This is a genomic window from Microbacterium sp. LMI1x-1-1.1, from assembly GCF_040676205.1.
Taxonomy (GTDB): Bacteria; Actinomycetota; Actinomycetes; order Actinomycetales; family Microbacteriaceae; genus Microbacterium; species Microbacterium aquilitoris.
Genome location: NZ_JBEGHM010000001.1, coordinates 886,032 through 942,122, shown reverse-complemented (window position 1 = coordinate 942,122; position 56,091 = coordinate 886,032). Strand labels below are relative to the sequence as shown.

At 70.9% G+C, this 56,091-nt stretch carries 49 protein-coding genes (2 of these 49 running past the window's edge); 15 read left to right on the top strand and 34 right to left on the bottom strand.

What is annotated here, in order from left to right; genetic code table 11:
- The 4 genes from glgX to MRBLMI1x_RS04560 all read right to left on the bottom strand — a co-directional run.
- Window positions 1–1,353 carry the 5' portion of a glycogen debranching protein GlgX gene (glgX, locus tag MRBLMI1x_RS04575; protein ID WP_018185638.1) on the bottom strand. Its footprint begins 858 nt before the window's first position, so 1,353 of the gene's 2,211 nt are visible here — the first part of the coding sequence; it begins with the start codon at window positions 1,351–1,353; its stop codon lies beyond the left edge, outside the window.
- A 69-nt stretch (window positions 1,354–1,422) separates the two neighbouring features.
- Window positions 1,423–1,896: a glutaminase gene (locus tag MRBLMI1x_RS04570; RefSeq protein WP_336125834.1), complete on the bottom strand. Its 474-nt coding sequence runs from the start codon at window positions 1,894–1,896 to the stop codon at window positions 1,423–1,425.
- A 2-nt stretch (window positions 1,897–1,898) separates the two neighbouring features.
- A complete protein-coding gene (locus MRBLMI1x_RS04565; RefSeq protein ID WP_363456565.1) occupies window positions 1,899–2,582 on the bottom strand; it encodes a GTP pyrophosphokinase in 684 nt (227 codons plus the stop codon).
- Between the two features lie 47 nt (window positions 2,583–2,629).
- A complete protein-coding gene (locus MRBLMI1x_RS04560) occupies window positions 2,630–3,634 on the bottom strand; it encodes a LacI family DNA-binding transcriptional regulator (RefSeq protein WP_363456562.1) in 1,005 nt (334 codons plus the stop codon).
- 173 nt (window positions 3,635–3,807) lie between these two features.
- Here MRBLMI1x_RS04560 and MRBLMI1x_RS04555 point away from each other — a divergent pair, with 173 nt between their 5' ends.
- Genes MRBLMI1x_RS04555 through MRBLMI1x_RS04540 form a run of 4 tightly spaced genes read left to right on the top strand, consistent with a single transcriptional unit; the run spans window position 3,808 to window position 9,284 of the window.
- Window positions 3,808–5,079: an ABC transporter substrate-binding protein gene (locus MRBLMI1x_RS04555; RefSeq protein WP_414685564.1), complete on the top strand. Its 1,272-nt coding sequence runs from the start codon at window positions 3,808–3,810 to the stop codon at window positions 5,077–5,079.
- A 2-nt stretch (window positions 5,080–5,081) separates the two neighbouring features.
- Window positions 5,082–6,095: a carbohydrate ABC transporter permease gene (locus MRBLMI1x_RS04550; protein ID WP_020097873.1), complete on the top strand. Its 1,014-nt coding sequence runs from the start codon at window positions 5,082–5,084 to the stop codon at window positions 6,093–6,095.
- A gap of 8 nt (window positions 6,096–6,103) precedes the next feature.
- The gene (locus MRBLMI1x_RS04545; RefSeq protein ID WP_020097872.1) at window positions 6,104–6,979 is read left to right on the top strand and encodes a carbohydrate ABC transporter permease; all 876 of its coding nucleotides are present in this window, start codon (window positions 6,104–6,106) and stop codon (window positions 6,977–6,979) included.
- 1 nt (window position 6,980) lies between these two features.
- Entirely contained in the window at window positions 6,981–9,284 is a 2,304-nt protein-coding gene (locus tag MRBLMI1x_RS04540) for a glycoside hydrolase family 3 N-terminal domain-containing protein (protein WP_363456555.1), read from the top strand.
- Here MRBLMI1x_RS04540 and MRBLMI1x_RS04535 read toward each other — a convergent pair.
- From MRBLMI1x_RS04535 to MRBLMI1x_RS04525, 3 genes are read right to left on the bottom strand one after another with little or no spacing between them, the layout of a single operon-like run.
- Complete coding sequence (locus tag MRBLMI1x_RS04535; RefSeq protein WP_363456552.1) at window positions 9,268–11,721, bottom strand: glycoside hydrolase family 3 C-terminal domain-containing protein; 2,454 nt, start codon at window positions 11,719–11,721, stop codon at window positions 9,268–9,270. The genes MRBLMI1x_RS04540 and MRBLMI1x_RS04535 overlap by 17 nt on opposite strands.
- Window positions 11,718–14,006 (bottom strand): alpha-xylosidase, encoded by a 2,289-nt coding sequence (gene yicI, locus MRBLMI1x_RS04530; RefSeq protein WP_363456549.1) that lies wholly within the window; start codon window positions 14,004–14,006, stop codon window positions 11,718–11,720. The genes MRBLMI1x_RS04535 and yicI overlap by 4 nt, the downstream gene beginning before the upstream one ends.
- Complete coding sequence (locus MRBLMI1x_RS04525; RefSeq protein ID WP_363456546.1) at window positions 14,003–16,012, bottom strand: beta-galactosidase; 2,010 nt, start codon at window positions 16,010–16,012, stop codon at window positions 14,003–14,005. Before MRBLMI1x_RS04525 ends, yicI begins: the two co-directional genes overlap by 4 nt.
- A gap of 181 nt (window positions 16,013–16,193) precedes the next feature.
- Here MRBLMI1x_RS04525 and MRBLMI1x_RS04520 point away from each other — a divergent pair, with 181 nt between their 5' ends.
- Together MRBLMI1x_RS04520 and MRBLMI1x_RS04515 are read left to right on the top strand one after the other, a co-directional pair.
- Window positions 16,194–17,186 carry a LacI family DNA-binding transcriptional regulator gene (locus MRBLMI1x_RS04520; RefSeq protein WP_018185649.1) on the top strand — a complete coding sequence of 331 codons (993 nt, stop codon included), beginning with the start codon at window positions 16,194–16,196 and terminating at the stop codon, window positions 17,184–17,186.
- 2 nt (window positions 17,187–17,188) lie between these two features.
- On the top strand, window positions 17,189–17,803 hold the full coding sequence (locus tag MRBLMI1x_RS04515; RefSeq protein WP_363456542.1) for a YesL family protein: 615 nt from the start codon (window positions 17,189–17,191) through the stop codon (window positions 17,801–17,803).
- Between the two features lie 58 nt (window positions 17,804–17,861).
- Here the strand turns inward: MRBLMI1x_RS04515 and MRBLMI1x_RS04510 are convergent, their stop codons facing one another.
- The 7 genes from MRBLMI1x_RS04510 to xylA form a co-directional block, all read right to left on the bottom strand.
- Window positions 17,862–19,613 (bottom strand): ABC transporter substrate-binding protein, encoded by a 1,752-nt coding sequence (locus tag MRBLMI1x_RS04510; RefSeq protein WP_363456539.1) that lies wholly within the window; start codon window positions 19,611–19,613, stop codon window positions 17,862–17,864.
- 37 nt (window positions 19,614–19,650) lie between these two features.
- The gene (locus tag MRBLMI1x_RS04505; protein WP_020097866.1) at window positions 19,651–20,586 is read right to left on the bottom strand and encodes a carbohydrate ABC transporter permease; all 936 of its coding nucleotides are present in this window, start codon (window positions 20,584–20,586) and stop codon (window positions 19,651–19,653) included.
- Between the two features lie 17 nt (window positions 20,587–20,603).
- Window positions 20,604–21,587: an ABC transporter permease gene (locus tag MRBLMI1x_RS04500; RefSeq protein ID WP_020097865.1), complete on the bottom strand. Its 984-nt coding sequence runs from the start codon at window positions 21,585–21,587 to the stop codon at window positions 20,604–20,606.
- 203 nt (window positions 21,588–21,790) lie between these two features.
- On the bottom strand, window positions 21,791–22,894 hold the full coding sequence (locus MRBLMI1x_RS04495) for a Gfo/Idh/MocA family protein (RefSeq protein ID WP_363456535.1): 1,104 nt from the start codon (window positions 22,892–22,894) through the stop codon (window positions 21,791–21,793).
- Window positions 22,873–23,571: a ThuA domain-containing protein gene (locus MRBLMI1x_RS04490; protein WP_363456532.1), complete on the bottom strand. Its 699-nt coding sequence runs from the start codon at window positions 23,569–23,571 to the stop codon at window positions 22,873–22,875. Before MRBLMI1x_RS04490 ends, MRBLMI1x_RS04495 begins: the two co-directional genes overlap by 22 nt.
- Window positions 23,568–24,968, bottom strand: a complete 1,401-nt coding sequence (locus MRBLMI1x_RS04485; protein ID WP_363456529.1) for an FGGY family carbohydrate kinase — start codon at window positions 24,966–24,968, stop codon at window positions 23,568–23,570. The genes MRBLMI1x_RS04490 and MRBLMI1x_RS04485 overlap by 4 nt, the downstream gene beginning before the upstream one ends.
- Window position 24,969: 1 nt before the next feature.
- Entirely contained in the window at window positions 24,970–26,157 is a 1,188-nt protein-coding gene (gene xylA, locus MRBLMI1x_RS04480) for a xylose isomerase (RefSeq protein ID WP_363456526.1), read from the bottom strand.
- A gap of 87 nt (window positions 26,158–26,244) precedes the next feature.
- Here xylA and MRBLMI1x_RS04475 point away from each other — a divergent pair, with 87 nt between their 5' ends.
- Window positions 26,245–27,423, top strand: a complete 1,179-nt coding sequence (locus MRBLMI1x_RS04475) for an ROK family transcriptional regulator (RefSeq protein WP_363456523.1) — start codon at window positions 26,245–26,247, stop codon at window positions 27,421–27,423.
- 119 nt (window positions 27,424–27,542) lie between these two features.
- Here MRBLMI1x_RS04475 and MRBLMI1x_RS04470 read toward each other — a convergent pair whose 3' ends face one another.
- The 8 genes from MRBLMI1x_RS04470 to MRBLMI1x_RS04435 form a co-directional block, all read right to left on the bottom strand.
- Complete coding sequence (locus MRBLMI1x_RS04470; protein WP_363456520.1) at window positions 27,543–27,989, bottom strand: GNAT family N-acetyltransferase; 447 nt, start codon at window positions 27,987–27,989, stop codon at window positions 27,543–27,545.
- Window positions 27,990–27,991: 2 nt separating this feature from the next.
- Window positions 27,992–28,687, bottom strand: a complete 696-nt coding sequence (locus MRBLMI1x_RS04465; RefSeq protein ID WP_363456517.1) for an SDR family oxidoreductase — start codon at window positions 28,685–28,687, stop codon at window positions 27,992–27,994.
- Between the two features lie 27 nt (window positions 28,688–28,714).
- Window positions 28,715–29,290 carry a TetR/AcrR family transcriptional regulator gene (locus tag MRBLMI1x_RS04460; protein ID WP_363456514.1) on the bottom strand — a complete coding sequence of 192 codons (576 nt, stop codon included), beginning with the start codon at window positions 29,288–29,290 and terminating at the stop codon, window positions 28,715–28,717.
- Window positions 29,287–30,078, bottom strand: a complete 792-nt coding sequence (locus tag MRBLMI1x_RS04455; RefSeq protein ID WP_363456511.1) for an HpcH/HpaI aldolase/citrate lyase family protein — start codon at window positions 30,076–30,078, stop codon at window positions 29,287–29,289. Before MRBLMI1x_RS04455 ends, MRBLMI1x_RS04460 begins: the two co-directional genes overlap by 4 nt.
- On the bottom strand, window positions 30,075–30,566 hold the full coding sequence (locus MRBLMI1x_RS04450; protein WP_363456508.1) for a MaoC family dehydratase: 492 nt from the start codon (window positions 30,564–30,566) through the stop codon (window positions 30,075–30,077). The genes MRBLMI1x_RS04455 and MRBLMI1x_RS04450 overlap by 4 nt, the downstream gene beginning before the upstream one ends.
- The gene (locus MRBLMI1x_RS04445; protein WP_363456505.1) at window positions 30,563–32,527 is read right to left on the bottom strand and encodes an acetyl/propionyl/methylcrotonyl-CoA carboxylase subunit alpha; all 1,965 of its coding nucleotides are present in this window, start codon (window positions 32,525–32,527) and stop codon (window positions 30,563–30,565) included. The genes MRBLMI1x_RS04450 and MRBLMI1x_RS04445 overlap by 4 nt, the downstream gene beginning before the upstream one ends.
- The gene (locus MRBLMI1x_RS04440) at window positions 32,527–34,089 is read right to left on the bottom strand and encodes a carboxyl transferase domain-containing protein (RefSeq protein WP_363456502.1); all 1,563 of its coding nucleotides are present in this window, start codon (window positions 34,087–34,089) and stop codon (window positions 32,527–32,529) included. Before MRBLMI1x_RS04440 ends, MRBLMI1x_RS04445 begins: the two co-directional genes overlap by 1 nt.
- A gap of 90 nt (window positions 34,090–34,179) precedes the next feature.
- A complete protein-coding gene (locus MRBLMI1x_RS04435) occupies window positions 34,180–34,575 on the bottom strand; it encodes an SRPBCC family protein (protein WP_363456499.1) in 396 nt (131 codons plus the stop codon).
- 58 nt (window positions 34,576–34,633) lie between these two features.
- Between MRBLMI1x_RS04435 and MRBLMI1x_RS04430 the strand changes: the two genes are divergently transcribed.
- Complete coding sequence (locus MRBLMI1x_RS04430; protein ID WP_020097852.1) at window positions 34,634–35,224, top strand: nitroreductase family protein; 591 nt, start codon at window positions 34,634–34,636, stop codon at window positions 35,222–35,224.
- Between the two features lie 3 nt (window positions 35,225–35,227).
- On the opposite strand, the gene MRBLMI1x_RS04425 is transcribed toward MRBLMI1x_RS04430, so the two are convergent.
- The 4 genes from MRBLMI1x_RS04425 to MRBLMI1x_RS04410 all read right to left on the bottom strand — a co-directional run bounded on the left by MRBLMI1x_RS04425 (window position 35,228) and on the right by MRBLMI1x_RS04410 (window position 38,558).
- Window positions 35,228–36,430, bottom strand: coding sequence for a fatty acid desaturase family protein (locus MRBLMI1x_RS04425; protein WP_336125798.1), 1,203 nt, complete (start codon window positions 36,428–36,430; stop codon window positions 35,228–35,230).
- A 61-nt stretch (window positions 36,431–36,491) separates the two neighbouring features.
- Entirely contained in the window at window positions 36,492–37,472 is a 981-nt protein-coding gene (locus MRBLMI1x_RS04420) for a cation diffusion facilitator family transporter (RefSeq protein ID WP_018185669.1), read from the bottom strand.
- Entirely contained in the window at window positions 37,469–37,945 is a 477-nt protein-coding gene (locus tag MRBLMI1x_RS04415) for a transporter substrate-binding domain-containing protein (RefSeq protein ID WP_018185670.1), read from the bottom strand. Before MRBLMI1x_RS04415 ends, MRBLMI1x_RS04420 begins: the two co-directional genes overlap by 4 nt.
- Window positions 37,946–38,018: 73 nt before the next feature.
- Window positions 38,019–38,558 (bottom strand): YaeQ family protein, encoded by a 540-nt coding sequence (locus tag MRBLMI1x_RS04410; RefSeq protein ID WP_363456494.1) that lies wholly within the window; start codon window positions 38,556–38,558, stop codon window positions 38,019–38,021.
- Between the two features lie 86 nt (window positions 38,559–38,644).
- Between MRBLMI1x_RS04410 and MRBLMI1x_RS04405 the strand changes: the two genes are divergently transcribed.
- Together MRBLMI1x_RS04405 and MRBLMI1x_RS04400 are read left to right on the top strand one after the other, a co-directional pair.
- The gene (locus tag MRBLMI1x_RS04405) at window positions 38,645–39,016 is read left to right on the top strand and encodes a hypothetical protein (RefSeq protein ID WP_363456491.1); all 372 of its coding nucleotides are present in this window, start codon (window positions 38,645–38,647) and stop codon (window positions 39,014–39,016) included.
- On the top strand, window positions 39,016–39,834 hold the full coding sequence (locus tag MRBLMI1x_RS04400) for a hypothetical protein (protein WP_363456488.1): 819 nt from the start codon (window positions 39,016–39,018) through the stop codon (window positions 39,832–39,834). Before MRBLMI1x_RS04405 ends, MRBLMI1x_RS04400 begins: the two co-directional genes overlap by 1 nt.
- Here MRBLMI1x_RS04400 and MRBLMI1x_RS04395 read toward each other — a convergent pair.
- Both MRBLMI1x_RS04395 and MRBLMI1x_RS04390 read right to left on the bottom strand, forming a co-directional pair.
- Window positions 39,795–40,616, bottom strand: a complete 822-nt coding sequence (locus MRBLMI1x_RS04395) for a methyltransferase family protein (protein ID WP_363456485.1) — start codon at window positions 40,614–40,616, stop codon at window positions 39,795–39,797. The two genes, MRBLMI1x_RS04400 and MRBLMI1x_RS04395, sit on opposite strands and share 40 nt — an antisense overlap.
- Window positions 40,617–40,738: 122 nt before the next feature.
- Complete coding sequence (locus MRBLMI1x_RS04390) at window positions 40,739–41,041, bottom strand: DUF1540 domain-containing protein (protein WP_018185675.1); 303 nt, start codon at window positions 41,039–41,041, stop codon at window positions 40,739–40,741.
- 350 nt (window positions 41,042–41,391) lie between these two features.
- Here MRBLMI1x_RS04390 and MRBLMI1x_RS04385 point away from each other — a divergent pair, with 350 nt between their 5' ends.
- Entirely contained in the window at window positions 41,392–43,854 is a 2,463-nt protein-coding gene (locus MRBLMI1x_RS04385; RefSeq protein WP_363456480.1) for a helix-turn-helix transcriptional regulator, read from the top strand.
- 230 nt (window positions 43,855–44,084) lie between these two features.
- On the opposite strand, the gene MRBLMI1x_RS04380 is transcribed toward MRBLMI1x_RS04385, so the two are convergent.
- Together MRBLMI1x_RS04380 and MRBLMI1x_RS04375 are read right to left on the bottom strand one after the other, a co-directional pair.
- Window positions 44,085–45,833 (bottom strand): DUF4012 domain-containing protein, encoded by a 1,749-nt coding sequence (locus MRBLMI1x_RS04380; protein WP_363456477.1) that lies wholly within the window; start codon window positions 45,831–45,833, stop codon window positions 44,085–44,087.
- The gene (locus MRBLMI1x_RS04375; protein ID WP_018185678.1) at window positions 45,830–46,564 is read right to left on the bottom strand and encodes an LPXTG cell wall anchor domain-containing protein; all 735 of its coding nucleotides are present in this window, start codon (window positions 46,562–46,564) and stop codon (window positions 45,830–45,832) included. Before MRBLMI1x_RS04375 ends, MRBLMI1x_RS04380 begins: the two co-directional genes overlap by 4 nt.
- A gap of 660 nt (window positions 46,565–47,224) precedes the next feature.
- On the opposite strand from MRBLMI1x_RS04375, the gene MRBLMI1x_RS04370 reads away from it, so the two are divergent.
- The gene (locus tag MRBLMI1x_RS04370; protein WP_363456474.1) at window positions 47,225–48,058 is read left to right on the top strand and encodes a WecB/TagA/CpsF family glycosyltransferase; all 834 of its coding nucleotides are present in this window, start codon (window positions 47,225–47,227) and stop codon (window positions 48,056–48,058) included.
- Between the two features lie 156 nt (window positions 48,059–48,214).
- Here MRBLMI1x_RS04370 and MRBLMI1x_RS04365 read toward each other — a convergent pair whose 3' ends face one another.
- The 4 genes from MRBLMI1x_RS04365 to MRBLMI1x_RS04350 all read right to left on the bottom strand — a co-directional run bounded on the left by MRBLMI1x_RS04365 (window position 48,215) and on the right by MRBLMI1x_RS04350 (window position 53,336).
- On the bottom strand, window positions 48,215–49,393 hold the full coding sequence (locus MRBLMI1x_RS04365) for a DegT/DnrJ/EryC1/StrS family aminotransferase (protein ID WP_363456471.1): 1,179 nt from the start codon (window positions 49,391–49,393) through the stop codon (window positions 48,215–48,217).
- A 63-nt stretch (window positions 49,394–49,456) separates the two neighbouring features.
- Window positions 49,457–50,521, bottom strand: coding sequence for a Gfo/Idh/MocA family protein (locus tag MRBLMI1x_RS04360; protein ID WP_020097840.1), 1,065 nt, complete (start codon window positions 50,519–50,521; stop codon window positions 49,457–49,459).
- 524 nt (window positions 50,522–51,045) lie between these two features.
- Window positions 51,046–52,314 carry a glycosyltransferase family 2 protein gene (locus MRBLMI1x_RS04355; RefSeq protein ID WP_363456467.1) on the bottom strand — a complete coding sequence of 423 codons (1,269 nt, stop codon included), beginning with the start codon at window positions 52,312–52,314 and terminating at the stop codon, window positions 51,046–51,048.
- On the bottom strand, window positions 52,299–53,336 hold the full coding sequence (locus MRBLMI1x_RS04350; RefSeq protein ID WP_363456464.1) for a hypothetical protein: 1,038 nt from the start codon (window positions 53,334–53,336) through the stop codon (window positions 52,299–52,301). Before MRBLMI1x_RS04350 ends, MRBLMI1x_RS04355 begins: the two co-directional genes overlap by 16 nt.
- A 127-nt stretch (window positions 53,337–53,463) precedes the next feature.
- Between MRBLMI1x_RS04350 and MRBLMI1x_RS04345 the strand changes: the two genes are divergently transcribed.
- The 3 genes in view from MRBLMI1x_RS04345 to MRBLMI1x_RS04335 are tightly spaced (each overlapping or abutting the next) and all read left to right on the top strand, a layout consistent with a single transcriptional unit that may run on beyond the window.
- Window positions 53,464–54,603: a hypothetical protein gene (locus MRBLMI1x_RS04345; RefSeq protein WP_363456461.1), complete on the top strand. Its 1,140-nt coding sequence runs from the start codon at window positions 53,464–53,466 to the stop codon at window positions 54,601–54,603.
- Complete coding sequence (locus MRBLMI1x_RS04340; protein WP_363456458.1) at window positions 54,600–55,706, top strand: glycosyltransferase; 1,107 nt, start codon at window positions 54,600–54,602, stop codon at window positions 55,704–55,706. The genes MRBLMI1x_RS04345 and MRBLMI1x_RS04340 overlap by 4 nt, the downstream gene beginning before the upstream one ends.
- Window positions 55,703–56,091, top strand: the 5' end (the start) of a protein-coding gene (locus tag MRBLMI1x_RS04335; RefSeq protein ID WP_363456455.1) for a glycosyltransferase. 601 nt of this gene lie beyond the right edge of the window; the window shows 389 of its 990 coding nt (coding positions 1–389); its start codon is at window positions 55,703–55,705; the stop codon falls past the right edge of the window. Before MRBLMI1x_RS04340 ends, MRBLMI1x_RS04335 begins: the two co-directional genes overlap by 4 nt.

Here is a 56,091-nt window from a genome sequence, read left to right as displayed (position 1 = left end):
GTCGTGCGCGGTGACGAAGTTGATGGATGCCACCGGCCACCGCCCGTCCTGCTCGTACAGGTCGGCCGAGCCCGTGAGGCGCAGCGCGAACTCGCCGAGCGTCGACGGCTCGCCGCGCCAGAAGTCGCGGACGGTGTCACGGTACTTGCCGTTCCACTCGGTCCACTGGGGCGGGAAGTTGCCGACCTGGTACCCGCCGGGGCCGATATCCCACGGCTCGGCGATCAGCTTCACCTGGCTGACGATCGGGTCCTGCTGCACGAGCTCGAAGAAGGCCGACAGGCGGTCGACGTCGTAGAACTCGCGGGCGAGGGTCGAAGCGAGGTCGAAGCGGAAGCCGTCGACGTGCATCTCGAGCACCCAGTAGCGCAGCGAGTCCATGATGAGCTGCAGCGTGTGCGGGTTGCCGACGTTGAGGCTGTTGCCCGTGCCGGTGTAGTCCGTGTAGTACCGCTTGTCGTCGTCCTCGAGCCGGTAGTAGGCGAGGTTGTCGATGCCGCGCATCGAGAGCGTCGGGCCCATGTGGTTGCCCTCGGCGGTGTGGTTGTAGACGACGTCGAGGATGACCTCGATGCCCGCGGCGTGGAGCGCGCGCACCATCGCCTTGAACTCCTGCACCTGCTGGCCGACGCCACCGGCCGCGGAGTACGTGTTCTGCGGCGCGAAGAAGGCGATCGTGTTGTAGCCCCAGTAGTTGGAGAGTTCCTTCTCCTGGAGGGTCGAGTCGTTCACGAACTGGTGCACCGGCATGAGCTCGAGCGCCGTGACGCCGATCTTCTTGAGGTGTTCGATGACCACCGGGTGCGCGATCGCGCTGTAGGTTCCGCGGATGTCCTCGGGGATGTCGGGGTGCGTCATCGTGAGGCCCTTCACGTGGGCTTCGTAGATGACGCTCTCGGCGTACGGCGTCTTCGGCTGGCGGTCGCCCTGCCAGTCGAAGTAGGGGTTCACGACGACGCCCTTCATCATGGCGCCGGCCGAATCGTCGTCGTTCGTCGAATCGGGGTCGCCGAAGGTGTAGCTGAAGACGGACTGGTCCCACTCGATCTGGCCGTCGACGGCCTTCGCGTAGGGGTCGAGGAGCAGCTTGTTCGGGTTGAAGCGCTGCCCGTTCTCGGGGTCGTACGGGCCGTGCACGCGGTAGCCGTAGCGCTGACCGGGCTGCACCGACGGCAGGTAGGCGTGCCAGACGAATGCGTCGACGTCGATGAGTTCGACGCGCGTCTCCTCGCCGCTCTCGTCGAACAGGCAGAGCTCGACCTTCTCGGCGCACTCGCTGAACAGGGCGAAGTTCGTCCCATTACCGTCGAAGGTCGCTCCCAGAGGGTAAGCGGAACCGGGCCAAACCTGCATGCGGACTCCTGTGATAGGTGGAATGCCACAGTACCCAGGCAGTATTTCCGACCCCGGGCCCTTGACAGGTCAGCGCAGGGACAGCATGTCGTCGAGATAGTCCGCGAGGGGTCTCGGCGGACCCGTGTGGCTCCACGCGATGTGCGGCACGCCGCCCTGCAGCGACAGGATGCCGGAGCCCTCGCCGCGGTCGACGGCGGCGGCATCCATCTCGGTCCACCCCAGGTGGAGCACCTCGCCCTCGGCGAACCCGCCCCGGAACGCGGCCGCGGCCCGCTCCGACCGCGCGCGCTGCGCCTCGGCGGTGTACCCGCGGATCGCGTCGTGCCGCGCGCGCAGCACCTCGCCCGTCGCGAAGACGCGGTCCTCGCCGATCAGGAGCGCCCCGATGTGCCAGGCATCCGTCACCGGGACGATCCGCGGGGCCCGTCCGATGCCCAGGATGCGGCGGTTCGTCGTCCACTCCCCCAGCCGCTCCCGCGGCGACCCGGCGAGGCGCTCGCGCGCCGCCTGCAGCAGACCGCCGGTCGTGTGCGCCGCCACCGTCAGACGAGGTGCGCCGGCGCGGAGGATCCGGCGCCGCGGATCTGCTGGTGGAGGCGCGTCATCCGGGCGTCCAGCTCGGCGGCGGCGTCCGCGGCATCCTTCAACTGCCCCAGCAGGTGATCGGGCACCTGGCGTTCGTACTTGTAGTAGATCTTGTGCTCGAGGCTCGCCCAGAAGTCCATGGCGATCGTCCGGAACTGCACCTCGACGGGCACGTCGACGCGTCCCGTCGAGAGGTAGACCGGCACCTCGAGGATCGCGTGCAGGCTCTTGTAGCCGTTCCCCTTCGGGGTCGCGATGTAGTCCTCGACCTCGCGGACGGTGATGTCGTCCTGCGCGGTCAGCAGGTCGAACAGGCGATACACGTCGTTCACGAAACTGCAGGTGATGCGGATGCCAGCCACGTCGGTGATGTGTGCGCGCACGGACTCGAAATCAGGGTCGATGCTGCGGCGCTGGATCTTCTCGACGATGCTGTCGGGCGACTTCACGCGGCTCGAGACGTGCTCGATCGGGTTGTAGTCGTGCATCTCGTGGAACTCCTCGCGGAGGATCGAGATCTTCGTCTCGATCTCCTGCAGGCCGAACCGGTACTCCATGAGGAAGCGCTGGAACTCATCGCGCATGCTCCGAAGAGAGGAGGCGGACACCGTGATCTGCTGCTCATCGAGCGGAGTGGACATGAGGCGACGCTATCGGGAACCACTCCGAGCGCGCTGGGAAGGATGCCTCAGTCCGCTCGGGGCGGCGCCGTGGTCGCCCGGGGGACGAGCGCCGTCGGCAGGCGCAGGTGCGTCGCTGCGGGGATGCCGCCGCCCATGAACTCCAGCAGCATCGTCACGGCCTCGGCGCCGAGGCGCTGCATCGGCTGGCGGACGGTCGACAGCGCGGGCACCGACTGCGAGGCATCCGGAACGTCGTCGAACCCGATCACCGAGAGGTCGTCGGGCACCGACAGGCCGTGCTCGTGCGCGACGCGGATGACGGTCAGCGCCGAGATGTCGTTGGCGGCGAACACCGCCGTGGGACGGTCGGCCCGGCGCAGCAGCCGGGTGGCCGCTTCGCGCGCGATGTCCTCCACGTAGCGCCCGACACCGACGAGGTCAGGGTCGAACGGGATGCGGGCGTCTTCGAGCGCCCGCCGGTAGCCGCCCTCGCGCAGCATCGAGGACCGGAGGTCGGGGCGACCCGCGACGAAGCCGATGCGGCGGTGTCCGAGCGAGACGAGGTAGGCGACGGCGTGACGGGCGCCGGCGAAGCTGTCGGACTCGACGGTGGGGAGGTCGGCCGGCCCCGTGTGCGGGTCGATCGCGACGACGGGAACCTCCGCCGCGACGTTCACGACCGTGGGGGTGACCATGATCACCCCGTCGACGAGCGTGCCGCTCAACCGGCTCAGCGAGCGGCGCTCCCATCCTTCGCTCGACACGGCCCGCGATCCGCTGTAGGCGAGGAGATCCAGTCGCGAGTCGCGCAGAGCCGCGCCGACTCCTTTGAGCACTTCAGCCGAGAACGGCTCGAAGTCCGCGACGAGGACGCCGACGACACCGGTCTGGCGTGCGCGCATACTGCTCGCGACGAGGCTCGATTCGTAGCCGAGCTGCTCGACGGCGGTGAGCACGCGCTGCACGGTCGCGGGGGCGACGCCGTACCGTCCGTTCACCGCCTTGGAGACCGTCGCGACCGAGACGCCGGCCGCGGCGGCCACGTCGTGGATCGTGGCGCGGCTTCGCATGCCTCGAACTGTAGCCCCATGGAAAACATTTTCGAAAACGTTTGACGTGGGCGACAACAATTCCGACACTGGTGACCGAACCCCCGGCACGCACCGCCGGGACCACCCGCACCTCGATGACCGAGCGTGCACTCAATGAGGAGATTGGTGATCACATGAGGACCAGAAGGATCATGGCGGGGCTCGCGGCGGTGGCCGCGGCGACCCTCGCTCTCAGCGCCTGCTCGGGCGACAACGGCGGCGGCAGCGGCGACGGCACCGTCGAGATGACGCTGTGGCAGAACTCGACCACCGGCCCCGGTCAGCAGTTCTGGAAGGACGCGATCGCGGCCTTCGAAAAGGAGAACACCGGCGTCACGATCAAGATGCAGTCCGTCCAGAACGAGGACATGGACGGCAAGCTCCAGACCGCTCTCAATGCGGGCGACCCGCCCGACATCTTCCTCCAGCGCGGCGGCGGCAAGATGACCGCGATGGTGAACGCCGGCCAGCTGATGGACCTGACCGACCGCATCTCGGACGACATCCGCGGCGAGATCTCCGAGGGCTCGTTCGCGGCCGAGACCTACCAGGACAAGGTCTGGGCGATGCCGCTCTCGGTGCTCCCGGGCGGCTTCTTCTACAGCCAGGACGCCTTCGACAAGGCGGGCATCTCCGACACCCCCACGACGATCGACGACCTCAAGAGCGACGTCGAGTCGCTGAAGGGCACCGGCATCGCACCCATCGCCCTCGGCGCGAAGGACGCGTGGCCCGCTGCGCACTGGTACTACTTCTTCGCCATCCGCGAGTGCAGCCCGAAGGTGATCGAGGCGACGGGCGACTCGAAGGACTTCAGCGACGACTGCTGGACCCGCGCCGCCGAGGACCTCACCGACTTCGCCGCGATCAAGCCGTTCAACGAGGGGTTCCTCACCACCGCCGCCCAGCAGGGCGCCGGCAGCTCGGCCGGCCTCGTCGCGAACCGCAAGGCCGCGATGGAGCTCATGGGCGCATGGGACCCGGGTGTGATCGCCTCGCTGACGCCGGACGAGAAGCCCCTCCCCGACCTGGCCTGGTTCCCCTTCCCCGAGATCTCGGGCGGCGACGGTGAGCCCGGATCGATGATGGGTGGCGTCGACGGTTACTCGTGCTCCGCACAGGCCCCGAAGGAGTGCGCCGACTTCCTCAACTTCATCGCCGGCTCGGAGCAGCAGACGAAGTACTACGAGGCGTTCCAGTCGCCGCCGGTCAACTCGGTCGCGCAGAAGTCGGTGACCGAGCCCTACCTGCAGCAGATCCTCGAGGCGTACAACAGCGCCCCGTTCGTCTCGCAGTGGCTCGACACCGTCCTCGGCCAGAACGTCGGCAACGCGCTGAACGTCGCCGTCGTCGACATGCTCGCCGGTGGCAGCGACCCGCAGAAGTTCATCGCAGCCGTCAACGCCGCAGGCGCGCAGGGCTGACCATGACCGTTCGCGAGATGTCCGTCTCGGACGCCACCGGTCTCGCGGCGCACGCCGGGGGTGGCGACACGCCGCCCCCGGCTCGGCCGCGGTCCCGCCGCCGGCGGGGCCTCGGCTGGTCGGGGCGACTGGAGGTCCTCCTCCTCGCCGGACCCGCCGTGATCTTCTTCGTCGGGTTCGTCATCCTGCCGGTCCTGATGGCCGCCTATTACGGCTTCTTCCGCTGGTCGGGCTTCGGGCCCGCCACCGACTTCGTCGGGCTGAAGAACTACATCACGATCTTCAGCGACCCCAACTTCCAGAGCGCACTGCTGCACAACGCCTTCATCGTCGTCATGTCGCTGGTGCTGCAGGGACCCATCGCGATCCTCTTGGCGCTCCTGCTCAACCGCAAGATGCGGGGGCAGTCCGTCATCCGCATCCTCATCTTCGTGCCGTACGTCATCGCCGAGGTCGTCGTCGGCACCGGGTTCAGCCTGCTGCTGTCGACCAACGGCGCCGCCAACGGAATGCTGGACAAGCTCGGCCTGGGCGGCCTGACCCAGGACTGGCTCGCCGACCCGTCGATCGCGATCTGGACGCTCATGGCGATCCTCACGTGGAAGTACGTCGGCTTCGCCGTCATCCTCTTCCTCGCGGGACTCCAGGGCATCCCCGAAGAGCTGTACGAGGCCGCCGCCATCGACGGCGCGTCCTACTGGCAGATCCAGCGGCAGATCGCTCTGCCGCTGCTCGCACCGACCCTGCGCATCTGGGCGTTCCTGTCGATCATCGGCGCCCTGCAGCTGTTCGACCTCGTCTACATCATCTGGGGCCAGTACGTCTCGTCGGTCGCCGGCACCAACACGATGGCGATCTACATGGTCGTCACCGGCCGCAACGCCGGGAACTTCGGCTACGGCAACGCGGTCGCCGTCGTCATCTTCGTCATCTCGCTCATCGTCGCGCTGTTCTACCAGCGCTTCGTGCTCCGCCGTGACACGGCGGGCGCCATCACAGAGAGGGGCGTGCAGTGAGCGCCACCATGACCCTCGTCACGGCACCGCCGGCCGAGCCGCGCCTGCGCCGCGCGCCCAAGCCGAAGCTGCCGTGGGGTTCGCCCGTCGTCTACTTCGTCGCCCTCGCGGTCATCGCGCTCATGCTCGGCCCGGTGATCTACATCATCATCGGCGGGTTCCGCTCGAACTCCGCGATCACGGTCGACCCGGCCGGGTTCCCCGACCCGTGGAACATCGACAACTACGTCGGCGTCATCACGAGCGGCCAGTTCTGGGGCCAGGTCGGCAACTCGACCTTCGTGGCCCTCGCCACCACGATCGGCGCGGTCGCCCTCGGCATCGCCGCCAGCTACGTGATCGCCCGGTACAGCTTCAAGGGACGCGGGTTCCTCTACGCCCTGTTCGCCTCGGGCCTCATGTTCCCCATCACCGTCGCGATCACGCCGCTGTACATCGTGATCCGCTCGCTCGGGCTCATGAACACCCTGCCGGGCATCATCCTCCCGCAGATCGCGTTCGCCCTGCCGACGACGATCATCATCCTCGTCCCGTTCCTGCGGGCGATCCCCGACGAGATCCAGGAGGCCGCGTCGATCGACGGCTGCAGCCGCCTCGGGTTCTTCTGGCGCATGGTGCTGCCGCTCGCCGTGCCGGGTGTGATCACCGTCGGCATCCTCGCCTTCATCGGCAGCTGGAACGCGTACCTCCTGCCCCTGTTCATCCTCAACAACGAGTCGCAGTTCACCCTCCCGCTGGGCGTGCAGGCGTTCTCGTCGCAGTACTCCGTCGACACGGCGCGCGTGCTCGCGTTCACCTCGCTGTCGATGCTCCCCGCACTGCTGTTCTTCAGCCTGTTCGAGCGGCGCATCGTCGGCGGTCTCACCGGAGCCGTGAAGGGCTGACATGACCGTTCCCCACCCGCAGGCCTCGGCCCGCGTGCACGATCTGCTCGCGCAGATGACCCTCGAAGAGAAGGCCGCGCAGCTCGTCGGCTACTGGGTCGACCAGGGCGGCGAGGTCGTCGCTCCCCTGGCCGACGAGATGGTGACGACGACGAAGTACGCGGATGCCACGGCTCACGGCCTCGGCCATCTCACCCGTGTCTACGGCACGCGTCCCGTCGACCCGGTCGAGCGGGCGGCCTGGCTCTGGGAGGAGCAGCGGCGTCTGCGCGCCGACACCCGGCTCGGGATCCCCGCGATCGTCCACGAGGAGTGCCTGACCGGACTCGCCGCGTGGAAGGCGGCGACGTATCCGACGCCGCTCGCGTGGGGCGCGTCGTTCGATCCGGAACTGGTCGCCGAGATGGGCGCCGCGATCGGCGACTCGATGCGCGAACTCGGCATCCACCAGGGTCTCGCCCCCGTGCTCGACGTCATCCGCGACCCCCGCTGGGGACGCGTCGACGAGTGCATCGGCGAAGACCCCTACCTCGTCGGCACGGTGGGGACGGCGTACGTGCGAGGGGTCCAGTCGGCGGGTGTCGACGCGACGCTGAAGCACTTCGTCGGGTACTCCGGCTCGCAGGCGGCGCGCAACCACGCCCCCGTGCACGCCGGTCCCCGCGAGGTCGCCGACGTGCTGCTGCCGCCGTTCGAGATGGCGATCCGCGACGGCGGCGCGGCATCCGTCATGAACTCGTACGCCGAAATCGACGGCGAACCCGTCGGCGCCAGCTCGCACTACCTCGACGAGGTGCTGCGCGGCCGGCTCGGTTTCACCGGCCCGGTCGTCTCGGACTACTTCTCGGTCGCGTTCCTGCAGACCACCCACGGCGTCGCCGGCGACCTCGGCGAAGCGGCGGAGCTGGCGCTCCGTGCCGGCATCGACGTGGAACTCCCGACGGGCGACGCGTTCGCCGCTCCCCTGCTCGAACGCATCCGCTCCGGGGTGATGGATGCCTCGCTGCTCGACGTGGCCGTCCTCCGCGTCCTCGCGCAGAAGGAGCGCCTCGGCCTGCTCGACGAGACGTTCGAGACTCCCCCGACCGACGTCGACCTCGACGGACCACGACACCGCGACCTCGCCCGTCGCCTCGCGGCCGAGTCGGTCGTGCTGCTGACCAACGACGGGACGCTGCCGGCGGCATCCGCTCGTCGCATCGCCCTCATCGGGCCGAACGCCGACTCGGCGGAGGCGCTCATGGGCTGCTACTCGTTCGTCAACCACGTGCTCGCGCACCACCCGGGGACGCCGCACGGGATCGACCTGCAGACCGTCCGCGACGCCTTCGTCGCCGAGTACCCGGACGCCGAGATCGCCTACGCCCACGGTTGCGGTGTGGAGGACGACGACGGCTCGGCTATCGGCGATGCCGTGGACGCGGCGGCGGCGGCCGAGCTCGCCGTCGTGGTCGTCGGCGACCGCGCCGGCCTCTTCGGACGCGGCACCGTCGGCGAGGGCAACGACGTCGACGATCTCGAACTGCCCGGCCTGCAGCGGCAGCTCGTCGAACGCGTCGTCGCGACGGGCACTCCCGTCGTCCTCGTGATCCTCTCGGGCCGTCCGTACGCGATCGGGTGGGCGCTCGACGGTGAACGCCGCGTCGCCGCCGCTTTGCAGTCGTTCTTCCCCGGCGAAGAGGGCGCGGACCCGATCGCCGGCATCGTCTCGGGACGACTCTCGCCCTCGGGCAGGCTCCCCGTGACCCTGCCGCGGTCGGCCGGCGCGCAGCCCTACAGCTACCTGCACCCGCGGCTCGGCGGACCGATCGACGTGACGAGCGCCGACCCGACCCCGGTGCGCCCGTTCGGGCACGGGCTGACCTACACGACGTTCGCCCACGAGCACCTGCAGGCGTCCGCGTCGGTCGCGGCGGGCGACACCCTCGAGGTCTCGGTCGTCGTCCGCAACACCGGCGAGCGCGCCGGTGCCGATGTCGTCCAGCTCTACGCGCACGACCCGGTCGCGAGCCTCACGCGCCCCGTCGCACAGCTGATGGCCTACCACCGGGTCGACCTCGGCCCGGGTGAGAGCGCGCGCGTCGTGTTCTCGCTGCCGACGGCGCGCTTCGCGTTCACGGGGCGCGACGGCCGCCGTGTCGTCGAGCCGGGACGGATCGACCTCTGGGTCGGCTCGTCGTGCGAGGACCGTGAGAGCGTCACCGCCATCGAGGTGACCGGCGAGCACGTCGTCACGCCCGACGACGCCCGGATCGTCCCGGTGCGCGTCGTGGCGGACGCCGAGCTCGTCAGTCCCGGACGGTGAGGGTCGTGCTCACGTCGAGGGCGTCGGCCGACGGTCCCGCCGCGAGGCGGTAGTCCCCCGATTGCACCCGCAGCGCCTCGCCGTCCCAGACGGCGAGGCGCTCGACCGTGAAGCGCACCTTTGCCGTCCGCGCCTCGCCCGGCTCGATGCGCACGCGGGCGTACCCGAGCAGCAGCCGCCGCGGTGCCGCGATCGGCAGCTCAGGGGCGACGGCGTAGAGCTGCACGAGCTCCTCCACCGCGCGCTCCGACCGGTTCGCGACCCGGACAGTCGCGGTGACGACCTGCTCGTCGTCCCGAGGATCGAGGGCGGGATGCCGCAGGGTGGGCGCGGGCGCCGTCACCGTTCCGGCATCCACCTCGACGGCCTCGTAGGCGACGTCGCCATAGCCGAGCCCGTGTCCGAACGCGAAGGCGTACGGGTCGGGCTGGTGCCGGTAGGTCGCCTGCTGGCGTCGGGTGTCGTAGTCGAAGAGGTCGCCCGCCTGGTCCGGGTGTGCCGGCCACGACTGCGCGAGGCGCCCGGCGGGCTCGCGGTCGCCGCTCAGGACGTCGAGCAGACCGTGGCCGAGCTCCTGCCCCGCGTGACTCGACCAGACGACGGTCGCCGCGTCGGCGGCATCCGCGAGGACGTACGGGAAGCTCGAGACGATCGTCAGCACAGAGCGCGGGTTGGCGGAGCGCGCGGCCCGCCAGAGGTCCGTCGCCGCGGTCGGCAGCAGCAGGTGGAGACGGTCGGCGGTCTCGCGACCCGACAGGTGGGGGTCGTTGCCGACGGCGACGAGGACGACGTCGGCCGCCGCGGCCGCGCGCGCCACCTCGTCCAGACCGCGCGTCACCGTCTCGACCTCGAAGCGCGTGGCGTCGTCGAGGGTGACGCCCTCGGCCACGAGCAGACCCAGGTCGCGGACGACGCGCACCCACCGGCCCGAGCCGAGGTGCAGCAGCGACCACGAGCCGTCCTCGTGCACGTGCCGGCGGAAGCTTTCCTGCACGACCCAGCCGCCGACGCGCTCGGCATCGGCCCGCATCGGCCAGACGCCGCCCGTCAGCAGGCGCCCGCTCGCGTGGGAACGGAGGGTCAGGATGCCGTCGCCCCAGTCCGTGACGTCGAACAGGCTCGCGTCGGTCCGAGCGTCGAGGATCGCGTCGACGGTACCGTCCGCCGCTGCGGCGACGTAGCCGGACGGAGCACGGAGGACGACGGTGTCGGCGCCGGTCACGACCTCGACCGCGGCCGTCGGGTAGCGGTCGCGCACGCCCTGCGCGATGCCGACCGTGTAGGGCGGCGTACCGGAGTACCAGTCGGTGAGGACGACATCCGCCATCGGCCCGACGACGGAGACCGACGCGGGCTCGCCGAATGGCAGCACCCCGTCGTCGTTGCGCAGCAGGACGACCTGACGGGCGACCGCCTCGCGGGCGAGCTCGCGGGCGGCGGCGGTGCCGATCTCGTCCGCGCCGATCGCGGCGTACGGGTCGTCGTCGCCGTCGAACTCGCCGGTGCGGAGGCGCATCTCGAGGAGTCGGAGGACAGCGGCATCCACGTCCTCGTCCGTCAGCAGACCCTGCGCCAGGGCGCCGCGGACGGCCTCGAGGCTCGGCGTCGGGTCGGGGCCGTCGTCGGTGAACGAGTCCATGCCGCTGCGCACGAGAGCGGCGGCGGCGTTCACTTTGTCGGGCTGTGCGCGCTGGATCGAGACGAGGAAGCTCGGCGCCCCGGCATCCGACACGACCGCGATGGACTCGTCGCTCCAGCTGCGGGCCTCGGCCACCAATTCGGGCTGCGTGTGCGCGGGGACGCCGTTCACCCGGTTGTAGGCGAGCATCATGCTGCCGGCGACCTTCTGCTCGATCGCCGGACGGAACGCCGGCAGCTCCTCTTCGTGGAGTGTGCGCGGCGACATCTCGGACGACGTCGCGGACCGGTCGGTCTCGTTGCTGTAGGCGAGGAAGTGCTTGAGCGAGGGCACCGTCTTCCAGACCCGCGGGTGGTCGCCGCGGAGCCCGCGGCTGTAGGCCGCACCGAGCTGGCCCGTGTAGTGCGGGTCCTCGGAGTACCCCTCCTCGTTGCGCCCCCATGCCGGATGCCGGAGGGTGTTGACGACCGGCGCCCACACGTTGAGGTCGACGTCCGCCCCCGACGCGCGCTTGGCTCGGACCTCGGTCGCGACGAGGTCGCCCACGCGCCTCACCAGCTCGGGATCCCACGTCGCCGCGAGGCCGACGGGCTGCGGGAAGACCGTGGCCACACCCACCCACGCGAGCCCGTGAAGGGCCTCGCATCCGGTGTGGAACGGGCGGATGCCGAGGCGCTCCACCGCCGGCATGGCCTGGTGGAGCATCGCGACGCGCTCCTCCGGGGTCAGCCGCTCGAGCAGGTCGCGGGAGCGCTCGGCCAGCGGCACATCGATCCGACGGAAGGCGTCGACCGTCATCCGGCGACCTCCACCTCGGCCTCGAGCGAGACCGCCCCGACACCGACGACCGACGCCGTCCGGTCGCCGACCTGCAGGCTCCACGGCGCACGCGCGTCCGACGACTCGGCGGTGATCCGCCCGCCCTCGCGACGCACCCGGAACACCGTCGCGGCAGCCCCGTCGTGCCCCGGGACGACCGTCTCGCCGTCGTACCCGTCGGGCAGCTCGAAGCAGCGCAGCGTCACGCCGTCGGCCCAGTCGTAGTCCGGCCGGTCCTCGCGCGCTCCCCACGGCAGCACCGTGCCCGGTCGCACCCGCAGCGGGACGGACTCGTAGCCGTGACGCTCGGTCTGCCACGTGCGGCCGTCCACCGCGTCACCGGTCAGGAGCGAGGTCCACCGTCCCTCGGGCAGGTAGTACTCGACGCTCCCGTCCTCGGTGAAGACGGGGGCGACCATGAGGGAGTCGCCCAGCATGTACTGGACGTCGGCGTCGTGCGTCGACCGGTCGCCCGGGAACTCGAGCACGAGCGGGCGCATCATCGGGATGCCGGCGGTGTGCGCCTCCTCCGCGATCCGGGCGAGGTACGGCATGAGGCGCAGCTTCAGCGTCGTGAACCGGCGCGTCACCTCGACCGCCTCGTCGTCGAACGCCCACGGCACCCGCACCGAGCCCGAACCGTGCAGGCGGGAGTGCGAGGAGAGCAGTCCGAACGCGAGCCAGCGCTTGAAGACACCGGCATCCGGTGTTCCCTCGAAGCCGCCGATGTCGTGACTCCAGTATCCGAACCCGCTCATCGCGAGCGACAGGCCGCCGCGCAGGGTCTCGGCCATCGACAGGAGCGTCGAGTCGTTGTCGCCGCCCCAGTGCACGGGGAACTGCTGGCCGCCCGCCGTCGCCGAGCGGGCGTAGAGGACCGCCTCGCCGACGCCGCGCTCCTCCTCGAGCACCCGGAAGACGATCTCGTTGTAGAGCTGCGGGTAGTAGTTGTGCATCCGCTGCGGGTCGGACCCGTCGTGCCAGACGACGCCGTCGACCGGGATCCGCTCGCCGAAGTCGGTCTTGAAGCTGTCGGCGCCCTGCCGCACGAGACGGCGCAGGTGCTCGGCGTACCACTCGGCCGCCTCGGGGTTGGTGAAGTCCACGATCGCCATCCCGGCCTGCCACATGTCCCACTGCCAGACGTCGCCCTCCGTCGTCTTCAGCAGGAACCCGCGCTCCGCGGCCTCGGCGAAGATGGCGGAACGCTGCGCGATGTAGGGATTGATCCACAGCGAGACCCTGAGGCCGCGCTCGCGCAGCCTCGCGAGCTGGCCGTCGGGGTCGGGGAACATGCGCGGATCCCACGTGAAGTCGGTCCACTGGAACTCCCGCATCCAGAAGCAGTCGAAGTGGAACACCGACAGCGGCAGGTCGCGCGCGGCCATCCCGTCGACGAACTCGGTCACACTGGCCTCGTCGTACGCGGCGGTGAAGGACGTCGTCAGCCACAGCCCGAACGACCACGCCGGCACGCGGGCAGGACGCCCCGTGAGCGCCGTGTAGCGCCGCAGCACGTCCTTGGGCTCGGGCCCGGCGATCACGTAGTAGTCGAGCGTCTCGCCCGGCACCGAGAACTGCACGCGCGAATTGATCTCGGACCCGACCTCGAACGACACCGCGTCGGGGCTGTCGACGAAGACGCCGTACCCGCGACTCGTCAGGTAGAACGGCACCGACTTGTACGCCTGCTCGCTCGACGTGCCGCCGTCCGCATTCCACGTGTCGATCGACTGGCCGTTCTTCGTGAAGGCGCCGAAGCGTTCGCCGAACCCGTAGACGCGCTCGCCCGGCTCGATCGAGAGCTGCTGGTGCACCCACGTGCCATCCGGGCCCGTCATGTGGCCGATCGAGCGCGGCAGCGAGGTCGTCAGCACGCGGTCGCCCTGCTCGAACGCGACGCGCCACGCCCCGTCGCGCGACACACGGACGCGGAGGTCACCGGCATCCAGCACGCCCTCGGCGTCGTCGACCGTCACGGTCGGCGTGTAGCCCTCCTCCCCCGTCACGGCGAAGTCGGGACCGCGGTGACGCCCGCCGGCGTGCCGCTGCACCCGCACCTTGATGACCCCGGGGGCCGGCGCCGAGAACGTCGTCGTGATCATCGGCCGGTTGAGCGTGTCGCCCCGGTGCCGGATGGCGGCGGTCGGCGCGAAGACGGTGAGGCTGCCGGCCTCGGCGTCGGCACGCATGTCGTCCACGGCGCTCGCGTACAGACCGGTCACTCCCGGCCTCATGAGCCAGTAGCCGTCGGTGAACTTCATGTCCTTCGCCTTTCTGTCACGACTCGCGCGTCCCCCCTCGGAACCGTCACGTGGTCGTCGATCTCGTCATCCGTCAGCAGGTCGGTCCAGGCTCCGGAGAGCGGGATCGTCACGTCGTCGTCGCCGCGGTTCAGCAGGAAGAGCGCGTCGCCGCGCCGCACGACCTCGACCTCCGCGGGCGGCACGCCGATGGCACCGGCGACGCCCGCGGCATCCAGCGCGTCACCGAGGACCGCGTCGAGCAGGTCGTCCGCGAGGACGGCGCCGACGTACCAGGCCGTCCCGTTCCGCGTCACGACCGGGCGCCCCGCGAGGTCGCCCGACGCGAACGTCGCCACGACCTCGGCGCCGTCGGTGCGGAGCTTCTCGCCGAGGGTGTGGGCGACGGATGCCGCCCACCGCCCGTCAGCCGACGCGACGGCGACGCCGTCGTCGGGGAGCCCGACCCACTCCTCGCCGCTGACCCCGAGGATGTCGCGGAGCAGCACGGGCGAGCGACCCGTGAGGATGTGCCCGCGCTCGTCGGCGACGCCGCTGAACGGCCCGACCACGACCTGCGCACCGCGCGAGGCGGCGTCGGTCAGGCGCGCGGCGTCGTCCGGCCGCAGGACGTACCCGTGCGGCAGGAGCACGACGTCGTAGGCGCTGAGGTCGGCGCCGAAGGGCACGACGTCGACGGGGATGCCGCGCCGCCACAGCGGACGGTACCAGCGACGCATCTGCTCGAGACCGTCGAAGCGGGCCGTCGGCCGCGCGGGTTCGTCCGACGCCCACCACGACGGCCAGTCGAAGAGCACCGCGGTGCGCGCGGCGACGCGGCCGCCCACGACGGGCCGGAGTCTCTGCAGCTCGCGCCCCTGGCGGCAGACGCCCTCGAAGACCTCGGTGTCGGCACCGGCGTGGGGCAGCATCGCGGAGTGGAAGCGTTCGGCGCCGGCCGTGGACTGCCGCCACTGGAAGAAGCAGATTCCGTCGGCACCGCGCGCGACGGCCTGCAGCGTGTCGAGGCGCGCCCGCGCGGGCGTCTTCGGGAGGTTGTGCGGACGCCACTGGACGGCGCTGATCGCCTGCTCCATCAGCACCCACGGCCGGCCGTCGCCGAGTCCGCGCATGAGGTCCTGCACGAAGGCCATGTCGAGCGGGCTGTCGGGGTCGGCGGGGTCCGGGTACTGATCGTCGCTCACGACGTCGACGTCGTCCGCCCACGACCAGTAGTCCACGTGCGCGAAGGCGCCCATGAAATTCGTCGTGATGGGCTGGGTGGCGCCGGCGCCCCGGATGGTGTCGCGGAGCTCGCGGTAGCAGTCGCGCAGCTCGTCGGAGGTGAACCGGCGGAAGTCCAGCGACTGCGTCGGATTGATGAGGTACGGCGCGCGCCGGGGCGGCAGGATCTCGGCGACGTCCGAGTACCGCTGCGCCCAGAACGCGGTGCCCCACGCCCGGTTGATCTCGTCTATGGATCCGTACCGGCGCAGCAGCCACTCCCGGAAGGCGCGCGCCGCCTCGTCGCCGTGATCGATCTGGCCGTACTCGTTGCCGACGTGCCACATCCGGACGGCGGGATGCCGCGCGTACCGCGCCGCGAGGTCCGCCGTGATCGCGCGCGCCGCCTCGCGGTAGACGCGCGAGGACGGTGAGAACTGGTTGCGCGATCCGGCGACGAGGCGCACGCCGTCGCGGTCGACCGGCAGGGTCTCGGGATGCCGGATCCCGAGCCACGGCGGCGGTGAGGCCACCGGGGTCGCGAGGTCGACGGCGATCCCGCCGTCGTGGAGCAGGTCCAGGACCTCGTCGAGCCACGCGAACTCGCGCGCCCCGGGGGTCGGCTCGAGCTCCGCCCAGCTGAAGACGCCGACGGTGACGAGGTTCACCCCCGCGCGCTGCATGAGGGCGATGTCCTCGCGCCAGACCTCGGGCGACCACTGCTCGGGGTTGTAGTCCCCACCGAAGAGGATGCCGCGCTCGGCCGACAGCGTCGCGAAGGCCGAGGAGGAGGCAGAGGTCATGACCGGACGGGCCTTTCAGCGAATGTGGACGACAGTGTCGAAGCGCTTCAACGATCTCAACCTATACTAGCGATCACGACCGTGTCCATCGGTCGGCAGGGCAGCGTTCGAGGCGTCAGACGAGCCGATACGCTCGATCCATCCGCGCGTCGAAGCCGATGCCGTCGGAGAAGGAGGGTCCATGACCACGATCGCCGACGTGGCCCAGGCCGCGGGAGTCTCGATCTCGACGGTCTCATACGTGATGAGCGGCAAACGCACCATCTCGCAGGAGACGCGGGAACGCGTCGAGCAGGCGATGGCCGACCTCTCCTACAGCCCGCAGGCGAGCGCGCGCTCCCTCGCCTCGCGGTCGACGAGCATTCTGGGGTTGCAAGCCCCCATCCGCGCCGGCGTCGACGTCCACGTCGTCATGCAGATCGTCGCGGGAGCCCTCAAAGAGGCGCGCCTGCACCACCACGACATCCTGCTGCTCACGAGCGACGACGCCGCCGGTGTCGAACGCGCGGCGCGGGCGGGGATGGTCGACGGGGTGCTGATCCTCGACGTCGAGACGAGCGACCCCCGCGTGGGCTCGCTCGCCGACCTCAGCATCCCGAGCGTCCTCATCGGCCTCCCCGACACGGCCGACCAGCTGATCTGCGTCGACTTCGACTTCGAAGCCGCCGGACGCCTCGCCGCCGAGCGTCTCGCCGAGCGCGGCCACCGCACCGTCACCCTCCTCGGCGCCCCGCCTCAGGTGCAGGCACGACACACCTCGTACTCGGACCGCCTCACCCGCGGGTTCCTCTCCCGCAGCCGTGAGGTGGGACTCACCGCGACCGTGCTCCCCTGCCCCGCGGGTCCCGGCGCGACCGAGGTCGTCGATGCGCTGCTCGCCGGATCCCCCGAGACCACCGCGCTCTTCGTCCACAACGAGGCAGCCCTTCCCTTCATCGCCGCCCGCCTCTTGGCCTCGGCCTCCGCGGCGCCCATCGAGATCGTCGCCCTGAGCCCGGCCGAGCTCGCCCTCCATGTTCCGGGCGTGTCGGACGTCATCGACCTTCCCGCCGAAGAGCTCGGCGCGGCGGGTGCCCGCACGCTGCTCGCCGCGATCCGCGGTGAACGGTCGCCCGGGCCGGAACTCCTCGCCCCGCGCTTCGCCCACTCGCCGGCGGAACCCGCGACGGTCTGATCATGAAGATCGACCCCGAGAACCGCGCCGTCCAGGGCCTGTCGTCGTTCCTCGAGTTCGTCGCCCTCAACATCCTGTTCCTGCTCTGCTGCGCACCCCTCGTCACGATCGGCGCGGCCACGAGCGCCCTGCTGGAGGTGACCCGACGCTACGCCGACGAGGAGGGCGGCCGTCCGCTGCGCGACTTCCTGCCCGCGCTGGCGCGGAACTTCCTGCCCGCGACCGGGCTCAGCCTCATCCTGTTGACGGCGAGCGTCGCGCTCGCCTTCAGCGGCGTGTTCTGGCTGTCGGCACCCGAGCCGCTCCTCACGGGCCTCGCCGCCCTGGCGTTCGCCGGAGCGGCCTACGCCGTCGCCGCGTTCGTCCACGCGATGGGTCTCATCGCCGCGTACCGCGCCCCCTTCCGCCAGACGCTCAAGAACGCCGTGCTCCTCCCGGCAGCGGAGCCGCTGCGGACCCTCGCGCTCCTCGTGATCCCCGTGACCGTCGTGTGCCTCGTCATCGTCTTCCCGCCCACGATGTTCCTCGTGGCCACGATCGGATTCTCCGTCGGTGCCTACGGCTGCGCGTTCCTCTTCCGGAGCATCTACCGCCGCCGCTCCGGAACCGCCGCCTGAGTCGCAACGGAAAGGCCCCGCCGGATCACCGACGGGGCCTTTCCTGCGTGCGGGGCGGTCAGCCGCCGAACTCCGCCGAGACCGCCTTGCGGGCGGCATCCTGCGATTCGGCGTTGGCCATGTCGACCTCGAGGACCTTGTCGTAGCCGAGGCCCTTCGCGGTCTCCTGCATCGAGGACAGCAGCGAGTCGAACTGCGCATCGCTCTCGGCGAAGACCATCTGCCACGAGGTCTGCACGATCGTCGCCTTGACCTGGTTGCGGAGCGTCTCGATCTCGGACGAGTCGGTCGGCGCGGTGAAGCTGGCGCCGGCGCCGACCATGAGCTGGTCGTTGCCCTGCAGGTAGTCCATCGTCGTCGGAGCGCCCATCTTGGCCGTCCAGTCGTCGGTGAGCGAATTGCTCGTCTCGGCCTGGTAGCTCGGCCACATCTTGTAGCTGTACGGGAAGCCGGTGTTCGGGTCGGTGTCGATCGGCAGCACGGCGCTGATGTTCAGCTGCGATGCACCGTCGATGTAGCTGCCGCCACCCCACTCGGCCGGGACCTCGGCGTCACCCTCGAAGAAGATCTTGTGACCGAGCTCGGTGAGCGCGGGCTCCTTGTCGGCGTTGAGCTCCCACGTGAGCCCCTCGGGGCCGGCGGCACCCTGCGTCTGGCTGTTGTTGGCCAGAGCGCCCTCGGGCGAGAAGAGCCAGTCGACGAACGCCGCGATGCGCTCGGGGTCCTCGGCCTTCGAGCCGATCGCGAACACCTGCTTGCCGCCGTACGCCTCGGCGCCGTACGAGAAGATGTCCATGTCGTCCATCGGGGCCATCATGAAGCCGCGGCCCGCATCGACGTTCTTGTCGGTGTTGTAGGCGGCCTGTCCGAGCCACGGCCAGAACGAGAAGAGCACCTGGCCGTTCTGGTACTTGTTCCAGAGGGTGTCGTAGTTCTGCGTGGTCGAGTCGGGGTCGAGGATGCCGAGTTCGTTCGCCTCGTGGAAGAAGCGCAGCGCGCGCACGTACTGCCCGTCCTCGTCGAGGATGCCCTGGAACTCGGACCCGTCGCCCTTGGCGAGGGCGAAGCCGACCTCGTCGAAGCCGTAGTAGGTGGTCGGCTGCTTGGCGTTGTTCAGCATGTTGCCGTCCCAGTCCTTGAACAGTGAGACCGCGTAGGTCTTCTGCCCGTTGGGAGCGGTGGGCTCGGCATCCTGCATCTTCTTCAGCACCGGGAGGAGGTCTTCGAGCGTGCTGATCTCGGGGTAGCCGGCTTGCTTGTAGAGGTCCCAGCGCAGGTAGGGACCGAACGTCGGGTCGAGGCCCTCGGAGGGCTCGGTGGGCTTCAGTGAGGAGACCTGCGATGGGAAGGCGTACGTGCCGTCGGCGCCCTCGTTGATCTTGTCGACGGCGGCGTCGAACCGACCGACGTTCTTCATGGCCGGGTAGAAGCTCGCCGAGTCGAGGAGCAGACCGCCCTCGCGGAGCTCCTCGAGCCGCTGGCCCTTGTCGGTGATGATGAGGTCGCCGAGGTCGCCCGCCGTGACGCGGGTGTTGAAGAGGGTGTCGCCGCCGCCCGCGACGTTGGGGGCGATGATGTTCAGCTTCATGTTGAACTTCTTCTCGACGAGGTCGCCGAACCACCCCTCCTGCATCCCCATGTAGTTGGCGAGGCCGTCGAAGACGTCGATCGTGATGGGCTCGTCCCACGAGGTCGGGAACGCTGTGATCTCCTCGCGTTTCTCGGTGGGCGCGGGGCCGGTGCAGGCGCTCAGCAGCCCGACCGTCGCCAGAGCGGCGACGGCGCCGATGGCCTTGCGTGATAGCTTCATTGCTTTCCTCTCGGTGGTGTGACCGTGATGGTCGGGTTCAGCCCTTGACCGCGCCGAGCATGATGCCCTTGACGAAGAAGCGCTGGAACAGCGGGTAGACGAAGATGATGGGCAGGATGACGATGACCGAGATCGTCATCCGGATCGAGGTCGGCGTCTGACTCGTGGCCGCGTCGACGATCGAGCTGATGTTGCCGCCGTTCTGCATGGCCTGAGCCAGGCTGTTGGCCTGGTTGATGAACATGTAGAGCAGGTACTGCAGCGTGTAGAGGCTCTGGTCGGTGATGTAGATCAAGGTGTCCTGGAAGCTGTTCCACTGCGCCACGGCCGAGAAGATGGCCACGGTCGCGAGGATCGGCGTCATGTTCGGCAGGTACACCCGGAAGAAGACCTGCAGGATGTTCGCGCCGTCCATCTCGGCGGCTTCCTGAAGTTCGGTGGGCATCGCCTCGACGTAGGTCTTCACGAGGATGATGAAGAACGGCTGCACGACGAACGGCAGCACGTAGACCCAGAAGTTGTTGGTCAGCCCGAGGTTCCGGATGACGATGAACACCGGGATGAGGCCCGCGCTGAAGTACATCGTGATGATGACGAAGCGGTACCAGAACCGGCGTCCCCACATGCGACTCTGCGTGAACATGAAGCCGAGGAAGGCCGAGGCGAGCACCGCGGCGACCGTACCGAGGACGGTGCGGCCGACGGAGACGATCGCGGCCTGCGTGAGTCCGCCGAGCTGGAAGACCTGCTCGTAGTTGGAGAGGTGGATGCCGGTGGGCAGCCACCGCACCTGGCCGAGCGCGGCGAGGTCGTTCGAGCTGACCGAGTTGATGATCAGGTAGTAGAACGGGTAGGCGCAGACGAACGCGAGCGCCAGGAACACCGAGTAGTTGACGATCGCGAAGACGACGCGGCCGGAGAGATCGGCGTCGCGCCGGACGACGCGGCGACGGGTGGGAGTCGTGGTGACCATGATCGGGGGCTCCTGACTCAGACGATGGATTCGCCGCGCACGCGCTTGGCGATGCCGTTGACGGTGAACAGGAGGATCACGGAGATGAGGCTCTTCAACATGCCGATCGCCGTCGCCATCGACAGGTTGTTGCCCGTCATGCCGATGTTGTAGACGTACAGGTCGAGGACCTGGATGTACTCCTTATTGAAGGCGTTCTGGAAGACGAAGTACTGCTCCATACCGTTGTTGAGCAGGTTCGCGATCGACAGCAGCAGCAGGACGAGGTAGGTCGGCATGAGCTGCGGCACCGTGATGTACCACATCTTCTGGAATCGCCCTGCGCCGTCGATCTCCGCCGACTCGTACAGCGACTGATCGATTCCGGCGATCGCGGCGAGGTAGATGATCGCTCCCCAGCCGAGGCCCTTCCAGACCGACCAGAGGGTCATCGTCAGCCAGACGTTCTGGTCGGTGTCGAGGAACTTCACCGGCGTGGTGATCAATCCGGCATCCGACAGGACACCGTTGACGAGTCCCGAGCTCGAGAAGAGCGAGAAGGCGATCATGTAGACGAGCACCCACGAGATGAAGTTCGGGAGGGTCGTCAGCGTCTGGACGGCGTTGCGGAACCAGGGGGCGCGGATCTCGTTGAGGAAGATCGCGAACGCGAGCGGCAGGACCGAGGTCGCGATGCCGAGGAAGCTGATCGCGAGCGTGTTGGCGAGCACCTGGCCGACCTGCGCGACCTGGGTCGGCGAGCTCACGAGCAGCTGGAACCACTGCAGCCCGACGAAGTCGCTGCCGGCGAGGCCGAGGGCGGGACGGTAGTCGAAGAGCGCGTAGATCCAGCCGTAGAGCGGGAAGTACGAGAAGAGGAAGACCAGAACCAGGAACGGGACGATGCACAGGAACATCCGGAACGAGCGACGGTTCTTCGACACCCGCCGCGCGGGGCGGGACGGCGTCTTCTCTTCGATCGTCGTGGCAGCGACCTCGGTGACGATCGCCTGCTGCGTCATCGGTCGCGCCGCTCTGGGCGCTCGGACATGTGCCGGGTCATCTCACTCCTTCGTGATCGAAGCGCTTCCGCGAATGGCCGTCGAACCGCTTCGATATGAAGATAACGCTCGACGGCGGACCCGTCAAACATCACGTTCCGGTCACGCGTCGACGCCGCCCCGGCCGGAAGGCGGGGCGGCGTCGTCAGGGCGCAGAGCGGTGATCAGCCGGCGATGCGCGTCCAGTCCACGGCAGCGGTGAGCGGGACGAGGGTCGGCCGCTCCACCGTCGTGCCGACCTCGAGCCGTCGCCCCTCTGCGGAGGAGCGGAGGAGACTCTCCATGACGTCGAGCACGTGCAGCGCGAGCGCTCCGCCGGCTCGACCCGCCCCGCCGAAGGCGATGGCGTCGATCAACCCGATGCCCCGACCGGAGCCCTCGTAGCCGGCCGACGCCGGGACCGACCGCCAGCCGTCCTCACCGAGCGCCGCGAGGCGGACCTCGCCGTCGAACATGTTCGGATCGGGCACCGACAGCGACCCCCGCTCACCGTGCACCTCGATCGGCGGGGCGGCCGTCCGGACGGCGTCGAAGCTCGTGACGACGGTCGACACCGCCCCGCCCGCGTGCTCGAGCAGCCCGCTCACGTGCGTGTCGACCTCGACCTCGATCCGCTCGCCGGCGTGCGGGCCCGTGGCGATCGTGCGCTCCGCACGAGCCCGGCGAGCGGCCCCGGTGACGGCGACGACCGGCCCCAGCAGGTGGACGAGGCTCGTCAGGTAGTACGGCCCCATGTCGAACAGTGGTCCCCCGCCGGGTGCGTAGTAGAACCCGGGAGCCGGATGCCACAGCTCGTGACCCGGCGACACCCACGTCGCGCTCGCCGCGACCGGCCGCCCGATCGCCCCGTCGTCGACGAGGCGGCGCGCGGTCTGGATGCCGGTGCCGAGCACCGTGTCGGGCGCCGCCGAGACGTGCACGCCGGCCGCGGCGGCGGCATCCATCACCGCACGTCCCTCGGCGACCGTCAGCGCCAGCGGCTTCTCGCCGTGGACCGACTTGCCGGCGGCGATCGCGGCGTGCGCGACCTCCGCGTGCGCGGCGGGGACGGTGAGGTTGAGGACGGTCTGCACCTCGGGGTCGGCCATCATCTCGTCGACCGTCAGCGCCCGCGCGCCCGGGATGCCCGCGGCGACCTCCGCCGTACGATCCGGCCGCAGGTCGGCCACCGCGGCGATCCGGATCGAGGGACTCTGTGCGAAGAGATCCAGGTACTGACTCGAGATGACGCCGAGACCGACGATCCCTACGGCGTGCGGGCTGCCCACAGCAGTCCCCTTTCGACGATGGTGCGGACGTTCGGATCGGCGAGGATCTCGGGCGTGTGGCCGGGCGTCGCGACGAAGACGCGACCCCTGCCCCATAGCCGGGTCCAGACGGCGGGACTCACGACCGGCCGGTGCCAGGGGTGGTACTCCTGCGTCGGATGCGTCGTCGTCGCGAGGACGTCGAGCAGGTCGTCGTGGAGCACCCAGTACTGCTCGGTGTGCAGCGTGAAGTCGTCGATGCCGGCCGTGATCTCGTGGCCGCGGCCCAGCTCGGTGATCCCGACCGTGTGATCGAGGTAGTTGTCGCGCTCGTCGCCCGGGCGGTCGTCGGGGTGACGCCCGGGATGGGTCGCGAACTGGCCTCCGACGAGCTGCAGGTAGTCGGAGCTGTTGCGATACGAATCCGCGATGCCGCCGTGCCAGCCGGCCAACCCCGTCCCCGCCTCGACGGCCGACCGCAGCCCCCGGAGCGCGTCGTCCGAGATGGACGACATCGTCACCGCCTGCACGACGAGGTCGACCCCCGCCATCCGTTCGGCGTCGGCGTAGACCTCGTTCGTCTCCTCGATCGCGACCTCGAAGCCGTTCTGCTCGAGGAACGGGACGAACATGTCCGTCGCGGCGATCGGGTGGTGCCCGTCCCACCCGCCGCGGACGATGAGCGCGCGACGGGTCATCGGGCCTCCTCCGCCCGCCGCGCGGCCACGGTGCCGTAGCGCTCGCGGACCTCCGGACGGGGGTCGGATGCCGCCTCCCGGTCCATCTCGACGGCCCACTCCGGCCACGCACCGGTCAGCACCGCCGCCGCCTGACGCGCGGCGCCCTGCGCCACGTACTCACCCGGCGCGGGGACCGCCACCGGGACGTCGAACACCTGCGCGGCGACCGCGGCGACCGCCGCGTTCCGCGCCGCGCCGCCGACGAGCAGCACGCGCTCGGCGGTGACTCCGAGACCCCGGATCGCATCGAGACCGGTCGCGAGCCCCGCGAGCATGCCCTCGATCGCGGCGCGGGCGAGGTTCTCCCGCGTCGTGTTGACCAGCGAGAGCCCGTCGATCGACGCGCGCGCGGTCGGCAGGTTGGGCGTGCGCTCCCCCTCGAACCAGGGCACGAGCACGACGCCGCCGGCGCCGGGTTCGGCCGCCGCGGCGAGCTCGGTGAGACCGTCGTGGTCCACCCCCAGCAGACGCGCGGTCGCATCGAGCACCCGCGCGGCGTTGAGGGTCGCAACGAGCGGCAGGAACCGTCCCGTGGCGTCCGCGAAGCCCGCCGCCGTGCCGGTCAGATCGATCGTCCTTGTGTCGCTGACGGCGAAGACCGTGCCCGACGTGCCGATCGACACGACGACGTCGCCCGCCGTCGCCCCGACCCCGAGGGCGGCCCCCGCGTTGTCACCGGCGCCGGGGCCGACGCGACGTCCGCCCGGATCCGTCACCCACTCGAGGGGACCGAGCACCCGCGGCAGGATCGCGTCGTGGCCGAGCGCCGCGGCCAGCAGCTCGCGATCGTACCCACCCGACGCGGGGTCCCAATAGCCGGTCCCGGAGGCGTCGGAGCGGTCGGTGACGAGCTCGTCGAGCGCCGGGTCCCCCGGGCCGTAGCCGCGCAGGCGCCACGTCAGCCAGTCGTGCGGCAGCGCGACCGCGGCCACCCGGGCGGCGTTGTCGGGCTCCGCGTCGCGCAGCCATCGCAGCTTGGTGATCGTGAAGGACGCGACCGGCACGAGCCCCGTGCGCTGGGCGAGCTCGTCGGCGCCGAACTCGATCGTGAGATCGGATGCCGCCTGCCCCGAGCGCGTGTCGTTCCACAGCAGCGCGTCGCGCACCACCGCGCCCGATGCGTCGAGCGCGACCATGCCGTGCTGCTGGCCCCCGATCGACCATGCCGCGATGTCGTCGAGGCCCCCGGCATCCGCGATCGCGCTCTGCAGCGCCGACCACCACGCCTCGGGATCGACGGAGGTGCCGTCGGGGTGCGACGCACGACCGGAGCGGACGATCGCTCCGGTCGTGACGTCGACGATGACGACCTTGCAGGATTGCGTCGACGAGTCGACGCCCATCACGAGGGTCACGTCAGCGCGCGCCCAGCAGGTGCTCGGTCGCCAGCTGCTGCAGGCGGACGAAGCCGGCGCCCTTGCCGCCGAGGTAGACGCTCGGGTCGAAGTCCTCGTAGGCCGAGCGGTCGGCGAGGAAGTCGTCGTAGCTCTCGCCCGGGTTCAGCGTCGGGGTCGACAGGTCGTCGACCTTCGCGGCGGCGAGCGCCTCCTGAACCTCGGGGTCGGCGCGGAACGCCTGCGCGCGCTCCTTGAGGAGCAGGTAGGTGCGCATGTTGGCGGCGGCCGACTCCCAGACGCCGGTCTCGTCCTCGGTGCGGCTCGGCTTGTAATCGAAGTGACGCGGGCCGTCGTAGGCCGGGACGCCGCCGGGGCCGCCGTTCTCGAGCAGGTCGACGAGCGAGAACGCGTTGTGCAGGTCGCCGTGGCCGAACACGAGGTCCTGGTCGTACTTGATGCCGCGCTGGCCGTTGAGGTCGATGTGGAAGAGCTTGCCGTGGTACAGCGCCTGGGCGATGCCGGCGGTGAAGTTGAGCCCCGCCATCTGCTCGTGGCCGACCTCGGGGTTCACGCCGAACAGCTCGGAACGCTCGAGCGAGTCGATGAACGCGATCGCGTGACCGAGCGTGGGCAGCAGGATGTCGCCGCGCGGCTCGTTCGGCTTCGGCTCGATCGCGAACCGGATGTCGTAGCCCTTGTCGGTGACGTAGTCGCCGAGCAGGTTCACGGCCTCGCGGTAGCGCTCGAGTGCCTGACGGACGTCCTTGGCGGAGTCGTACTCCGCGCCCTCGCGGCCGCCCCACATGACGAAGGTCTTGGCGCCGAGCTCGGCACCGAGGTCGAGCTGACGGAACACCTTGCGGAGGGCGAACCGGCGCACGTCGCGGTCGTTCGCGGTGAAGCCGCCGTCTTTGAAGACGGGCGCGCTGAACAGGTTGGTCGTGACCATCGGGATGATCATGCCGGTCGAGTCGAGGGCGCCCTTGAGGCGGTCGATCTCACGCTGGCGCTCGGCGTCGCTCGATCCGAAGGCGAACAGGTCGTCGTCGTGGAAGGTGAGACCGTACGCGCCGAGCTCGGCGAGCTTCTCGACCGCGTGGACGACGTCGAGCGGGTGACGGGTCGGGCCGCCGAACGGGTCGGTGCCGTTGTAGCCGACGGTCCACAGGCCGAAGCTGAACTTGTCTGCGGGGGTGGGGGTGACCATGACGCTCCTTCGCGAGCCGGACAAAATGTTGTTGCCAGCAACGTATACCAGGCGCGCCGCCGCGACAAACCCCTTCCGGTGGCTATCGTGGGGTTCGTGACCGATCAGGGGCGAACCGTCGAATCCGTGCGGCGCGCGAACCTGGGCAGCATCCTCCGCATCGTGCACCGCGAGGGCCCGCAGTCGCGCGCCGCCCTCACCGAGTCGACCGGGCTCAACCGGTCGACCGTCGCCGATCTCGTCGGCTCGCTCGTGTCCTTCGGCCTCGTCGCCGAGCGCGCTCCCGACCCGTCGCGCCGGGTCGGCCGGCCCTCCCCCGTCGTCGCGGTGGACCCCGCCGTCGTCGCGATCGCCGTCAACCCCGAGGTCGATGCGCTCGAGATCGCCGCCGTCGGCCTCGACCGCGACATCCGCGCCGTCGTCGTCCTGCCGCAGGACCACCTCCTCACCCCGCAGGCGACCGCCGACCTCGTCGCGGAGCAGGTCGCGACCTGGCGCCGCGGCGAGCTCGCGGGCTCCCGCATCCTGGGCGTCGGCCTCGCCGTCCCGGGGCTCGTCCGCATCGAGGACGGGCTCGTCCGCGACGCACCCCACCTGGGCTGGGTCGACGTGCCGCTCCGGGACCTCGTCGCGGCGGCCACCGGCATCCCGGTCGTCGTCGGCAACGATGCGACCCTCGGCACCATCGCCGAGCATCTGTTCGGCGCCGCGCGCGGCATCGACCATGCGTTCTACCTCAACGGCGGCGCGAGCGGCATCGGTGGCGGCATCATCGTGAACGGGATGCCGGTGGCCGGCGCCGGCGGCTATGCCGGAGAGTTCGGGCAGAACCGCCCCGGCATCGCCACCCTCGCCGACCGACGAGCCCGCGACGGAGTGCTCGAGGACGAGGTCAGCCGCGCCCGGCTGCTGTCGGTCCTGGGCCTCGGCCGCGGCGACGACCGCGACCTCGGCGAGGCTCTCGCGGCGCGGATGGACACCCCGTCGGTCGCGGGAGAGGTCGACCGGCAGCGCCGCATCCTCGCCACCGCGCTGGCGAACGCGGTCAACGTCCTGAACCCCTCGGCGATCGTGCTGGGCGGGTTCCTCGCGGTGCTCGCGGACCTCGACGTCAATGCGCTCCTGCACGCCGTCCGCGCTCAGGCGATGCCGGCCTGCGGCGAGGATCTGCAGATCCTGCCGGCCGCCCTGGCCGAGCACCGCCTGCTCATCGGCGCCGCCGAGGCCGTCTTCGAAGGCGTTCTGGCGAACCCGCAGGCCGTCTGAGCGGTCCGCGCCTGTTCGCGCGTGTGCCGAGTGCAGGTTGAGAAGCCCCGACGGGCCTCGAACGCCCCCGGATGCGGGGCTGAACCTGCACTCGGCACATCACAGGCGAACCCGGCGCGTCAGCCGCCGAGCCGCCAGGTGACGAACGGGATGCCGGTGACGCCGTCGCGCGTGCGGTCGGTCGCCCGCCAGCCGCGCGCGGCGTAGAAGGCCTTCGCCCGTGCGTTGCCGTCCCACACCTCGAGCTCGGCCGGGCGACCGTCGCGGATCTCGTCGAATCGCTCGTGGAGGGCCGACCCGACCCCGCGACCGAACAGCTCCGGCAGGACGTAGATGCTCACCAGTTCGAGGGTCTTCCCGAGCCGCACGTGCAGGAACCCCGTCAGCCCTTCGTCCTCGGCGACGACGGTGACCCGCCCGTCCTCAGCGACGAGTCGGCGCCACATCGGCTCGCGATCGCGCGCCGCGTCCGCCGGATCGAGGTGCTCGCCGTAGTACGCGGCGCGCGAGGCGACATGGATCGCGGCGATCGCCGCGGCATCCTCGACGGTCGCCGCCCGAAGCATCGTCAGCGCGGGCCGGGCTTGACCGACAGGTCGGTGATGACGGCGTCGCGGGGCAGGTCGAGGGCGGTGAGGACGGCGGTGACGACGGATGCCGGCTGGATCCAGGCATCCGCGTCGTAATCCCTGCCCTCCTGCGCGTGGACCTGCGCCTGCATCGGCGTGGCCGTCCGACCCGGGTAGACGGTGGTGACGCGCACGCCGTGGACGGCCTCCTCGCCGCGGAGCGCATCGGCGAGCGCCTTGAGCCCGTGCTTGGACGCGGCGTATGCCGCCCACTGCGGGTGGGCCGCGAGCCCGGCGCCGGAGTTCACGAACAGCACCTGCCCGCGCGCCGCGCGCACACGCGGCAGCAGCAGTCGCGTGAGTTCGGCGGGGGCGACGAGGTTGACGGCGAGCTGGTCCTGCCACGACTGCACCGTGAGGTCGGCGACGTGCCCGAGGTCGACGATGCCCGCGGCGTGCACGATCGCGTCGATCCGATCGGGGAGATCGGATGCCGCGACCGCCGCCGCGAGCGATGCGGGCCGCGCGAGGTCGGCGACGATCGCGCCGGCGCCCGGGTGCCGGGACTGCAGGTCGGTGGCCCGCGACGCGTCGCGCGCGACGAGGATGAGGCGGTCACCTCGCTCGGTCAGACGCTCGGCGAGGAGCTGTCCGATGCCCGATCCGGCACCGGTGAGGACGATGGTGTGCGGCATCCCCTCATCCTGTCATCGCCGCCCGCGTCAGTCGTCGAGTAGCGCGCGACGGGCCATTCCGGCCAGGATGCCGCCCGCCCGCTCACCGCTGGGCGCGGCCGAGTGCGGGGTCGAGTTCAACAGCCCGAACGCGGCGAGCAGCCTGGTCTCGCGCTCGGCGTCGTCGAGGTCCGGCCGGAGCGCGGCGAACGGGCGATCCCACTCCTGGACGTACTCGCGCTGCAGCCGCCGCACCCGCTGGTTGACGTCGACCGGCAGGTTCGCGAGCTCGCGATCCTGGACCCGGATGACGTCCGCGTCGCTCGTGGCGAAGTCGAGGTGGAAGGCGATGAGCGCCTCGAAGACCTCGAGCGCCTCACCTCCCGAGGCCGTCAGCGCGCGACCGCCCTCGAGCAGTCGTTCACTCGCATCGAGCAGCAGGTCGCACAGCAGCGCCTCCTTGCTCGCGAAGTGGCGGTAGAGGGCCGGCCCGCTCATGCCGACGGCGTCGCCGAGGTCGCCGGTCGACACCGCCGCGAACCCGCGCTCGGCGAACAGCCGCGCGGCCGAGGTCATGAGCTCCGCGCGGCGGTTCGCCTTCTGCGTGGCCCGCCAGGTGGTCATCGCGACAGCGCCCGGCGCGCCTGCCGCAGCACCGGCTCGTCGATCATCCGTCCGCGGAACCGGAACACCCCGGGCTGCCGCGTCGCCTCGTCGAGGACCGCCTCGGCCCACTCGAGCTCGTCGGGCGTCGCCGCGTAGGCCCGCCGGATGACCTCGACCTGGGACGGGTGGATGCAGGCGGTCGCCGCGAACCCCGATGCCGCGGCATCCCGCGCCTCGTCCTCGAGCCCCGCCGTGTCGGCGATGTCGAGGTGGACCGCGTCGATGGCATCGATCCCGGCGGCGGCCGCTGCGATCAGCACGCGCGAACGGGCGTACCGCGCGACGTCGCGGTACCGGCCGTCGCCCGTGCGGCTGGAGCGCCCGCCGATCCCCGCGACGAGGTCTTCGGCACCCCACATGAGTCCGTCGACGAGCGGATGCCGCGCGAGCGCGCCCGCGTTCTCGACCCCGCGCGGCGTCTCGCACAGGGCGATGACGCGGTACCCGTCGAGCGCGTCGACCTCGGCGGTCTCCTCGGCCTTCGCGAGCATCAGCCGCCGGAACGGAGTGCCGCGCAACGCGTCGAGGTCGTGCGCCAGCTCGGGGGTCGGGGAAGGGTTCACGCGCACGATCACGCGCGCGGCGTCGACGTCCGCCGCCACGAGCGCCTCACGGGCGCCGGCTTTATCGGCCGGCGCGACGGCGTCCTCGAGGTCGAGGATCACGGCATCGGCCGCGGCGAGCGCCTTCGCGTACCGCTCCGGCCGGTCGGCGGGACAGAACAGCAGCCCAGGACCGAGGCTCATGCGGGCGTTCCCGGCGACATCCGCATGAGGGTGGATCGACGCGCGGTCGCGACGACCTGGTCGTGCTGGTTGCGCATCGTGTGCGCGAACTCGACGACGCCCTGGCCCGGCCGTGAGCGCGACTCCCGCTTCGACGCGACGACGGTCTCGGCGTAGAGCGTGTCGCCGTGGCGGACGGGCGCCGGGAAGTTCACCTCCGAGAACCCGAGGTTCGCGACGATCGTCCCCTGCGTGAGCTGCGCGACCGACAGCCCGACGAGGGTCGAGAGGGTGAACATGCTGTTGACCAGCCGGTCGCCGTACTCGGTCTGCTCCGACCACGCGGCATCCAGGTGCAGCGACTGCGTGTTCATGGTGAGGGTCGTGAACAGCACGTTGTCGGCCTCGGTCACGGTGCGGCCCGGGCTGTGGACGTAGACGGCGCCCTCCTCGAGCTCGTCGAAGTACAGTCCGCGCTGCACGATGCGGCGGGGGGTCTCCTCGCTCATGCGTCCTCCTCCGGGGTCGGGGTCACGACGGCCAAGGTCTGCCCGCGGCCGACGCTGTCGCCGGTCGCGACGCGCAACGCCACGGTGCCCGCGACCTCCGCTCTCACCACATGTTCCATCTTCATCGCTTCGACGACCACCACCGCATCGCCGGCGGCGACCTCTGCCCCATCGGCGACCGAGGTCATCACGACCACCCCGGGCATGGGCGAGACGAGTTCGGGCACGGCCGACGCATCCGCGTCGCGGCGATGGTCGAGCCGCACGCGCCGCACCTCGTGCGCGCGTCCGCCCGCCGAGAGCCAGACGACGTCGCCGTCGACCGCCGCGACGAGCGGGACGCTCCGATCCCCGATGCGCACGACGACCCGGTCGCCGATGGGATGGACGGATGCCGCGACCGCCGCGCCGTCGACGATCACCCCGTCGCCGACCAGCTCCACGATCCGCTCCTCGCCGCCGGACGCGAGCCGGTACCGTCGCGGTGCGGGCGAGCCCAGGCGCCAGCCGTCCGCGCGCCGCCACGGACCGCCGGCGCGCGGGACCGCGGCATCCATCAACAGCGCCGCCTCGGTGAGCACGTCGGCGGGATCGTCCGCGGCGAGGAGCCCGTCGAGCTCCCGCGCGATGAGCCCGGTGTCGAGGTCGCCGGCGGCGACGGCGGGCAGCTCGAGCAGCGCCCGGAGGAACGGCACGTTCGTCTCGAAGCCGAGCACGGCCGTGTCGCCCAGCGCCGCGACGAGCCGGCGCCGCGCCTCGTCACGGGTAGCGCCCGTCGCGATGACCTTCGCGAGCATGGGGTCGTAGTCGACCGAGACGTCGAGTCCGTCGGCGAGGGCGCTGTCGACCCGGATGCCGGGGCCCGCCGGGTGTCGCACGGCCACCACGTGCCCGCCGGTCGGCAGGAAGCCGGCGGCCGGATCCTCTGCGTAGACGCGCGCCTCGATGCTGTGACCCGTGAGTGTCACGTCGACCTGCGCGAACCCGAGCGGCTCCCCCGCCGCGATCCGCAGCTGCGCGGCGACGAGATCGATGCCGGTGATTTGCTCGGTGACGGGGTGCTCGACCTGCAGGCGGGTGTTCATCTCCATGAAGAAGAACTGGTCGGGGCGGTCGGCGGCGACGATGAACTCGACCGTCCCCGCGCCCCGGTAGTCGACACTCCGCGCCGTCTCGCACGCCGCCTGCCCGATCCGGGCCCGAGTCGTCTCGTCGAGAAGCGGCGACGGCGCCTCCTCGATGACCTTCTGGTGTCGGCGCTGCAGCGAGCACTCCCGCTCCCCCAGGTGCACGACGGTGCCGTGCGCGTCGGCGAGGACCTGCACCTCGATGTGCCGTGGGGTGTCGACGTAGCGCTCGAGGAACAGCGTGTCGTCGCCGAAGCTCGCGCCCGCCTCGCGTCGCGCGGCGGCGAGCGCGGCGGGCAGGTCCGCGGCATCCGTCACGACGTGCATGCCCTTGCCGCCACCGCCCGCGGAAGGCTTGATCAGCAGCGGATAGCCCACCTCGGGAGCGGCCGCGATCAGCTCGTCGTCGGTCATGCCGGCGCGAGCGACACCGGGAACGGTCGGCACGCCGCGAGCGTCGACGGCGTGCTTCGCGGCGATCTTGTCGCCCATCGTGCGGATGGCATCGGCGCTCGGCCCGATGAAGACGATCCCCGCCTGCTCGCACGCCGCGGCGAACGCGGTGTTCTCGGAGAGGAACCCGTACCCGGGGTGGATCGCCTCCGCCCCCGTGGCGCGGGCCGCGGCGATCACCGCGTCGATGTCGAGGTAGCTCAGCGCGGCGGGCGCGGGACCGAGGCGCACGGACTCGTCGGCCAGTGCGACGTGGCGGGCACCGGCATCCGCGTCGCTGTAGACGGCGACCGAGCGGATGCCGAGCTCCCGCAGCGTGCGGATGACGCGGCACGCGATCTCGCCACGGTTTGCGATGAGGACTGTCGAGAACATGCGCATCACATCCGGAAGACGCCGTAGCCCGGCGCGTCGAAGGGGGCTCGGAGGCAGACGTCGAGGGCGAGACCGAGCGCGTCGCGGGTCTCGGCCGGGGCCAGGATGCCGTCGTCCCACAGGCGGGCCGTCGAGTAGTACGGGCTCCCCTGCTCCTCGTACTGCGCACGGATCGGCGCCTGGAACGCCGCCTCGTCCTCCGCCGACCACTCCTCGCCGCGCGCCTCGATCTGCTCGCGGCGGACGGTCGAGAGGACGGATGCCGCCTGTGGCCCGCCCATGACCGACACCCGCGCACCGGGCCAGAGCCACAGGAACCGCGGCGAGTATGCGCGCCCGCACATCGAGTAGGTGCCGGCGCCGAACGAGCCGCCGACGACGACGGTGAGCTTGGGCACCGACGCGCACGCGACGGCGTTCACCATCTTCGCGCCGTGCTTGGCGATGCCGGCCGACTCGTACTCGCGGCCGACCATGAACCCGGTGATGTTCTGCAGGAACACGAGCGGGATGCCGCGCTGGTCGCACAGCTCGATGAAGTGGGCGCCCTTCAGCGCCGACTCCCCGAAGAGGACACCGTTGTTCGCGAGGATGCCGACGCGGTGTCCGTGCAGGCGGGCGAAGCCGGTGACGAGGGTTTCGCCGTACTCGCGCTTGAACTCGTGCCACGTTCCGCCGTCGATGAGGCGGTGGACGATCTCGCGGGCGTCGTACGGCGTGGTGAGTTCGACCGGCACGACGTCGACGAGGGTGGCCGGATCGGCGGCGGGAGGGACCACGGGCTCGGGCTGCTCGCGCAGCGGTGCCGGGGCGGGGAGCGTCGCGACGATGTCGCGGACGATCTCCAGCGCGTGCTCATCGTTCTCGGCGAGGTGGTCGGTGACGCCCGAGACCCTCGTGTGGAGGTCGCCGCCGCCGAGGTCCTCTGCCGAGACGATCTCTCCCGTCGCCGCCTTCACGAGGGGCGGACCGCCGAGGAAGATCGTGCCCTGGTTCCGGACGATGACCGTCTCGTCGCTCATCGCGGGGACGTAGGCGCCGCCGGCGGTGGACGACCCGAGGACCGCCGCGACCTGCGGGATGCCGTCCCGCGACATCCGCGCCTGGTTGTAGAAGATGCGCCCGAAGTGGTCGCGGTCGGGGAACACCTCGTCCTGCATGGGCAGGAACGCGCCGCCGGAGTCGACGAGGTAGACGCACGGCAGGCGATTCTCGGCGGCGATCTCCTGTGCTCGCAGGTGCTTCTTGACGGTGATCGGGTAGTACGTGCCGCCCTTCACCGTCGCGTCGTTCGCGACGACCATGACGTGCCGGCCGTGGATCAGTCCGACGCCGGCGACGACGCCTCCGGAGGGGCATTCGTCGTCGTACAGGTCGAGACCGGCGAGCGCACCGACCTCCAGGAAGGGGCTGCCGACGTCGAGCAGGGTGTCGATGCGGTCGCGGGCGAGCAGCTTGCCGCGGGCGGTGTGCCGCTCGCGCGCCCGCTCGGGACCGCCGCGAGCTGCGTCGGCGCGACGCCGCTCGAGCTCGGCGACCAGGTCGGGATACGTCGTGGGGGCTGTCATCGTCGACGGCACCTCCGGGAGAGGGCTTCAGTTATCGATTGATAACTCAGTCGAAAGATAACACCGCGGCCCCGGCACGGGAAGGCCCGGTCAGCTCTCCATCACCGCCCGGAGCGTCTCGAGGTCGGCCTCGATCGCCGCGGCATCCTCAGCGAACTCCGCGTCTGTGACGCCATCACGGCGGAACAGCGTGAAGACCACCTCGCTGCCGGTATCGTTGCGCAGCACCCGCAGCGGGTTGTGCACGACCGTGCCGTCCGGAAGACGGACGTCGTGATCGAGCACGCCCGCTTCGACCGGCCCGACGAACGCGACCTCGATGTCCCCCAGTGGCGAGTCCGCGAGCCAGCGGCCGCCGTCGTTCCGGATGCCGGAGCTCAGCCCCGCCGCCCACCGCGGCAGGTTCGCGGGGTCACCGGCGAAGGCGATCACCTCGCGCGGTGGGCGCTCGATCGTGCAGGAAAGGTGATGGGCGGGCCAGGTCATGACCGGGACGCTACCCCGCCTCGGCGACACCCGCCTCGGAAGCGACGAGGATGGAGGGATGGCGACGTTCGACGATCCGGTCCTCGAGGCGATGGCGACGCGGCGGTCGCTCGCGAAAGTGGGGCCGGGTGCCCCGACCGACGACGAGCTGCGCGAGCTGCTCGCCGCCGTGACCCCCGTCGCGGACCACAAGGCCCTCCGCCCCTGGCGCCTGCTCGCTCTGCGCGGCGATGACCGCGCCCGCCTCGGCGACGCGCTCGACACCGCCGCCGGCACCACCCGTGAGCCCGGGGAGCGGAACACGAAGCCGTTCCGCGCCGACCTGCTGATCGCGGTCGTCGCGAGCCCGAAGGCGCACCCGGCCGTGCCCGTCTGGGAGCAGCACGCCACAGCCGCGGGCGCCGCGCACCTGCTCGAGCTCGCGCTCTGGCGGGCCGGATGGGGCGTCATGTGGCGAACGGGCCTCGCGGTCAACTCCCCCGAGGTGCGCGCGCTCCACGGTCTCGCCGACCACGAGCTGTTGATGGGCTGGCTCTACGTCGGGAGTGTCGACGCCGACCTCCGCGCCAGAATCGACGAAGCGCCGAGGAAGCGGCTCGATCCCGAACCGTTCCTCGGCGCTCTTCCCGCTGACGCGGGTCCCGTCTGAGGCTCAGCCCCGGCGGAACTCCGCCGTCATCGGGCAGTCGAACGGGTCGCGGGCGGCGAGGCCCACGCGGTTCAGGTAGTCGATGACGATCGCATACGACCGGCCGAGGCTCGTCTCCGTGTACGGAACCCCGAGGGTCGCGCAGTGCTCGCGCACGATCTCGCGAGCCTTCGACAGGTGCGGGCGGGGCATGTTCGGGAACAGGTGGTGCTCCACCTGGTAGTTCAGACCGCCCATGAGCCAGGTGGCCCACCAGCCGCCGCGGATGTTGCGGGAGGTGCGCACCTGCTTGCTGAAGAAGTCGAGCTTCGCGTCAGGGGCGATGACCGGCATCCCCTTGTGGTTCGGGGCGAACGACGCGCCCATGTACACGCCGAAGACGGCGAGCTGCACACCGACGAAGGCGAACGCCATGCCGAGGGGCAGGAGCAGGAACACCGGGACGAGGACGACGGCCAGTCGCAGGACGATCATGCCGATCTCCAGCCAGCGCGCCTTCACGTCCTTCTCGGTGAAGAGGAACTTCAGGCCGAGGAAATGCAGGTTGAGGCCCTCGAGGGTGAGGAGGGGGAAGAACAGCCAGCCCTGACGCTTCGTGATCGCGCGGCGCAGGCCGCGAGCCGATGCGGCATCGGTCTCGATGAACGAGAGCGTGTCGATCTCGATGTCGGGGTCCTTGCCGACGCGGTTCGGGTTCGCGTGGTGACGCGTGTGCTTGCCGGTCCACCAGGCGTAGCTGATGCCGACGACACCGGCCGCGAGGATGCGCGCGAGGCGATCGTTGGCGGGACCGGAGCTCAGGATCTGGCGGTGCGCCGCCTCGTGGGCGAGGAAGGCCACCTGAGTGAAGATGATGCCGAGGGCCCCGGCGATGAGCAGCTGGAACCAGCTGTCACCGAGCAGGATGAATCCCGTCACTGCTCCGCCGAAGGCGAGCGTCAGCGCGATGCCGACCATGACGTAGAAGGCGTGGGTCCGGTGCAGCAACCCCGTTTCGCGCACGATGCGCGAGACGTCGGTGAACGCTTTCGCCATCGGGGGGAACTCCGCTGTTCCGGCGTATGTCTGGCGGACGGGACCGAGACGCGACTCGGTGACGGTTGAAGCGATGAAAGCACCTGCTCGAGATCGGGTGTCCGCCGGGGCGGAGGGAGAAACGATCAGCGGATGCCGACCACGTGAGGGCCACGCTACGGGGAGGCGCATCGCCGTTGCGGCATGCATCGGCGATCCCCACGGGACTGCCAGGGGCTGCACAGGCTCGGACCTAGCTTTCGCCCGATCGCGCGGACGCCGTCTCGGGGAACTCCTGCACCGGGATGATGACGACGTCGTGCATCTTCCAGTCCAAGGACCGGCATTCCGTCTGGGCGCGCTCGAGCTCGCCGAGGCGTGGGAGGCGACCCCTTCGCGGCTTGACGAAAGCCTCGACGTGGAAGAACTGGCCCTGGTCACGGGTGCGGGTGCGCACCTCGTCGACCCAGTGCAACGAGGAGAGATGATCGTGGATCCGATCGATGTCGGGATGCGGCTTCGCGTCGTCGAAGGTCGTAGCCCGGGTGTCCATCAGGTCCGTGATCGCGGCCTTCGTGTTCTTCACCCCGTCCCACAGGATGCTGCCGGCGATGAAGACGGCCGCCGCGGCATCCGCCCACCAGAGCCCGAGCCCGATGCCGCCGACTCCCACGATCGAGCCGACCGCTGTCATCCAGTCGGCCTTGTTCATGTCCGCGTCGGCGTAGAGGACCTTGTTGTGCAGCTGGCGGGCGAGACGCATCTTCACGCGCCCGAACCAGATCGGCAACGGAATAGTCGCCGCCATGACGGCCATCATGAACCACCCGAGCCACACCGACTGCCCGAAGACCTCGACCGAGCCGATGGGCGGACGCTCGCCGCGGACGAGGGTGAGCGCCGATTCGACGAGCAGGAAGGCCCCCATGGTGAACAAAGCGACACCCGCCACGAGGTGCGCAATGCCGACGGACCGGAAATAGCCGTACGGGTACCTCGGATTCGCTGCGCGCGACATCACCCGTACCGCCACGAGAAACGCGATCGGCGGTGCGAGCGAAAGCATGTCCTCGACCCAGGCCGCCCGCATCGCCTGCGAACTGCCGGTGACGATGCCGACGACCGGGATGGTGACAGCGAGGAAGGCGATCGTCGCCCACTCCATCCGCACGGCTCGGCGGAGCGCCTTCCGGCCGGCGTCGTCGAGTCCCCGTTGCAAAGCCGTCTGCGTCATTCCCGGCCCTCCTCGCGCAGGAAGACCTCGAGATCCATGAGGAACCCGTTCTCGCCCGCACGAGCGAGCATGACGTGCTTCTCGGTCTCGCCCGACGCGCTCGTCTCTTCGCGGTACACGTCGGTCACGGCGGCCTCGTCGGCCCACGGGGTCGTGTCGGTGAGGCCGCCGACGACGATGTCGAGCTCACCCGCGTGCAGCGCGTCGACGAGGACCTCCTCCGCCCCCTCGCGCCAGCGGACCTCGGCGCCGTGCCCGGCCGCGTACGCCTCGACCAGCGCGACCTCCGTGCCCGACGGCTCGTTTCCGAGCTCGGTCCAGGGCGGATTCGCGGTCACTCCCGCCCGCAAGACACCGCCCTCCGAAATGCGTTCGAGGGTGCTGTCGGCATCGGCGGGGCGGACCCCGCAGCCGGCCAGAACGAATCCGACGATGAGAGATGCGGCCGCGGCCGCACGCGCACGACGTGGCATGGGAACCTCCGTCGGCACACTACGAGCGGCGCGAAACCTCCCCCATCGGGGTTGACAGCGTGCGCCGGTCGCGTCAGCCGACCCGCTGCTCCGCGATGGCCGACGAGGTGGACCGGCCGTTGACGTCGAGGTAGAGCTGCCGCTCGGTGACCGACACGGTGAGTGTGCTGCGCCGCTCCAGAGCGGAAGCGGCATCGTCCACGAAGTCGCGATCGAAGCTGAAGACCGGGATGTCGGCCGCGCGGTGGATCGTCTTCCCCGCCCACGCCTGCGCGAGGCGGTTCGGCTCGCGGTGGGTGTACACCGCGACCCGGTCGGCCACCTTACTGGCCGAGTGCAGACGCGCGGCATCCGGAGCACCGACATCGATCCACGCCGTCATCCGACCCGTCGCATCGCGGATCAGGACCGCCGGCTCGGCGGTCGCCGAGATGCCCTCGCTGAAGGCGATCCCGTCTTCATACTCGAGGGCGTACGCGAGCACGCGGAGGAGGACGTTCGCCGCCGTCTCGGACGGATGCCGCGCGATGCGCAGCGACAGTTCGTCGTAGACGCCGCGATCGACGTCGGCGAGGTGCACGGTGAACGTGTGCATCGTGGATCCGATGGCCATCCGTCGAGCCTAGGCGGGATGCCCTTCGCAGGTCGCACGGGTGATAATGGTCGCGTCCCATCCGGCGTTCCTCCAGGAGACTGCTCATGCCGTTCCACAGCAAGGAGATGCTCGAGCGATGGCTCGAGGAGTTCGCCGCGCTGGGGTATCCCATCAGCGATCGGGTCAAGGTCATCCCGCAGGACGGGACCGACGGGCTCGACACGGGCCTGATCGCGCTCAACCTCCTCGACTCGATGACGCTCACCTACATCCAGCCCGAGCCTCTCGGTTCGATCCACTGGGGCATCACCTTCGAGGCGCGCGAGCTGGACCTCAAGCTCAACGCCAGTCGCACACTGGAGCTCTCGGGCGAGCTCGCGATGGTGTCGATGCTGTGCACCTTCCTGCAGACCAAGTCGCTGGCCGAGGTCGAGGCCGAGGCGGGATCCATCGCCCCCGAGACTCTCGGGCTCTGATGGACGACGGCCTGAGCGCAGAGCTGCGCGCGCTGCAGGCCAGAGCGTACGGGCCCGGCGGCGGCCTGGACGACGATCCCCCCGCGCGACGCCGGCTCGCCGAGCTCGAGACGCGCGCCCGCGACGAGAGACACCGCCCGCCCGTGGTCGACGGAGTTCCAGAAGCGCCCCGACAGCAGACACCCCAACAGCAGACACCCCGACCGTCGGCGCCTCCCGCGCCGACGGTACCGGCCGCCGTCGCCGCCGACCTCCGCGCCGCACGAGCAACTACCGGCACCGATGCGGGTCGGCGACGCGTGCTGGCGGGCCTCGCGTGGGCGGGATCCCTCGCGGCGGTCGCCACCCTCTCGGTCGGCATCACCGCGGCGGCGAGCGCCCCCGCCCTGACCGCGGGGGCCACGAGCCCTGCCGACGTCGAGGTCACCCACGTCACGTCGCTCCCCCTCGACGCGGAACGGGCCTGGCCCGAGGTCCTGAGCGCTCCACCCGAGGACGGCCGCATCTACCGCGCACTCGCGGGCATGACACCGATCGTCGCCCACTACGACACCGGCGACGGCGTCAAGGCGCGGTGCCTGCAGATCCTGCCGGACGAAGCCTGGAGCGCCTCCCCCGAGGACGGGTGGTCGGGAGCCTGGTACACGAGCTGCGCAGCAGAGCCCTTCGCGCCGGCATCGAGCCTGGTGGTGTCGAGCACCACGCCGGCCGCCCTGCGCGAGAAGTTCGCCATCGGCACCCGCCTGCAGTTCGTGCTGGCCGACGACGCCGTCGAGGTCTACTCGGCCGAGGCTCCCGCCGGAGAAGCCGCGGGCTGATCGACCGCGACGGGCGTCAGACGCGGCACCCAGCACCGCACCCGCTCCCGGTACCGCAGAAACTCATCTCCGAACCGCGCCTCGAGGTCGCGCTCCTCGTGCGGGCGGATCGCCGCGTTCCACACGACGGAGCCGCAGGCGGCGTAAAGAACCACCAGCCACGACGAGAGCATCATCCCGACCGCGACGCCCTGTGCGATGCCCGCGACCGCCATCGGGTTCCGGACGAAACGGTAGGGGCCGCGGATCACGAGGCGCCGCGCCGTCGCGATCGGCAGCGGCGTGCCCTCACCCTGTGTCGACATCACGGCGCCGGACCACAACCCGACGGCACTCGCAACGATGAAGAGGGCGACACCGGCGCCACGCGCCCCGGCAGGTACCGGCACGTGCAGCATCCATCTCGTCTCGACCCAGACGATGACCGCGGGAACGACTCCGAGCGCCAGGCCCCAGAACACGACGATCTGAAGAGCCGTCGCTCCGACATGGCTACGCACCGTCGCTCCCGGCGACGCAGGGCGGATCCGGAAGGGCCCCACCATGAGCCAGTGCGTGGGAAGGGACCCGTGCACGATGACGGTGGCGGCGAGAACGGATGCCGCGGCCGCCGCGGTCATGAGGACGGCACCCCATCCCGCCTCCGTCGTCGCCACCGCGAAGAGCGCGAGGAAGACGGTGACGAGCAGCGTCCAGCCCGTGGCGATGACGGCTGCTGCGCGGATCGCCGTCGCCGCGAGTGCCGAGGCGATCACGAAGAGAGGGATGTCGAGGCTCGCCATCACGAAGGGATCGATGCTCCCCAGCGTGGCTTCACTGACGACGGGGACCGTGAAGACGGCGACCCACCAGAGCGCGCCGCCCGCCGCTTGGACCGCGAAGTAGGCGCGCGCGAGGGCGGGTGTCAGGCGGCCTGGTACGTGAGGCAGTCGGCCGACTCCGCTCCGGGTCCCACGCGCACCGTCGCGGCGGTGCACTCGAGCGACGAGTTGAAGACGCACTCGGCGCGCTGGCAGGCGCCGACGTGACTGACGACCTTGTCGAGGCCGCCCTTCGTGCCGAGGGGGATGAACGTGGCGCACTCGGCGTCACCGGGCGTCCCACCGATGGTCACCGCGGCGGCGTGGCAGTGCGAGTGGTCGTTGTACGAGCAGCCGAGGGCGTTGCACTCGGACACGCGGGGCAGGTCGTCGAGAGTGGTGCTCATGAGAGCCTCCTTCAGTGGTCGTGGCTCGAGAGTACGCGCTGACCCCCGCGGTTCGGACAGCCTAAGTTCCGCCTTTTCTCCCCGGTCAGGTGGAGAAAATCGGGTTAGGTGAGCCTGACCTACACACGGCGCCGCGAGCCTTCCACTCGGCGACCCTGAGACCACACACTCCACTGTTTTCACATTCCGCCCCGCGCGGAGTGGGGGCGGTGGTAGATTTCGCACAACCTCGCCGCAGGCGGGAAACCCCGGGTCGGACCCGAATCTGGGCTCGGGTGCAGGTGAGCGGTGTGACGCCGGAGCATCGTCGACGGGTGTCTGCTCGTTCCGTCCAGGGGAAGGGGAACGCGATGGCACTGGCTGCGATGTCCGCCGGTCTTCCGCCCTCTCTCCTCCTGTGGCCGCAACTCGCCTTGACCCACGTCGAAGAGGAACTGAGCTCGAAGAACCGCCCGGCCCGTCTCGTGGTGGTCGGCCCCGCGGGTTCCGACAAGAGCCCCCTCCTCGACGAGATATCCCGACGGGTCTCGCACGTTGAGGACACCCTCTTCGTCGACGACGCGCACCTTTTGTCCGATGACCAGGTCCGCGTCCTCGACCGGCACCTCGACGACCCGGGCGCGGGACTCGTCGTCAGCTGCCGCCCGTGGCCGTGGACACCGGCGCTGACGGCACTGATCCGACGCATCGAGCAGTCCCGACCGGCCCTGGCTGTGGGGCAGGTCGACACCGAAGACGTCGCCCGCGCCGTCGAGCAGGCCGGTCGGTCGATCGACCCGGGGTGCATCGGAGCGATCGTCCGGATGGCGGCATCCGTGACCTGGCTCGTCAAGCAGGCACTCGCCGCGCACGGTGACGGCTACTGCCGCGACCCTTCGCACGAGCGCGTCATCCGTGCCGTCGGAGAGGTGATCGCGCTGCGCCTCGACACGCTCGAGCCACCCGTCGCCGCCGTCGTCCGCCGCGCGAGCCTCGGCGGCGACGAAGATCTGCCGGCAGCGACAGACGACGCAGTGGCGGCCGCGCTCGCCGTCGGGCATGCCGAAGGACTCCTGCTTCGCGGAGGTCGCCCCGTGCCGATCGTCCGGACGACCGTCACCCGGACGACGCCTGTCGCCCAGCTGATCGACCTGCTCGACACGTCGTCGATCCCGTCGCTGGATGCCGAGGTGGCATCGTCGCTCGGCGGCCACGTCGACGCGCGTCTGGCCCGGGTCCTCCAGGCTCACGCGGACCAGGCCGCGACCTACGACTTCGCCCGGGCCACGGAACTCTACGACGCGGCGCTCGCCGCCGGGGCGGATCCGAACCGCATCGCGCTCAGGAAGGCGCGCATGGCGTGGGACCGAGGCGACATCGACGAGGCCGCCTCCCTCGTCGACGCCGTCGCCCTGTCGGCGGAGGGCGACGATCACAGCGAAGCGCTCCGCATCCTCGGCTCGGCGTGGAGTGCGCGCGGATTCCTCCGCGCGAGCGCCATGACCTACCGCGCGCAGCCCGGTCACGACTTCCTCCTCTACGCGCAGGGCGCCCTCGCCTCGTTCGGCACGGGAGACGGCGGGCCTCTGCTCGATGCGGTCGACCGACTGAACGCGGGTACCGGAGGAGTCCCGACGACGCTGAGGGTGGCCCACGCCAAGCTGATGAGGGGCCTGGCGGCTTCGCTCACTTGGCCTGCGGGCGGCGCGTTCGACGAACTCGTCCGCGCCAGCGAGACCTACGGGGACTCCGGTGAGAACGGTCCGGTCCCCGAACTGCCGGCGGTCATCGCCGCGATCGGCGCCATCAACCTCGGCGAACTGCAGACCGCCGCGAACATCCTCGGCGATGCGCTCATGGACGACCACGGCGGCCCGTGGGCTCGCTCGCGGCTGCTGCTCTGGGCCGCGTGGGTCGCCGTGCACCGGCAGCATCCCGAGGAGTCGGCCGCCCGGTTGGCGGATGTGGATGCCTCATTCCTCCCCTTGAGCAGTCGCGAGATCCTCGTCCGCGACGCCGTCATGCTCGCCCACGTGCGACGGTACGGTTCGCTCGACGAACTGCGTGCCCTGTGGATGCGGGTGCGGGACGATGTCCGTCACGTCGAACCGGACCTCTTCCTCCTCCACCCCCTGCGCGAGTTCATCGAGACCGCTCCGATGTTCGACGACTCCGAGCGGGTGGCACCCGCACTCGAGACGCTGAACGGGATCCTCCACGGCCTCGGTGACCCGCTGATGTGGTCGGTTCCGCTGACGTGGTCCTCTTTCCAGCGAGCGATGCTCGCGCGGGACCCGCACGGGCAGGCGCAGACGGTGCGGACGCTCTCCGCCGTCGCGCGCGGGTCGCGACTTGCGGGGGCCCTGTCGGCCGCCGCCACCGAGTGGTCGCGGAACCGGGTCGACGAGGGCGCCGCGGAACGCATCGAAGAGGTCGCGTCGCGCATGGCTGAGATGGGCCTCGGGTGGGAGGGCGCGCGCCTGGCCATCACCCTTTCGGAGCGCTCGCGCGATCGCCGGACGGGGATCCGACTCGCTGCGTTCGCTCGGACGCTCCACCCGAGCGCGGCGCCAGGGAGCGCGACCAACGATGTGGCTCTCGGCGACAGCGGCCTGCTGAGCGCGCGCGAGCGCGAGGTGGCGGGCCTCGTCCTTCGCGGCATGACCTACGCCGAGATCGGCGAGGCCATCTTCATCTCGCCGCGCACTGCCGAGCACCACATCGCACGCATCCGGCGCCGGATCGGCGCCACCTCGCGTACCGACCTGATCGCCAAACTCCAAGCGATCGTCGGCGCCGAGGACGGCGGCACGGACAACGCTGAAAGCCGCTGACGAACGCCCATGAAAGGGCGGACCCCCTCGGGCCAGTTCAGTGGGGACTGCGGCGGGAGGGGGTCCGCGAAGCCATCCGGGATGCCAGAGACGGACACGTTTGGGGACAATGCGCGTCAAGACCGCTTGGGGAACGGCCCGGCAACCGTAGGGGGATGGCGCTTCAATGCTAGAGGAAAGCTCTCTTCCCGAATAGACATTCGCGAGATCTTGAGGTGAGCGGCCTCACCTCAAGCGGCGGGACACCCGATATCCGACGAGGCGACGTCGACCCGCTTCAGCAACGGAGTGTGGAGGAGCTCGGGTGTCGCCGCGCCGGACGGGACCTCCGGTCCGGCGATGAATCGGAACGTCAGGACGTGCGATCCCCCCGGTGCGAGGTCGACCCGACGGGTGACGAGGACACGGCCGTCCTCCCCGGCATCGACGGATGCCGCGGCTGCGCCGTCGAGCGTCACCCCACCCGCGAACCATCCCGGCGGCGTGACGACCGTGACCGTCGGCGCGATGTCGCCTGCCGCAGCACCGTAGAACCCACCTCCGGTGACGCTGACGGGCAACGTCTCGGCATCCCGTTTCGTCAGCGTGCTGCCGAGGGACACCTCCACCTCCACCTCGCGGAGACCGTCGGCGCGACACACCCCCGAGCGCGTCGCGAGTCCCACCGTCAGGTACGGGGTGAGCTTGCCGCCCGTCGCGTCGTTGAAGTAGGCGGCGAAGGCGTTCGGGCCGGCGGCATCCTGCCTCGCGAGCGGGCCGGCCAGCGCGGTTCGGGCGAGGACCTTCTGCTCGTCGGGGTGACGACTCCAGACCGAGATCCGCCCCTCCTCGACCGCTCCCACGAGGCCGGGGATCATCGCGGCGGGACGGGCCCGTTCGGTGAGGGCCGTGAACACGGCGGCCGCGGCATCCGAGAACAGACGCCCCTGGGCGTCCTGGTCGAGCGTCCGGTAGGGCTCGACGAGCAGTCTGTCGATGACGTTCTTCTGGTTGAGAACGCCGGCAGACGTCTCGACCGGACCGATGGCGCCGAGGATCGCGGAGAGGACGACGGGGTCCATCGAGACGACGACGTCCGGTGCCGTCTCGCCCGACTTCTGCCACCACGCCGACGCGAGCTGAGCCGTCACCCGGAAGTCCGCGGTCATCGACGAGTTCTGCACGTAGCGGCCGATCCCGTCACCCAGGGATCGCACCTCCGCGGCGGGCACCGCCGTCAGCGGTGATGCCGCCGGCGAGAACTGCGACGAGTCGCGCTGCGCCCCGAGCGTGAGGATGCCGCCGTGGGCCCGGAGCTCGAGGAAGGTCCCCGTGATGCCGCCCCCGGTACGCAGTTCCGCGGTGTTCTGCAGGACGACCAGGATGCGCCGGTCGCCCTCGGCACCGAGAATCGTCGGCACCAGGTCGGCCGCCTGAGCCGCACCGTCCGTCAGCGGCTGGATGTCGTCGACGGCGTCGACGACACGGCCGACACCGTTCGCCAGCTGCGGGACGAGGGCGTTCCGGTCGATGTCGGCGAGATCCTCCGCGACGTCGTCGCGCGCCGCCGCCGCGCGGGTGAGGGCCGGAGCTGCGTGTCGCAGGACGCGGACCGCTCCCGCGGCGTCGGCGCCCTCGAGGCCGCGTGCCGTGTCGAGGACGGCGGGAGCGACGTCATCCGCCACGTCGACGACCGCGGTGGCCGCGCGTCGCGCCGCGGAGAGGTTCGGTCCGATTCCGGGGAGTGCCTCCGCCGCGTACCAGACCGGGTCGTCCGGGATCTCGTGCGAGATACCGTCGACGAGTCGGTCGGCCGCGGCCTTCGCGCCGTCGATGTCACCCGAGCCGACGGCCTTCACCGCGATGGCCGCGTCGTCCCCCGCAACATCGAGCGCCTCCTTGAGATCCCATGCCGAGCGACCGACGTGCACGGCCGCGGCAGCGGTCCCGATGAGGAGGAGGGCGCCGGCGACCAGGATCAGTCGACGGCGCCTTCTCACGACTCGACCCGGCGGCGACGACGCGCGACGAGGAGGACACCGGCGACCACGGCAGCGGCTCCGCCCACGGCCGCGGCGACGGGCCACTGTCCGCCCGTCTGCGCCAACCCGCGGGAGACGCTTCCCGACGCGACGCCGACCGGCGTCGCGCAGTCGTCGGAGTAGCCCGGGTAGGCGAGCGGAACATCGATACGCTCGCCCCCGACCCGCAGCTGAGCCGTCACGTCGCCCGTGGTCCACGCGGCGGCGTCGTTGCGGGGCTCCCACTGGTCGCCGGAACGCACCCAGCCGGGCAGAGCCTCGACGGTGCCGTCGCCAGAGACCTCGACGCCGGGCCACAGGATGCTGCCGGAGCCTTCACCCGCGGCATCCACCCGCAGCGGGACGGCGATCTCCTGCCCATCCCCCCGGATCACGAGCTCGGCGGTCGGTGTCGAGGCCGCAGCCGTCGCAACGGCGACCCGCACCGTCGACGACGCGGCCAGAGCGGTCGACACCGTCACCGGCCCGGTCGAGAGGCTGCGCGCACTCGCCGTCGCGGCGACGCGCACGATCGAGTAGTCGATCGTGGGCGCCTCATCGACGCACAGCGCCTGCACGACCGATCCGTCGAGCCCGCCGTCCGGCGGACTGCTCGGGACGTACGATCCGTCCGCGGCGAACGCCGGCGTCGAGCCGGACCCTGCGATGACGGCGACCACGATCGTGGCACGCCAGATGTTCCCCCACATAACAGCCTCCCCAAAGGCATTCGAGCCCGCGCCTCAGGTGGGCGCGCTCGATGTACAGCCGTCACGTTATCTCCGATCCGGTCGAAAGACCTCCCGTGTTTGCCTCCACGAACCCCTAATCAGATCCCCTAGTTGTCCCCCGTTTGGGGGACAACAGATTAGGTTTGTCCCCCTATTGGTGGACGGGCGACTCGGTTGTAGCGTTCCGATATCGCCGCCGTAGAGGCTTTGGGGAGTTGACACGGCACAAGGCGGCAGCAGAGGAAGTGGGGGCGAGCTTGGGGGCCGTAACCATGTCTGCCTGGGCTCTTCGTACGCCTTCGTTCGCGCAACGAACACGTACGAAGGGCCCACATTCCACGCGTCGTGAGGGGCGACGCGTGGTCGGTCGCTGAGCGACCAGGGGGAGAGAGTGCGGTGACCGAGGGGTTCGGCTCACCGCGCAGACGCCGACGGGGACCGGCGTCGGTAACGGGGACAGCGGATCGGATCCGCATTGGGGGCACAGGTCTGGGACCTGGTCGATGTTTGGGGGGACGGAACGTTCATGGGGACAGAACGGAACACGACTGCGCGCCGGCTGCGTCGCGCCGTCGATGCAGGACAGCACTGCTCGACACGCGTCTCGGCGCGGCGCACGCGGCGGGCCGACTGATGGCCATGCGCGCGGTGACGTCGCCGATACGCACCCTTCGCCTGCGCGGGTCGCTCGCCGCCCAGAAGGTCGTACCGCGACCCTCGCCGATGGGGCCGCCGACCGTCCGCATCGCGGGCACCGACGTCCACCTCACCGATGCGCAGGGCGCGTGCGAGGTGATCGCCGACACCATCCATGACCGTCGGCTCTCGCCGCTCGCGGTCGTCCCGGCGACGCTCGGCCACCCGCACCACGAGGCGCCGGACGCCGGCGGCATCCGACATCTGACCCTGATCGAGGACGGACGCGTCGCCGCGCGGGCCAGGCGCGTGACCGGCGCGGAGTGGCCGCGGCTGGCCGGCGGTGATCTGATCGGTGACGTCCTGAACCGGGCGAGCGCCGAGCGGTGGCGCGTCGCAGTGGTGGGCGGGTCGGCGGACGAGCGCGAGACGCTCCACCGACGAGTGATGGCCGAATGGCCCGGCGTCGCACTCATCGGCCACTGGACGCCGACGCGGGAACAGGTCTCGTCACCGGACGCGTCCGCGGAGATCGCGGAACAGCTCCGGTACACCGACACGGATCTCGTGATCGTCTGCGTCGACAGGGCCACCCAGGAAGAGTGGATCGACACCTACGGGCAGGCCACGGGTGCGCGTGTGCTCCTGGCTGCCGACACCGTGATGGATTTTCTGACAGGTCGAGCCGCGCACGCCCCCCGGTGGGTCGGGCGAGCCGGACTCGAAAAGATGTGGCGGCTCATGCTCGAGCCGAAGCGATCAGCGACGCGAGACCTCATCGAGGGACCGCAGGCCTCTCTGGCCGACCGCCGATCCTCGGCTCACCACGATGCATGAACCGTCACCCGCACGCGGGCACGGCCGGACCTCCCCCCGTCCGTCCGTGCCCGCCTGATGGATCGATGACGATACGTCCGACTCGGGCGTGAGCCGGCACCCCGGTCGCGATCACGCGACGCCGGGGCTCGACTCCTCAGCGGAGGATGCCGCCGATCAGCGACCGATCTCCGCCGCCGTCACGACCGCACGCTGAGCCTGGACCAGGGTCGCGATGATGCGGCCCTGCTCGGCATCCGTGAGCGCGTGATGGACGGGGAGGACGAGCGTGCCGTCGGTCAGCCGAGCCGTTCCGGGCAGGCCCTCCGGAGGAGTCAGCGATCGGTACGGCGCCTGACGGTGCGCGGCCCGGGTGCCGCGTCGAGCGGACACCCCCGCCTTACGGAGCGCCTCGATCACCCGGTCGCGGTCAAGCGGGTACTCTCCTCCGACCTCGACCCAGAGGTCATGCGCGTTGCCTTCGCCCCACGCAGGATCGGCGACGAGGCGAAGTCCGGCGACGCCCGCGAGCTCCCGCCGGTAACGGTCGGCGATCTCGCGCCGCCGGCGGAGGATCTCGGGCAGCCTGGCGAGCTGTACGAGACCCACGGCGGCCTGCAGATCGGTCATCCGACAGTCCCAGCCCACCTCCGCATACTCCTCGGCCCGCGGCAGCAGCAGACCGTCGCCCCCGGACGCCGCGTCGGCGGCGTGTTCGCGGAGGCGCTTCGCCCGCGCGGCCCACCGGGCGTGCGTGGTCGTGAGCATGCCGCCCTCGCCGGTGGTGAGGATGGATCGGTCGCTGAACGACCACGCCGTGAGCTCTGCCGTCGCGCCGACCGGCTGCGCGCGGTACGTCGAGCCCGCCGCGCACGCGGCGTCCTCGATCACGACGATTCCGAAGGGATCCGTCACGGAGCGGATGTCGTCCAGGTCGACGGGTACGCCCGCATGGTCGACGACGACCACCGCCGTCGTCGTCGGGGTGAGCACGCGGTCGACAGTCGCCCCCGTGACAGTGCCGGTGTACGGGTCGACATCGGCGAACACGGGGGTCGCTCCGACGTGCCGGACGGCGTTCACCGTGGCGATGAACGCCAGCGACGGGACGACCACGTCATCGCCGGGCCGCACGCCGGCCACGACCAGCGCCAGCTGCAGCGCGGCGCTCCCGCTCGAGACGGCCGCAGCGTAGGGCGCCCGCATGACGCGGGCGAACTCCTCCTCGAACCGGGCGACCGCCCGTCCCTCCGCGATCCACCCTGCGGCGACGACGCGGGCCACCGCCTCGGCCTCCTGCGGGCCGAGGCAGGGGACCAGAACCTCGATCCTGGACTCAGCCACGGTCGGCCGCATCCCGCACCGGACTCATTCCCCGAGCCCGGTCGGCGAGCGGGATGCCGGCCGCCGGTGAGGTCGTCACGCGGCGACTCCGGCCGAGCGGCGCGCATGCCGCAGAGGCTGCGGGACGCCGTACGCTGCGAGGCTGCCGGCGGCCGCGTCGAGGATCGACAGCACCCGCAGCCCCGCCGCGCCGCTCGTGCGCGGCGTTCGCTTCTCGCGGATGGCGGCGGCGAACTCCGAGACCACCGTCCCGAGGGCCTCGCGCTCCTCGACGGCCTGTGCGCGGATGCCTCCGATGCGGAAGCTGGTCGCGGCGCGACGATCCTGCGCGGTGGCTCGAGAGATCGACGAGACATCGACACCCGGGTCGTAGACGCTGAGGCGCTGCTGCGGGTCGAGGTCGTCCCACACGAGGGTGTGGCGCGTTCCGCCGATCACCATGCGACGCGTGCGGGTGGGGCTCAGCCAGTTGACGTGGACGTGCGCCATCGCTCCCCCGTCGAGCGGCATCGTGAGATGGCCGATGCACGATTTGCCGGTGTTCATCGGGTCGGAGCCGTGCGCCGCCACCGATGTCGCCTGCAGGCCGTCCGGCAGGATGAAGTCCATGATCGACAGTTCGTGAGGCGCGAGGTCCCAGAACACGTCGACGTCGGGCTGCGTGAGGCCGAAGTTGATGCGGACGCTGTCGACGAACAGGATGTCGCCGAGCTCACCTCCGGCGATCAGCTCACGCATCTTCATCACCGCCGGCGTGTAGCACTGCGTGTGGTCGACCATGAGGACGAGACCTCGCTCGGATGCCCGGCGCACCATCTCGGTGCCCCGTTTCTGCGTGTCGGCCAGGGGCTTCTCGACCATGACGTGCTTGCCGGCGTCGAGAGCCGCCATGGCGATGGCATGGTGCGCGGCGGCCGGCGTCGCGATGGCGATCGCGTCGATGAGCGGGTCGGCGAGCACCGACTCGATCTCCGCCGTGACCGGCGCCCCTCCCACCGCATCAGCCACCCGGCGGGCGCGGTCGATGTCGACGTCGCAGATGGCCGCAAGGTTCCACTCCCGGCTCGCGCGCAGATTGCGCGCCAGCTGCGGCCCCCAGTACCCCGCGCCGATGACGGCGATGTTCAATCTTCTGCTCACGTGTGTCCCCCCACATTTCCCCATGTCGTACACGCTCCCCAAGAGCGTCCCGCGGCGACTCACGCCGCCGCCCGGACGGCGCCGTCGCCGGTGCCGTCTCGATGTCGTGTCGCAGCGCGCCGTCGGGCACTCACTGCGGAGTCGTGCGCCGGCGCGCGCGTCGCATCAGGTACGGCCGCCGACAGCTGCTTTTCGGAGCCGCCCACCAATCGGATGGGAACGAGGGCGCGCGCGATAGCGCGGCCGATCGGCGCGTCTATGCGCGTACGGCTCGTCGCCGATGCGACGACTGTCCCCACTGTCCCCATGCTCTTCCCCAGTCGCGCACACCCCGAGCGAGAGATGTGTGCGTTAGACCGGCGCCGGCGACGATCCCATTCGTCGCCGGTGTGCACGCCTCCCCAGGCGGGCACGACCGGTGTCCCCGTCGATATGAAACCAGACCCGGGCCGTGGGCACAACACGATCCGTCACACGGATGCCGAAGACCCCGTCGACACGCGACGCGGAAGGACCTCGGCGACTCAGCCCCACCCGCCGAGGTAGGCGGCGACGTCGGGCTCGCCGACCAGGAGTCGGACCCCGTTGACGCGCTCCGACGCGCGGGGGAACAGGTCATCCCGGCCCCACCTCTCCTCCCGGGCGGCGGCACGCGACGATCGGATGCGGAGGAGCACAGTGCCGTCGTCGGCGCGAACGGTGACGACGCCCAGCCCGTCTCGGGCGATGCTGTCGACGAGGTCGCCGAGAATCCGATCGACGCGCACGGGCCGGACGATCTCGACGTGCACACGCACGCGGTCCAGGCGCCCTCGGGCCTCGGCGAGGTCGGCGGCATCCACCCACTCCGACCCCGGGACGGCCGCGAGGACCGAGTCGACGCTCACGAACGCGGCGCCCTCGGACGCTCCGGGCGGTGCCGTCACTGCGACGTCGACGCGGTCGGTCGGCCGACCGTGCGGCCGCGACCCGGGCACGGGGATGAGATCGGCGAGGAGGACGGCCTCGGCGTTACGGCGGGCGCGGTCGTGCTCGTCTCGGGCCCCGGCATCCGGGCCGTCGTGCCAGGCGACCGCCTGCGGGACATGGGCCAGGAGCGCACCCTTCAGCCAGGCCCGGTAGGTCCACTCCCAGTCCTCACCGCCGTAGGAGCGGAAGGATTCGTCGAAGCCGCCGGTCGCGTCGAAGATGATGCGACTGCACGCGAGGACGGCGCCGATCGTGTGCCGATAGCTGCGGTCGTCCGCCTCGAGCAGGTTGCGCGAACGCCGATAGGCGTCGGTCAGCCACGCCGGTTCGGGCAGCTCGCGCCCAGCGACGACGGGACGGATGTCGGCGACGACGGCTGCACCGGTGAGATCGGCGTGGCGCCGCCTGCCGACGACGACCACGTCTGGGGCGAGCCCCGGCATCCGTGTCAGCTCCCGGATGAAACCGGGTTCGGGGACCGTGTCGGCGTCGAGGAAGACGAGGACGTCACCGGTCGCGTGGGATGCCCCCAGGTTCCGGGCGGCCGCAAGGCGGAAGCCCTCGTCGGCCTGGCGCACCAGCCGGACGCCCTCGGGCACCCGGGGCGGCTCGGTGGAGCCGTCGTCGGCGACGATCACCTCGAGACGGTCGCGGGGGTGGTCCTGGCCGCCGAGAGCGGCGAGGCAGCGTGCGAGCTGCTCGGGCTGCTCGTAGTGCGCCACGACGACCGAGACGGTGGGCGCGGCATCCGGTCGACGTCCGTCCAGAAGGTCCCAGCGGTTGCCGGGCAGGGCGATCCCCCGCGGCGTCACGCGCTCGCCCACCAGGCGAGGTAGGACGTCGCAACGTCGTCGAGCGTCGGGGCGAGCGACGCCTCGGCGGCCAGTCGGGTGGAGGCCGGATCGAGCCACGCGTCGGCGAGCCGCGGCGCGAGCTCATCGGCGGTGTAGCGCGCGATGGTCCCGGGACGCAGCTCGTCCATCTCGGCGGCGTAGCGGGAGTCGACGACGAGCGGGCGGCGACCGGCCTCGACCCAGTCGAGCATCGACCGGGACGCCGACACGTGTTCATGCGCGGCGAGGGGGATGCCGGGGGCGACCAGTTCGCGACCGAACGCGGCGTCGTCCAGGAACCCGGTCACCTCGAATGCGACGCCGAGGCGGGCCGCTTCGTCGCGGAGCCGGAGGACGTCGTCCTCGTGGCCGCGCGAGGGGGCGCCGATCGCGCGGACGGCGACCTCGCCCACGTCCTCACCGCGGGACCTCAGGGTCTCGGCGGCGCGTGCGGCGGCGACCACCGCAGGCCGGTGCCCCTTGCCGGGGTAGACGAAACCGGCGATGAGGACGCGGAGGTCGCGGTCGGCGCCGACCGACGAGACGCGCGCAACGTCCGTTCGCGTGCCCAGGGCGACGGCGTGGGCCGGAGCCGTGCCGGGAAGGAATTCCGCCATGAGCAGCTGCTCGTGGCGACTGTTGACGGCGACCCGCTCGGCGGCGGTGATCATGCGGGCGTACGCGGAGCGGCGACGCTCGAACATGGTGCCGTCGGAGGGCTGCGGCACGTCGTGCAGCGTCAGCGATAGGCGGCTGAGCCGCGCCCAGCGCTCGACGACCTCGGCGGCGTCCTCGGGCGTGGTGCCGAAGAGCCGATCCGTCGCGTGGAGGTGGACGGGTGCACCGGCATCCACCTCGGCGAGCACCCGATCGCCGGCCGCGACGTCTGCGACCTGCAACACCCTCGCACCGGCGTCGCGGGCGAGGACCGCGTCGGCGACATCCCGGCCGTAACGGGTGACGCCGTGCCCTTCGGGACCGAGGACGAGCAGGAGCGGAGGAGCAGAGATCACTTCGCATGGATATCCGGCGGTGAGCACGGGGTCAAGCCCCCTCGCCTGGGACGATTCGTTGCGTACGGTCGGGGCGTCAAGACGCACCCACACCCCTGGTCGGCGCGACGGCGTCGGAAGGAGATCTGTGGACACGACCATGCGCATCGGCACGACGACGGATGCGGAGTCCGCCGCCTCGATCACGATCGTGTCGATCCCGGCGGGGCATCCGTACGTGCAGCGTGCGACGGCCGATCCCCGGGTCACCGTGCTCGCCGATCCCGTCGCTCCGGGGACGGATCCTGCCGTCTGGTGGCCACCGGCCGCTCTCGACCCGGCGTGGATCGGCGCGTACGCGGACGAGGCGTCGCTCCTCCACATCCACTTCGGCACGGAGTCGTTCCCACCCGGGCACCTCACCGCATGCCTGGACGCCGCCCACGCCGTCGGCTGGCCGGTCGTCTTCACGCTCCACGACCTCGAGCACCCCCAGCTCGGCGACAGCTCCGCATATCTCGCTCAGCTCGACGAGCTGATGGTCGGCGCGGACGCCGTCACGACGCTGACGGTGGGCGCCGCCCGCACGGTGCGGGAGCGCTGGGGGCGTCATGCCACCGTCATCCCGCACCCGTCCGTGCTCCCCCGATCGGCCGCGATCGAACCGGCCCTCGGCTCGGGACGCGTCGTCGGCGTGCACCTGAAGGACCTGCGTCCGGGTGTCGACGGGCCGGGCACCGTCCGAGTCATGGGCGCAGCGCTCCGGGCACTGCGCGATGCGGGCCATGACGTCCGCGGCGAGGTGCGCCTGCACCACCGGGTGCGCGACGCGGATGCCGCCGCCGAGGTCCGCGAGCTGTGCGCGGCATCCGATGCCCTCGACCTCGTCGAGCACGAGCGCCTCGCGGACGATGAGCTCTTCGCCGCGCTCGCGCGGCTCGACGCGTGCGTCCTGCCGTACCGGCACGGAACGCACTCGGGGTGGCTCGAGCTGTGCTGGGATCTGGGCGTCCCGGTCGCGGCCCCGCGGGTGGGGTTCTTCGCCGAGCAGCACGACGACGGTACGGTCGCCTCGTTCTCACGGACGGACCCCGACGAGCTCGCCACCGCGCTCGGGACGCTGTGGAGTGCGCCCGCGTCGCGCCCCGCGAGTCCCGCGCGCGACGCGCTCGTCGAGCAGCGACGCGGGGTGCGGTCCGTGATGGATGCCGCGATCGCCGAGCGTCACGCCGAGCTCTACCGACGCCTGCTCGACGGCACGCACCCGCTCGAAGGCCGTACCGCGTGAGCGCCCGCCCGCTCCGCATCGTCGTGATCGCCCCGCTGCGGTTCCCGATCCGTCGCCCGCACGCCGGCGGCCTCGAATCCGCCGTCTGGGCCGAGGTCGACGCTCTCCGTCGTCGCGGCCACGAGGTGACCTTCATCGCGCCGGAGGGGTCGGACTTCCTGCCCGACGCGCGCGAGTTCCGCCTGCCGCCGGTGGTGTGGCCCGAGGGCGCTCGACCGACCGATACGACCTGGCCCTCGAGCTACCGCCGCGTGAGCCTGCCGGCCCTCGGCCTCGCTCTCGACGCGGTCGCGGCGCACCCGGAGCGCTACGACGTCGTCTCGAACCACTGCCTCGACCCCCTTCCGCTGCAACGGGCCGCGCAGCTCGGGATCCCGATGGTGACGACCCTCCACACGCCCGTCGACCTCGACGCCGTCGAGGCGCACGTCGCCGCGGCGGGCGACGGGTCGCAGTTCCTCTCGGTCAGCACGCACACGAAGGTGCAGTGGGATGCCGCCGGTGTCCCCTCGACGCTTCTGCCGAACGGCGTCGATCCCCGGGCGTGGGCTCTTGGGCCCGGCGGTGACGACCTCGTCTGGTTCGGGCGGATCGTCCCCGAGAAGGCACCCCACGTCGCCGTCGAGGTGGCCCGGCGTCTCGGTCGGCGCCTCGTGATCGCGGGGCGGATCGGCGACGAGGAGTACGCCCGCGACGTGATGTTCCCCCGGCTGGGCGGCGGTGTCGAGTATGCGGGCGAACTCGCCCCTGAGCCGCTGGCGAACCTCGTGGGTCGCAGCGGACTCGCCCTCGCGACACCGGCGTGGGCCGAGCCGTTCGGGCTCGTCGGCCCCGAGGCTCTCATGTGCGGGACACCCGTCGTCGGCTTCGCCGTCGGCGGTGTGCCCGAGATCGCCGCCGCGACGATGGGCATGCAGCTGGTCGCCCCCGGGGACGTCGACGCGATGACCGAGCGCGCCGCGGCGATGCTCCCGAGCGGGAGCGACTCCGCGTTCCGCGCGGTCGTGCGCGAGACGGCCGAGCGTCGCTTCTCCCTCGACCTGCGCATCGACGCCCTCGAGGCGAGCTTCGCGCGATTGCTCGAGACGGAGAGCGCCGCGTGATCCCCCGCCTCGGCTGGTACGTCCACCACCACGGACGCGGGCACGTCACGCGCCTGCTCGCGATCGCCCCCCACCTGGTGGCCGAGGTCGACTGCGTCAGCAGCCTGCCGGCCCCGGCGGGACTGCCGACCGGCTGGACGTGGACGGTGCTCGACCGCGACGACGACGGCGGCGAGCCGGTCGACCCGACCGTCGGCGGGATGTTGCACTGGGCTCCGATCGGGCACGTCGGCCACCGCGGCCGGCTCGCGACCATCGCGGCCGCCGCGGCGGAGCGCCGATGGGACGGCATGGTCGTCGACACCTCTGTGGAAGTGACGCTCCTCGCCCGCCTGCTCGGCCTTCGCACCGTCGTCGTGACGCAGCCAGGTCACCGCGTCGACCG

What these genes read in the sequence shown, in the direction of transcription:
- MRBLMI1x_RS04460 (WP_363456514.1), bottom strand. Translation starts at nt 29,290, where the DNA reads ATGACCACCTGGCGGGCCACGCAGAAGGCGAACCGCCGCGCGGAGCTC.
- MRBLMI1x_RS04445 (WP_363456505.1), bottom strand. Translation starts at nt 32,527, where the DNA reads ATGCGCATGTTCTCGACAGTCCTCATCGCAAACCGTGGCGAGATCGCG.
- MRBLMI1x_RS04505 (WP_020097866.1), bottom strand. Translation starts at nt 20,586, where the DNA reads ATGGTCACCACGACTCCCACCCGTCGCCGCGTCGTCCGGCGCGACGCC.
- yicI (WP_363456549.1), bottom strand. Translation starts at nt 14,006, where the DNA reads ATGAAGTTCACCGACGGCTACTGGCTCATGAGGCCGGGAGTGACCGGT.
- MRBLMI1x_RS04420 (WP_018185669.1), bottom strand. Translation starts at nt 37,472, where the DNA reads ATGACGCAGACGGCTTTGCAACGGGGACTCGACGACGCCGGCCGGAAG.
- MRBLMI1x_RS04365 (WP_363456471.1), bottom strand. Translation starts at nt 49,393, where the DNA reads ATGCGGCCGACCGTGGCTGAGTCCAGGATCGAGGTTCTGGTCCCCTGC.
- MRBLMI1x_RS04470 (WP_363456520.1), bottom strand. Translation starts at nt 27,989, where the DNA reads ATGCTTCGGGCGGCGACCGTCGAGGATGCCGCGGCGATCGCCGCGATC.
- MRBLMI1x_RS04430 (WP_020097852.1), top strand. Translation starts at nt 34,634, where the DNA reads ATGGCGACGTTCGACGATCCGGTCCTCGAGGCGATGGCGACGCGGCGG.
- MRBLMI1x_RS04455 (WP_363456511.1), bottom strand. Translation starts at nt 30,078, where the DNA reads ATGAGCCTCGGTCCTGGGCTGCTGTTCTGTCCCGCCGACCGGCCGGAG.
- MRBLMI1x_RS04535 (WP_363456552.1), bottom strand. Translation starts at nt 11,721, where the DNA reads ATGACGGTCGACGCCTTCCGTCGGATCGATGTGCCGCTGGCCGAGCGC.
- MRBLMI1x_RS04425 (WP_336125798.1), bottom strand. Translation starts at nt 36,430, where the DNA reads ATGCGCCTCCCCGTAGCGTGGCCCTCACGTGGTCGGCATCCGCTGATC.
- MRBLMI1x_RS04515 (WP_363456542.1), top strand. Translation starts at nt 17,189, where the DNA reads ATGAAGATCGACCCCGAGAACCGCGCCGTCCAGGGCCTGTCGTCGTTC.
- MRBLMI1x_RS04410 (WP_363456494.1), bottom strand. Translation starts at nt 38,558, where the DNA reads ATGGCCATCGGATCCACGATGCACACGTTCACCGTGCACCTCGCCGAC.
- MRBLMI1x_RS04490 (WP_363456532.1), bottom strand. Translation starts at nt 23,571, where the DNA reads ATGACCCGTCGCGCGCTCATCGTCCGCGGCGGGTGGGACGGGCACCAC.
- MRBLMI1x_RS04375 (WP_018185678.1), bottom strand. Translation starts at nt 46,564, where the DNA reads ATGTGGGGGAACATCTGGCGTGCCACGATCGTGGTCGCCGTCATCGCA.
- MRBLMI1x_RS04545 (WP_020097872.1), top strand. Translation starts at nt 6,104, where the DNA reads ATGACCCTCGTCACGGCACCGCCGGCCGAGCCGCGCCTGCGCCGCGCG.
- MRBLMI1x_RS04435 (WP_363456499.1), bottom strand. Translation starts at nt 34,575, where the DNA reads ATGACCTGGCCCGCCCATCACCTTTCCTGCACGATCGAGCGCCCACCG.
- xylA (WP_363456526.1), bottom strand. Translation starts at nt 26,157, where the DNA reads ATGGTCACCCCCACCCCCGCAGACAAGTTCAGCTTCGGCCTGTGGACC.
- MRBLMI1x_RS04520 (WP_018185649.1), top strand. Translation starts at nt 16,194, where the DNA reads ATGACCACGATCGCCGACGTGGCCCAGGCCGCGGGAGTCTCGATCTCG.
- MRBLMI1x_RS04540 (WP_363456555.1), top strand. Translation starts at nt 6,981, where the DNA reads ATGACCGTTCCCCACCCGCAGGCCTCGGCCCGCGTGCACGATCTGCTC.
- MRBLMI1x_RS04525 (WP_363456546.1), bottom strand. Translation starts at nt 16,012, where the DNA reads ATGACCTCTGCCTCCTCCTCGGCCTTCGCGACGCTGTCGGCCGAGCGC.
- MRBLMI1x_RS04560 (WP_363456562.1), bottom strand. Translation starts at nt 3,634, where the DNA reads ATGCGAAGCCGCGCCACGATCCACGACGTGGCCGCCGCGGCCGGCGTC.
- MRBLMI1x_RS04390 (WP_018185675.1), bottom strand. Translation starts at nt 41,041, where the DNA reads ATGAGCACCACTCTCGACGACCTGCCCCGCGTGTCCGAGTGCAACGCC.
- MRBLMI1x_RS04465 (WP_363456517.1), bottom strand. Translation starts at nt 28,687, where the DNA reads ATGCCGCACACCATCGTCCTCACCGGTGCCGGATCGGGCATCGGACAG.
- MRBLMI1x_RS04510 (WP_363456539.1), bottom strand. Translation starts at nt 19,613, where the DNA reads ATGAAGCTATCACGCAAGGCCATCGGCGCCGTCGCCGCTCTGGCGACG.
- MRBLMI1x_RS04405 (WP_363456491.1), top strand. Translation starts at nt 38,645, where the DNA reads ATGCCGTTCCACAGCAAGGAGATGCTCGAGCGATGGCTCGAGGAGTTC.
- MRBLMI1x_RS04370 (WP_363456474.1), top strand. Translation starts at nt 47,225, where the DNA reads ATGCGCGCGGTGACGTCGCCGATACGCACCCTTCGCCTGCGCGGGTCG.
- MRBLMI1x_RS04500 (WP_020097865.1), bottom strand. Translation starts at nt 21,587, where the DNA reads ATGACGCAGCAGGCGATCGTCACCGAGGTCGCTGCCACGACGATCGAA.
- MRBLMI1x_RS04550 (WP_020097873.1), top strand. Translation starts at nt 5,082, where the DNA reads ATGACCGTTCGCGAGATGTCCGTCTCGGACGCCACCGGTCTCGCGGCG.
- MRBLMI1x_RS04400 (WP_363456488.1), top strand. Translation starts at nt 39,016, where the DNA reads ATGGACGACGGCCTGAGCGCAGAGCTGCGCGCGCTGCAGGCCAGAGCG.
- MRBLMI1x_RS04395 (WP_363456485.1), bottom strand. Translation starts at nt 40,616, where the DNA reads ATGGCGAGCCTCGACATCCCTCTCTTCGTGATCGCCTCGGCACTCGCG.
- MRBLMI1x_RS04450 (WP_363456508.1), bottom strand. Translation starts at nt 30,566, where the DNA reads ATGAGCGAGGAGACCCCCCGCCGCATCGTGCAGCGCGGACTGTACTTC.
- MRBLMI1x_RS04565 (WP_363456565.1), bottom strand. Translation starts at nt 2,582, where the DNA reads ATGTCCACTCCGCTCGATGAGCAGCAGATCACGGTGTCCGCCTCCTCT.
- MRBLMI1x_RS04555 (WP_414685564.1), top strand. Translation starts at nt 3,808, where the DNA reads ATGGCGGGGCTCGCGGCGGTGGCCGCGGCGACCCTCGCTCTCAGCGCC.
- MRBLMI1x_RS04440 (WP_363456502.1), bottom strand. Translation starts at nt 34,089, where the DNA reads ATGACAGCCCCCACGACGTATCCCGACCTGGTCGCCGAGCTCGAGCGG.
- MRBLMI1x_RS04415 (WP_018185670.1), bottom strand. Translation starts at nt 37,945, where the DNA reads ATGCCACGTCGTGCGCGTGCGGCCGCGGCCGCATCTCTCATCGTCGGA.
- MRBLMI1x_RS04385 (WP_363456480.1), top strand. Translation starts at nt 41,392, where the DNA reads ATGGCACTGGCTGCGATGTCCGCCGGTCTTCCGCCCTCTCTCCTCCTG.